The 55,752-nt window shown below is 59.1% G+C and carries 46 protein-coding genes, 2 tRNA genes and 2 pseudogenes; 34 read left to right on the forward strand and 16 right to left on the reverse strand.

The window, feature by feature from the left end:
* Positions 1–43 precede the first annotated feature (43 nt).
* Together HMPREF3155_RS13240 and HMPREF3155_RS03690 are read left to right on the forward strand one after the other, a co-directional pair.
* Positions 44–175 (forward strand): annotated as a pseudogene (locus HMPREF3155_RS13240) (IS3 family transposase); the annotation flags it as partial.
* Positions 172–681 carry an IS30 family transposase gene (locus tag HMPREF3155_RS03690; RefSeq protein WP_371441321.1) on the forward strand — a complete coding sequence of 170 codons (510 nt, stop codon included), beginning with the start codon at positions 172–174 and terminating at the stop codon, positions 679–681. The pseudogene HMPREF3155_RS13240 and the gene HMPREF3155_RS03690, both read left to right, overlap by 4 nt.
* 35 nt (positions 682–716) lie before the next feature.
* On the opposite strand, the gene HMPREF3155_RS03695 is transcribed toward HMPREF3155_RS03690, so the two are convergent.
* On the reverse strand, positions 717–2,450 hold the full coding sequence (locus HMPREF3155_RS03695; RefSeq protein ID WP_083281236.1) for a threonine/serine exporter ThrE: 1,734 nt from the start codon (positions 2,448–2,450) through the stop codon (positions 717–719).
* Positions 2,451–2,587: 137 nt separating this feature from the next.
* Here HMPREF3155_RS03695 and HMPREF3155_RS03700 point away from each other — a divergent pair.
* The 5 genes from HMPREF3155_RS03700 (at position 2,588) to HMPREF3155_RS03720 (ending at position 6,159) form a co-directional block, all read left to right on the forward strand.
* A tRNA-Thr gene (locus tag HMPREF3155_RS03700) sits at positions 2,588–2,660 on the forward strand.
* Positions 2,661–2,830: 170 nt separating this feature from the next.
* Positions 2,831–3,730: an ABC transporter ATP-binding protein gene (locus HMPREF3155_RS03705; RefSeq protein ID WP_070432607.1), complete on the forward strand. Its 900-nt coding sequence runs from the start codon at positions 2,831–2,833 to the stop codon at positions 3,728–3,730.
* Positions 3,731–3,732: 2 nt separating this feature from the next.
* Positions 3,733–4,455, forward strand: a complete 723-nt coding sequence (locus HMPREF3155_RS03710) for an ABC transporter permease (protein ID WP_061924599.1) — start codon at positions 3,733–3,735, stop codon at positions 4,453–4,455.
* A gap of 16 nt (positions 4,456–4,471) precedes the next feature.
* Positions 4,472–5,548: a sensor histidine kinase gene (locus HMPREF3155_RS03715; protein WP_082785835.1), complete on the forward strand. Its 1,077-nt coding sequence runs from the start codon at positions 4,472–4,474 to the stop codon at positions 5,546–5,548.
* A complete protein-coding gene (locus tag HMPREF3155_RS03720; RefSeq protein WP_061924591.1) occupies positions 5,548–6,159 on the forward strand; it encodes a response regulator transcription factor in 612 nt (203 codons plus the stop codon). The genes HMPREF3155_RS03715 and HMPREF3155_RS03720 overlap by 1 nt, the downstream gene beginning before the upstream one ends.
* A gap of 6 nt (positions 6,160–6,165) precedes the next feature.
* Here the strand turns inward: HMPREF3155_RS03720 and HMPREF3155_RS03725 are convergent, their stop codons facing one another.
* Both HMPREF3155_RS03725 and HMPREF3155_RS03730 read right to left on the reverse strand, forming a co-directional pair.
* Positions 6,166–6,723 (reverse strand): TetR/AcrR family transcriptional regulator, encoded by a 558-nt coding sequence (locus HMPREF3155_RS03725; protein ID WP_061924588.1) that lies wholly within the window; start codon positions 6,721–6,723, stop codon positions 6,166–6,168.
* Positions 6,710–8,206, reverse strand: coding sequence for an MFS transporter (locus HMPREF3155_RS03730; protein WP_070432608.1), 1,497 nt, complete (start codon positions 8,204–8,206; stop codon positions 6,710–6,712). Before HMPREF3155_RS03730 ends, HMPREF3155_RS03725 begins: the two co-directional genes overlap by 14 nt.
* Positions 8,207–8,379: 173 nt before the next feature.
* On the opposite strand from HMPREF3155_RS03730, the gene HMPREF3155_RS03735 reads away from it, so the two are divergent.
* Entirely contained in the window at positions 8,380–10,116 is a 1,737-nt protein-coding gene (locus HMPREF3155_RS03735) for a pyruvate dehydrogenase (RefSeq protein WP_070432609.1), read from the forward strand.
* Between the two features lie 11 nt (positions 10,117–10,127).
* Here HMPREF3155_RS03735 and HMPREF3155_RS03740 read toward each other — a convergent pair whose 3' ends face one another.
* Positions 10,128–10,484: a hypothetical protein gene (locus HMPREF3155_RS03740; protein WP_061924582.1), complete on the reverse strand. Its 357-nt coding sequence runs from the start codon at positions 10,482–10,484 to the stop codon at positions 10,128–10,130.
* Between the two features lie 210 nt (positions 10,485–10,694).
* Between HMPREF3155_RS03740 and HMPREF3155_RS03745 the strand changes: the two genes are divergently transcribed.
* Together HMPREF3155_RS03745 and HMPREF3155_RS03750 are read left to right on the forward strand one after the other, a co-directional pair.
* On the forward strand, positions 10,695–11,399 hold the full coding sequence (locus HMPREF3155_RS03745; RefSeq protein WP_061924579.1) for a response regulator transcription factor: 705 nt from the start codon (positions 10,695–10,697) through the stop codon (positions 11,397–11,399).
* 34 nt (positions 11,400–11,433) lie between these two features.
* Positions 11,434–12,894, forward strand: a complete 1,461-nt coding sequence (locus HMPREF3155_RS03750; protein ID WP_083281237.1) for a sensor histidine kinase — start codon at positions 11,434–11,436, stop codon at positions 12,892–12,894.
* Positions 12,895–12,937: 43 nt separating this feature from the next.
* Here the strand turns inward: HMPREF3155_RS03750 and HMPREF3155_RS03755 are convergent, their stop codons facing one another.
* Positions 12,938–13,360 carry an HIT family protein gene (locus tag HMPREF3155_RS03755; protein WP_070432624.1) on the reverse strand — a complete coding sequence of 141 codons (423 nt, stop codon included), beginning with the start codon at positions 13,358–13,360 and terminating at the stop codon, positions 12,938–12,940.
* Between the two features lie 34 nt (positions 13,361–13,394).
* Here HMPREF3155_RS03755 and purD point away from each other — a divergent pair, with 34 nt between their 5' ends.
* The 5 genes from purD (at position 13,395) to HMPREF3155_RS03780 (ending at position 20,029) form a co-directional block, all read left to right on the forward strand.
* Positions 13,395–14,693: a phosphoribosylamine--glycine ligase gene (purD, locus tag HMPREF3155_RS03760; protein WP_061924611.1), complete on the forward strand. Its 1,299-nt coding sequence runs from the start codon at positions 13,395–13,397 to the stop codon at positions 14,691–14,693.
* Positions 14,694–14,764: 71 nt separating this feature from the next.
* Positions 14,765–16,204: an adenylosuccinate lyase gene (purB, locus tag HMPREF3155_RS03765; protein ID WP_061924572.1), complete on the forward strand. Its 1,440-nt coding sequence runs from the start codon at positions 14,765–14,767 to the stop codon at positions 16,202–16,204.
* Positions 16,205–16,225: 21 nt separating this feature from the next.
* Positions 16,226–17,095 (forward strand): phosphoribosylaminoimidazolesuccinocarboxamide synthase, encoded by an 870-nt coding sequence (locus HMPREF3155_RS03770; RefSeq protein ID WP_062043355.1) that lies wholly within the window; start codon positions 16,226–16,228, stop codon positions 17,093–17,095.
* Between the two features lie 75 nt (positions 17,096–17,170).
* Positions 17,171–19,294, forward strand: a complete 2,124-nt coding sequence (locus HMPREF3155_RS03775) for a S9 family peptidase (RefSeq protein WP_070432610.1) — start codon at positions 17,171–17,173, stop codon at positions 19,292–19,294.
* Between the two features lie 48 nt (positions 19,295–19,342).
* Positions 19,343–20,029, forward strand: coding sequence for a DUF2334 domain-containing protein (locus HMPREF3155_RS03780; RefSeq protein WP_061924562.1), 687 nt, complete (start codon positions 19,343–19,345; stop codon positions 20,027–20,029).
* 200 nt (positions 20,030–20,229) lie between these two features.
* Here the strand turns inward: HMPREF3155_RS03780 and HMPREF3155_RS03785 are convergent, their stop codons facing one another.
* Positions 20,230–22,923 carry an ExeM/NucH family extracellular endonuclease gene (locus HMPREF3155_RS03785; RefSeq protein WP_070432611.1) on the reverse strand — a complete coding sequence of 898 codons (2,694 nt, stop codon included), beginning with the start codon at positions 22,921–22,923 and terminating at the stop codon, positions 20,230–20,232.
* Positions 22,924–23,311: 388 nt separating this feature from the next.
* Between HMPREF3155_RS03785 and HMPREF3155_RS03790 the strand changes: the two genes are divergently transcribed.
* Positions 23,312–26,992 carry a phosphoribosylformylglycinamidine synthase gene (locus HMPREF3155_RS03790; RefSeq protein ID WP_070432612.1) on the forward strand — a complete coding sequence of 1,227 codons (3,681 nt, stop codon included), beginning with the start codon at positions 23,312–23,314 and terminating at the stop codon, positions 26,990–26,992.
* A 225-nt stretch (positions 26,993–27,217) separates the two neighbouring features.
* Here the strand turns inward: HMPREF3155_RS03790 and HMPREF3155_RS03795 are convergent, their stop codons facing one another.
* Positions 27,218–28,255 (reverse strand): alpha/beta hydrolase, encoded by a 1,038-nt coding sequence (locus tag HMPREF3155_RS03795; protein ID WP_070432613.1) that lies wholly within the window; start codon positions 28,253–28,255, stop codon positions 27,218–27,220.
* 325 nt (positions 28,256–28,580) lie between these two features.
* Here HMPREF3155_RS03795 and HMPREF3155_RS03800 point away from each other — a divergent pair, with 325 nt between their 5' ends.
* Positions 28,581–29,315, forward strand: coding sequence for a PAQR family membrane homeostasis protein TrhA (locus tag HMPREF3155_RS03800; protein WP_062043373.1), 735 nt, complete (start codon positions 28,581–28,583; stop codon positions 29,313–29,315).
* A 22-nt stretch (positions 29,316–29,337) separates the two neighbouring features.
* On the opposite strand, the gene HMPREF3155_RS03805 is transcribed toward HMPREF3155_RS03800, so the two are convergent.
* Together HMPREF3155_RS03805 and HMPREF3155_RS03810 are read right to left on the reverse strand one after the other, a co-directional pair.
* Positions 29,338–31,431 carry an acyl-CoA dehydrogenase family protein gene (locus HMPREF3155_RS03805; protein WP_070432614.1) on the reverse strand — a complete coding sequence of 698 codons (2,094 nt, stop codon included), beginning with the start codon at positions 31,429–31,431 and terminating at the stop codon, positions 29,338–29,340.
* A gap of 57 nt (positions 31,432–31,488) precedes the next feature.
* Positions 31,489–32,787: an acetyl-CoA C-acetyltransferase gene (locus HMPREF3155_RS03810; RefSeq protein WP_061924545.1), complete on the reverse strand. Its 1,299-nt coding sequence runs from the start codon at positions 32,785–32,787 to the stop codon at positions 31,489–31,491.
* Between the two features lie 154 nt (positions 32,788–32,941).
* Between HMPREF3155_RS03810 and HMPREF3155_RS03815 the strand changes: the two genes are divergently transcribed.
* Both HMPREF3155_RS03815 and HMPREF3155_RS03820 read left to right on the forward strand, forming a co-directional pair.
* Positions 32,942–34,270, forward strand: coding sequence for a 3-oxoacyl-ACP reductase (locus tag HMPREF3155_RS03815; RefSeq protein ID WP_070432615.1), 1,329 nt, complete (start codon positions 32,942–32,944; stop codon positions 34,268–34,270).
* Positions 34,271–35,188 carry a MaoC/PaaZ C-terminal domain-containing protein gene (locus tag HMPREF3155_RS03820; RefSeq protein WP_070432616.1) on the forward strand — a complete coding sequence of 306 codons (918 nt, stop codon included), beginning with the start codon at positions 34,271–34,273 and terminating at the stop codon, positions 35,186–35,188. It begins immediately after the preceding gene.
* Here the strand turns inward: HMPREF3155_RS03820 and HMPREF3155_RS03825 are convergent.
* Complete coding sequence (locus HMPREF3155_RS03825) at positions 35,185–36,204, reverse strand: acyl-CoA thioesterase (RefSeq protein ID WP_070432617.1); 1,020 nt, start codon at positions 36,202–36,204, stop codon at positions 35,185–35,187. The two genes, HMPREF3155_RS03820 and HMPREF3155_RS03825, sit on opposite strands and share 4 nt — an antisense overlap.
* Before the next feature lie 34 nt (positions 36,205–36,238).
* Here HMPREF3155_RS03825 and HMPREF3155_RS03830 point away from each other — a divergent pair, with 34 nt between their 5' ends.
* Genes HMPREF3155_RS03830 through purM form a run of 3 tightly spaced genes read left to right on the forward strand, consistent with a single transcriptional unit; the run spans position 36,239 to position 39,227 of the window.
* Complete coding sequence (locus HMPREF3155_RS03830; RefSeq protein ID WP_061924533.1) at positions 36,239–36,643, forward strand: sterol carrier family protein; 405 nt, start codon at positions 36,239–36,241, stop codon at positions 36,641–36,643.
* A 10-nt stretch (positions 36,644–36,653) separates the two neighbouring features.
* A complete protein-coding gene (gene purF / locus HMPREF3155_RS03835; RefSeq protein ID WP_061924528.1) occupies positions 36,654–38,153 on the forward strand; it encodes an amidophosphoribosyltransferase in 1,500 nt (499 codons plus the stop codon).
* A 21-nt stretch (positions 38,154–38,174) separates the two neighbouring features.
* Complete coding sequence (gene purM, locus HMPREF3155_RS03840) at positions 38,175–39,227, forward strand: phosphoribosylformylglycinamidine cyclo-ligase (RefSeq protein ID WP_061924525.1); 1,053 nt, start codon at positions 38,175–38,177, stop codon at positions 39,225–39,227.
* Positions 39,228–39,709: 482 nt separating this feature from the next.
* Here the strand turns inward: purM and HMPREF3155_RS03845 are convergent, their stop codons facing one another.
* Both HMPREF3155_RS03845 and HMPREF3155_RS03850 read right to left on the reverse strand, forming a co-directional pair.
* Positions 39,710–39,910 carry a DUF3073 domain-containing protein gene (locus HMPREF3155_RS03845; protein WP_179294342.1) on the reverse strand — a complete coding sequence of 67 codons (201 nt, stop codon included), beginning with the start codon at positions 39,908–39,910 and terminating at the stop codon, positions 39,710–39,712.
* A gap of 178 nt (positions 39,911–40,088) precedes the next feature.
* Positions 40,089–41,147, reverse strand: coding sequence for a CAF17-like 4Fe-4S cluster assembly/insertion protein YgfZ (locus HMPREF3155_RS03850; RefSeq protein WP_070432618.1), 1,059 nt, complete (start codon positions 41,145–41,147; stop codon positions 40,089–40,091).
* 30 nt (positions 41,148–41,177) lie between these two features.
* Between HMPREF3155_RS03850 and HMPREF3155_RS03855 the strand changes: the two genes are divergently transcribed.
* Positions 41,178–42,056: an aminodeoxychorismate lyase gene (locus HMPREF3155_RS03855; RefSeq protein WP_070432619.1), complete on the forward strand. Its 879-nt coding sequence runs from the start codon at positions 41,178–41,180 to the stop codon at positions 42,054–42,056.
* Here HMPREF3155_RS03855 and HMPREF3155_RS03860 read toward each other — a convergent pair.
* Positions 42,053–42,691 (reverse strand): heme-binding beta-barrel domain-containing protein, encoded by a 639-nt coding sequence (locus HMPREF3155_RS03860; protein ID WP_061924518.1) that lies wholly within the window; start codon positions 42,689–42,691, stop codon positions 42,053–42,055. The two genes, HMPREF3155_RS03855 and HMPREF3155_RS03860, sit on opposite strands and share 4 nt — an antisense overlap.
* 53 nt (positions 42,692–42,744) lie before the next feature.
* Here HMPREF3155_RS03860 and HMPREF3155_RS03865 point away from each other — a divergent pair, with 53 nt between their 5' ends.
* Entirely contained in the window at positions 42,745–43,785 is a 1,041-nt protein-coding gene (locus HMPREF3155_RS03865) for a diacylglycerol/lipid kinase family protein (RefSeq protein ID WP_061924515.1), read from the forward strand.
* Positions 43,786–43,787: 2 nt separating this feature from the next.
* Here the strand turns inward: HMPREF3155_RS03865 and HMPREF3155_RS03870 are convergent, their stop codons facing one another.
* Positions 43,788–44,597, reverse strand: a complete 810-nt coding sequence (locus HMPREF3155_RS03870; RefSeq protein ID WP_061924512.1) for an LmeA family phospholipid-binding protein — start codon at positions 44,595–44,597, stop codon at positions 43,788–43,790.
* Between the two features lie 33 nt (positions 44,598–44,630).
* Between HMPREF3155_RS03870 and mshD the strand changes: the two genes are divergently transcribed.
* The 5 genes from mshD to pstB all read left to right on the forward strand — a co-directional run bounded on the left by mshD (position 44,631) and on the right by pstB (position 49,762).
* A complete protein-coding gene (mshD, locus tag HMPREF3155_RS03875) occupies positions 44,631–45,551 on the forward strand; it encodes a mycothiol synthase (protein ID WP_070432620.1) in 921 nt (306 codons plus the stop codon).
* Between the two features lie 194 nt (positions 45,552–45,745).
* On the forward strand, positions 45,746–46,840 hold the full coding sequence (gene pstS, locus HMPREF3155_RS03880) for a phosphate ABC transporter substrate-binding protein PstS (RefSeq protein ID WP_061924506.1): 1,095 nt from the start codon (positions 45,746–45,748) through the stop codon (positions 46,838–46,840).
* 127 nt (positions 46,841–46,967) lie between these two features.
* Positions 46,968–48,011, forward strand: a complete 1,044-nt coding sequence (gene pstC, locus HMPREF3155_RS03885) for a phosphate ABC transporter permease subunit PstC (RefSeq protein WP_061924504.1) — start codon at positions 46,968–46,970, stop codon at positions 48,009–48,011.
* A gap of 16 nt (positions 48,012–48,027) precedes the next feature.
* On the forward strand, positions 48,028–48,939 hold the full coding sequence (gene pstA, locus HMPREF3155_RS03890) for a phosphate ABC transporter permease PstA (protein ID WP_062037334.1): 912 nt from the start codon (positions 48,028–48,030) through the stop codon (positions 48,937–48,939).
* Positions 48,940–48,988: 49 nt separating this feature from the next.
* The gene (pstB, locus tag HMPREF3155_RS03895; RefSeq protein WP_061924498.1) at positions 48,989–49,762 is read left to right on the forward strand and encodes a phosphate ABC transporter ATP-binding protein PstB; all 774 of its coding nucleotides are present in this window, start codon (positions 48,989–48,991) and stop codon (positions 49,760–49,762) included.
* 182 nt (positions 49,763–49,944) lie between these two features.
* On the opposite strand, the gene phoU is transcribed toward pstB, so the two are convergent.
* Positions 49,945–50,673: a phosphate signaling complex protein PhoU gene (gene phoU, locus HMPREF3155_RS03900; protein WP_070432621.1), complete on the reverse strand. Its 729-nt coding sequence runs from the start codon at positions 50,671–50,673 to the stop codon at positions 49,945–49,947.
* A gap of 49 nt (positions 50,674–50,722) precedes the next feature.
* The gene (gene dusB, locus HMPREF3155_RS03905) at positions 50,723–51,868 is read right to left on the reverse strand and encodes a tRNA dihydrouridine synthase DusB (RefSeq protein WP_061924491.1); all 1,146 of its coding nucleotides are present in this window, start codon (positions 51,866–51,868) and stop codon (positions 50,723–50,725) included.
* Between the two features lie 179 nt (positions 51,869–52,047).
* Between dusB and HMPREF3155_RS03910 the strand changes: the two genes are divergently transcribed.
* The 5 genes and pseudogenes from HMPREF3155_RS03910 to HMPREF3155_RS13120 all read left to right on the forward strand — a co-directional run.
* The gene (locus HMPREF3155_RS03910; protein ID WP_061924487.1) at positions 52,048–53,550 is read left to right on the forward strand and encodes an acetyl-CoA hydrolase/transferase family protein; all 1,503 of its coding nucleotides are present in this window, start codon (positions 52,048–52,050) and stop codon (positions 53,548–53,550) included.
* A gap of 111 nt (positions 53,551–53,661) precedes the next feature.
* Positions 53,662–53,734 (forward strand) — tRNA-Lys (locus HMPREF3155_RS03915).
* Between the two features lie 388 nt (positions 53,735–54,122).
* The gene (locus HMPREF3155_RS12800) at positions 54,123–54,527 is read left to right on the forward strand and encodes a hypothetical protein (protein ID WP_148138213.1); all 405 of its coding nucleotides are present in this window, start codon (positions 54,123–54,125) and stop codon (positions 54,525–54,527) included.
* Positions 54,521–55,234: an ATP-binding cassette domain-containing protein gene (locus HMPREF3155_RS03920; RefSeq protein ID WP_062043424.1), complete on the forward strand. Its 714-nt coding sequence runs from the start codon at positions 54,521–54,523 to the stop codon at positions 55,232–55,234. The genes HMPREF3155_RS12800 and HMPREF3155_RS03920 overlap by 7 nt, the downstream gene beginning before the upstream one ends.
* Positions 55,221–55,752 (forward strand): annotated as a pseudogene (locus HMPREF3155_RS13120) (hypothetical protein); the annotation flags it as partial. The gene HMPREF3155_RS03920 and the pseudogene HMPREF3155_RS13120, both read left to right, overlap by 14 nt.

The following is a 55,752-nucleotide window of genomic DNA, read 5'->3' on the forward strand; positions in this document are numbered from 1 at the left end:
TAGCTGAGGTAGGAACTAAACCCAGGACGCTTCAGATAATCCCATTATCTGCCGGCAGGAAGTCTTTCGATGGTGCATGCGCTACAACACCCGCAGACGGCACTCCTGGTGCAACCTTCTAGCCCCCAATGACTTCGAAGCACTCACATCAGCTACACTGACCCAAGCAGCATAGCTAACCCCCGACGTGTCTACTTTCCGGGGGTCAGGCCCGACCGCGCAGTTCCAGGGCATTGGGAAGGCGATCTCATCATCGGACAAGGAGGAACCACTGCACTTGTAACCTGTGTAGAACGCAGTACTCGCTACACCATGATCCGCAAACTAGATGTTCATGATTCCGCCACGACTGTCGATAAGTTGATCGAGATGTTTACCGGCAAAATACGCAACATCACTAAAACTCTGACCTGGGACCAAGGCGTAGAACTAGCCCAAGTAGACAAGCTGAGCATCGCACGTGGACTAGCAGTCTACTTCTGTGATCCACACTCGCCGTGGCAACGTCCTACCAACGAAAACACCAACGGGCTAGTCAGAGACTTCCTGCCCGAAGGAAGCGACTTTAGTGCCCTGACCGACAAGGATGTCCAACACATTCAAGACCTTCTCAACGGGCGCCCCAGAAAAGTCCTCAACTGGTATAAACCAGAAGAGAAGATACAAGAACTATTCAAGTGATGCATCCACCACTTGAAACCGCCGAACTTTTTTGCTCACGATTTGGCATCTGGGGCGGTTTCGGCCGCATCTTCGGCGCCGTCTGCAGCGGGTTGTGCGCTCCCACCGTCTTGCGGTTGGGCCTCCCACTGCGTGGTAACCGGCCACATCTCGGTGATGGACTCCCATTCTTCCTTCCAGTCCTCGCCGATGGCTTGGTCTTGGAGCATGCGTACCTGCTGGGCAGGCATCGGCGGCTTGGGCCCCAGCTTCGGAGGCAGGACGGGGCGGTTGACCTTGGGGGCGAAGGGGGAAAGCGGCACGCGCGGAATGCGTGGCTTGCGGGCAGCTAGGCGGCTGGCCTGGTGGAACGAGAAGTGGCCCACGCGCTTGATGGTGGCATAAGGGCGGAAGTACTGCGGGCGACGCAGGCGGCGGGCCACGCGTTCGCCCAGCACAACTCCGGCAGCCAGCGCACCGGCGATGGCTAGTGCTCGTGACAGGTTGGTAAAGCCGGAGATCATCTGCTCATTCAGCGAGGCGTACATGCCGCGGTAGAGGGTAAGGCCAGGCAGCATCGGCGTATAGCCCACGATCATTGTGATGAGCGGCGGCATCATGTAGCGGCGCGAGAGCAGGCCGCCGGCCAGGCCCACCGCCGTGGCGGAGATGCCGCAGGCTACGACGTCGCTCACGCCGAAAGGAATGACTACGAAGTAGTAGAAGAGCATACCGGCGCCGGCGGTAAGTCCAGAGACGGTAACCTCAATCCAGGAAGCGCCGCAGGCCAGGGCGAAGGCGCCTGAACCGATGCTGCCGCAGAGGATGAGCAGCGGGACCTGGTGATAGACCGGCGGCGCGAGCGTAGCCAGGGGCGGCAGGGTAAAGCCCATCCAGTCAGAGAACTGAATGCCCACGCCGACGCCGGCGATGATGGCGCCGGTGGCCAGCATGGCTTCGAAGAAGCGAGCGGCCGATGTTACCGGTGCGCGGGTGATGCCGTCGACCAAACATTGCACCAGGGTAAGGCCGGCGACGAGCACAATGATGCCTGAACCAATGATCTGGGAAGGCGAGAAGGTAATGCCGATTCCGGCGGCCATGTTGTAGAGGATCGCCGCCGGTACGACGGCGAGGAATCCGCCCATGATGTTTTGGTAGAAGGGTGGCACGCGGAACTTTGCCGCCCAGGCGTTGACGCCCATAACCAGCAAAGAGACGAAAAACGCCATGACGCCCACCAAGGCGTCGCCGCCGAGCATCACGGAGAGAATGCCGCCCATAACGCCCCAGCCCAAAAGGACGGTGGAGGTGCGATAAGGCGGCTTCATGTTGTTGATCTCGTCCAAGACGCGCTCGGCCATGGCCGGTGGTGTGGCGCCGGAGCGGATCGAGTAGATCAGGCGGTCTACCGCGGAAAGCTTGGAAAAGTCCACCGAAATTGAAGGGGCCACGCGGAAGACGTGTAGGTTACGGCGGTTAGAGCCCGCGCCCATCGCGGTGTGAATGGTGATGGTATTCATCATGATGTCCACATGGCAGTAGTGGAGACCATAGGAAGAAGCCACCAGGTGAATCTGTGCCTTGGCATCAGAGTTGGCAGTGCCGGCGCTGATTAGGATTTCGCCCACGCGCGCAGCGATTTCCATGACACCGGTGACCTGCGCGGCGTCGGTTAGATCGACTGGTGCCAGCGGCGATGGTGGTGGCGCGGCCTTTGCCGCATCGATGGTGGCAACGTAGCCGGAAGAAGCGCTAAAACGCTCCCTCAGCGCGGAAATAAATGACACGCAACAAACCCTTAAAAACTGATTGAGACTCTTGCTTGCACTCTATCCGCTGGGGTTGCGCGACGCACGGGCCACCCCAGTGTTTTCGTCCGCTCGCCTGCTCGGGTACGATTCTTCGCAGCGGTTCAATCCGCGGTGCTGGAGTGGCGCAATTGGTAGCGCAACGCACTTGTAATGCGTAGGTTGCGAGTTCAAGTCTCGTCTCCAGCTCAATGGCCCTGGTGAAATTTATTTCTACCGGGGCTAATTTCATTGGAAAGCAACGCCGAGCTTCTGACTTGGCAGTCGCCGACTGAGATTAATACCCCGTGACAATTGTCATCGCCGACTAATGACAATTGCTATACGTACTCTTCGCGGTGTCGCATGAGACTTGAACCATGGCAAACACGGAGTCCACGTTAAGAGTTGAATCACTAACAAAGTCATTTGGTGAGGTTTGTGCAGTAAAGGACCTCAGTTTCTCGATTGAGCGCGGTGAGGTCGTAGCCCTTTTGGGACCTAATGGTGCGGGTAAGACTTCCACCATCGATCTCACCTTGGGCCTAAGCAAACCAGATTCAGGAAACATTGAAGTATGCGGGACGACGCCGCGCAACGCGGTGGTGCTCGGTCGAGTTTCTGCAATGATGCAGTCGGGAGGCCTGCTTCCTAACTTAAAGGTTCGCGAAACGGTTGAGCTTATGGCCAGTTTCCATCGTGATTCCTTAAGCGCAGAGGAAGCATTAGAACGCGCTGGTGCTGGCGAGTTTGCAGAACGGTACGTGGGTAAATGCTCAGGAGGCCAGCAACAAAAGCTACGTTTTGCAATGGCTTTGGTCAGCAAGCCTGACCTCATCGTCTTAGACGAACCTACAGCTGGCGTGGATGTAGAAGCTCGACGCGATTTTTGGGCGAATATACGTGAAGATGCTCGCGAGGGACGAACCGTTATCTTCGCTACCCATTATTTGGAAGAAGCCGACGATTTTGCAGATCGAATCGTGATGATGAATCACGGTGTCCTTGTAGCGGACGGCAGCCCACAGGAGCTACGAGCGCAAGTTTCAGGAAAAACAATTCATGCCAAACTTCAAGCTTCGCAGTCAGAAGTGGAACAAGCATTAAGAGATTTTCCTCAGATATCGCTCGATATGCGCAGGGAAGAATTCGTTTTGGTAGCCGAGGATACTGACAAAATCGCACGCTTGCTTTTAACTCGAGGTCTTGCGAGAGACATCAGCATTACTGCGCGCAGCCTTGATGACGCCTTTATCGACCTAGCTCATCAGGAAAGGTAGATATGTATTTATACAAATTGGAAATGAAGCGCATTTTGCGCAATGTCCGTGGTCTAGTTTTCGTCGTGGTTATCCCCATTGCCTTTCTGTTCATATTTGCTACTGCAGACTATGCACAGCAGGAATATGGGAATGGAAACTGGGCAGCAAATATCTTAATAAGTCTTGCCCTTTATGCTGGGTTAATGGCGACTGCTGGAACTGGTGCAGCAGTCGGCATCGAAAGAGCAAGTGGGTGGAGTCGGCAGCTGCGTTTAACTCCTCTTCGCCCAATTAACTATGTAGGAGCTAAAGCCACAGCGGGATTAGCTCTGAGCGGTATAGCCTTGCTCACGGTTTATATCTGTGGACCGCTGGTCCATGCACACATGCCGGCTCTGGCTTGGGCTCAGTCTTTTGTCATCGCATGGTTGGGCTCAATCATTTTTATGTCTTTTGGGTTGTTCATGGGATACCTTTTGCCTGCAGAGACCACAATGCAGGTAGTTGGGCCTTTGTTAGCGTTGCTGTCTTTCCTCGGGGGAGTATTTATGCCACTGACTCCTGGATCGACTTTCGACAAGATTGGAAGTCTTACCCCGCTCTACGGACTTCATAAGTTGGCGCTTTCGCCGATGGACGCGAGCAACTTTTCGTGGGCTGCAGTGGCCAATGTTGTGGTTTGGCTGTTCGTATTCTTGGTCGGGGCAGCCCGGAAGATGCGCTATGATACGGCTCGGGTTTAGCTAAGATGAAAAAGTGATGACTCGGTATATTACCTGGCCAAACAGTATTTGGGCCATTTTCTGGTTGGCCCTTACTGTTCCAATTCTTTTGACGGTTCGAAGCCACCCGTATCCGGTTTCAAGCGCGGTTCTTGTTCTTTGCTGCGTATTTTGTCTCATTGGTTCCTGGGCTATCGCAATCGATGATCTGCGCCTAGGTGTGATGCGGGTCAATCTCCGTGCAGTTTCGTTGTTAGTGGTTGGAACCTTTCTCGCACTGATCGTGCTTAATCTTGTCGGAACCGATGCGATTCAACTTGCATACTTCATTGCCTCGGCTGTTGCATTTGTATTTCCGTGGCAGGTTTCCCTGCCTTTTACTGCAGTCGCCGCGATAGCGATTCCTCAGTCGCTATGGCCGTTCGGCCACTTGTCTTTGATTACAACCGGCATTGCCTGTTTAGCAAGCCGAATGGCGATTATTAGCCAAGCGCAAAGGAAGATACAGGAAGTTCGATCCCAAGAACTCGAAGTAAACGAAGAGCGCAACCGCATGGCTCGCGACATGCACGATATTTTGGGACATTCTCTCACAACGGTGACACTTAAAGCGGAGCTTGCAAAGAAGCTCATTGAGCTCGACCCGAATACGGCGAAGTCACAAATTGCAGAAATTGAGGAAATCTCGAGGTCTGCGCTGGCAGAAGTTCGCACCGCAATAAATGGCTATCGAGAGCTCAGCCTTTCCGGTGAACTAGCTCGGGCATTAAGCCTCCTTCAAAGCGCAGGTATTAAAGCGAAGATGCCGAATTCGGTAGATGAAGTACAGGTTGATTTGAGGGAAGTGTTTGCTTGGGTAGTGCGTGAAGGGACTACGAATGTTGTCCGACATTCCGGTGCAAAGAGATGCTCCATCAGTCTGACCTCCAAATCTGTATTGATTGAAGACGACGGAGTCGGAATAGCAGAGATAAGGGAAGGAAATGGTCTGCGAGGGCTGCGGGAGCGATGCCAAAATAACGGAGTCGAATTGTGCTTGGGTGAAACCACCATGGGAGGTCTGAAGCTTACAGCCCAGGCCGTTCAAACCGGGCCATGGGCTAAGGAGCATTAATGATAAAAGTGATGCTTGCTGATGATCAGGCTATGGTGCGAGGCGCATTAAGCGCCTTGCTTAGCTTGGAAAGTGACATTGAGGTAGTGGCCGACGTTGGCGACGGAAGCGAGGTCATGGAGGTCGCCTCGGTGGCTTGTCCTGATGTTATTTTGATGGATGTAGATATGCCGAATGTGGACGGTCTGACTGCTACGAAACGCCTTAGAGAAGCGCTACCGCAGGTAAAGATATTGATAGTTACAACGTTCGGGCGCCCGGGTTTCTTGCGTCGCGCGGTTTCCGCGGGAGCACATGGCTTCATCGTTAAAGACGCGCCTGCCGCAGAGCTCGCTGATGCGGTGCGCCGAGTTCACTCCGGCTTGCGTGTAGTTGATCCCAAACTTGCTGCAGATTCTTTTCTATTCGGTGAATCGCCTCTCACCGTTCGAGAATCCGAAGTGCTTCAAGCAGCCGCCGATGGTGCGGTCGTCGCGGAAATCGCGAAGCGGGTTAACTTATCGGAGGGCACGGTGCGCAATCACTTGTCGCGTGCGATGGCTAAGACTGGTGCTGACACTCGTGCAGCGGCAGTAAATCTTGCCATTGAGCGGGGCTGGATTATCAGTTGACGTTGCTTAATCTTTAAGCGGTGCGGTTTGTAGCTTTCCTGAATCTAGGAATTCCAAGACGAGTTCCACTGTCTTTTTGCGAGTAGCTGTGGGTATCTTTCGTTCAGTCAAGTGGTCGTGGACCCAGAGGCCATTGCCAAGGATGGTGGCGATGAGCGCGGTTTGGTCATCAGCTGCCGGATCTGGCAGCCAGCGCTTGTCGACGTCGCGCCATTGTTCCATGAAGTCCGGGTGTTGCTGAGAGTGGATGCTCATCAGCAATTCGATCAGAGGGTCGTTCTTGCCTAGGGATTGCACGAGTGCGCGCAGGCGCTCCTTTTTGTCTAGCTCCGCGGCCTGCTTGCCGCCGGCTAGCTCTTCGAGTTCCGCTTCCCAGCGCGCGGCGCAGAAGCGGTGGCACTCGATGAGTAGATCGTGGCGGGAAGGAAAGTGATAGATGAGCCCGGACTTTGACATTCCCGTGGCGGTGGCCAGGGCGTCGTAAGTCACGGCATGCACGCCCTCGTTCTCGATGATGGTGAGGGCGGCTTTTAGCACTTCGGTCTTTTTACTAATGCGCGGCATCGTAGCCTCCCGACTTCGGGTTGTTTTTAAACAAATAGCCGGTCACTGCGGCGAAGAGCAGCATCATCGCGAGCAAGCCGCCGAGGGTCGTGAGGTAAGCGTTGTCGTAGGCGGCTGCGGCGAGGTCGTGGGTCGCGGCGTCGTAAAGCGCTTGCATGCCCTCGACATCCGCGGGCAGATTGCGGGAGTAAAGCAAAGGCACAATGGAGCCGGTGATAGCGATGGATAGCAGCGTGCCGAGCTCGTAGGAGACCTCCTCGACGCCTGCGGCCATGCCGGAACGATGGGGTGGTGCCGCGCCGATGATGGCGGTTGAGGCCACGGACATCGTGAGCCCCGCGCCGATGCCCATGCAGAGCAGCCCCGCAACGAAGCACCAAAAGATGCCGTGGTGGCCCGCCCACATCGCGATGGCGATGCCCGCAGCCATGAAAGCAAACCCGCCGGCGATGATGGGCAGAAAGCCCCAGCGGTGAAGGTTGGCGCCGCCTAGGGTGGACATCGGAAGTGCCGCAATCGCCACCGCGGAAATGGTGATTCCCGCATGCAGGGGGCTTAAACCATCGACCATCTGTAGCTTCTGCGTGGTGAGCATCTCCAACCCGGACATGCCAAACATTGCGCCGCCCGCGGCAATGACGCCGCCTGTGAAGATGGGGGAGCGGAAGATATCGAAGGTGAGCATCGGCTCAGAAAGCTGCTTTTGGCGGCGAGCAAACGCGAAGCTGCCGATGCCGCAGGCCACCAGCGCGCCGCCGGCCAGCCCATAGTGGGAACCCGCCACCGACTTAATGGCCAGCACTAGGGAAGAAAGCGTAATAAGCGCAAAGAGTGAGGACGCGAAATCCCAGTGCTTGTCTGGGTTCGGTTGGTTGGGCGGTGCCAAAAGGAAAGTCAGTAAGAGTGCGACGAGCACGATGGGCACGTTGATTAAAAAGACCGAGCCCCACCAGAAGTGCTCGAGGAGGAATCCGCCGACGGTAGGGCCGGCCGCAGCGCCCACGACCGCAACGGAGGCCCAGATGCCGATCGCGGTGTTGCGTTCGATTTCATCATCGAAGGTCAGGCGAATCAGTGCCAAAGTAGCGGGCATCATCACGGCAGCGCCAAGGCCCAAGAATGCGCGCGCAGCCACCAAGAACCACGCGCCGGGGGCGAGCGCGGCGGCGAGGGATGCGCTGCCGAAAAGCACAAGGCCGATGACGAACATGCGGCGATGACCAATGCGATCTCCCAGGGTGCCCGTGCCCAGCAATAAGCCGGCCAGCACCAGCGCATAGGCGTTGATGATCCATAGCTGTTGGGTAGAGGTGGTGTGGAGCTGATCCGTCAGTGCTGGGAGGGCGGTGTAGAGGATTGAGTTATCGAGGCCGACCATGAGTAGGCCGAGCGAGATCACGGCAAAGAAAGTCCAGCGCTGTACGGCGGTGGACTCGGTGTTCGTGGCGGCGCTATTGGAATGGCCTAAATCGGTGGTGGACATGGTTCGAAAATGTACCGAACGTTCATTACAGTTTCAAACGCTCGAATGCGGCCTGTGTTTCGTATCACCAAGCAGGGGGGTTGGTGAGTCTTGAGTAAAAAGCTGGCACAAAGGGGAATTAATAAGGACACTGGATGGAGAAACTATTTACTATTCCTGAAAGAAGTAGTGATATGGCGAAGAATTACGCAGAACAGCTCGTAGAAACTCTCGAGGCCCAAGGCGTCGAGCGCATTTATGGTCTGGTTGGTGACTCCCTGAACCCAATCGTGGATGCGGTGCGCCGTTCCTCCATCGATTGGGTGCACGTCCGCAATGAGGAAGCTGCCGCGTTCGCAGCTGAGGCAGATTCCCTGACCACAGGCAAGCTCGCCGTGTGCGCGGCATCCTGCGGCCCGGGCAACACCCACTTGGTGCAGGGGCTTTACGACGCCCACCGCAACGGCGCCAAGGTTCTGGCCATCGCATCCCACATTCCATCTCGCCAGATTGGCTCCAAGTTCTTCCAGGAGACCCACCCGGAGATGCTCTTCACCGAGTGCTCCGCTTACTGCGAGATGGTCAACTCCGCTGACCAGGGCGGTGTCATTTTGCACCACGCTATCCAGTCCACCATGGCTGGCAAGGGCGTTTCCGTGCTCGTTATCCCAGGCGACGTTTCCACGCAGGAGGCTGAAGATGATACCTTCACCACCTCCACCATCTCCGCTGGACGTCCAGTTGTCTTCCCGGATCCGGCTGAAGCAGCCGCGCTAACCCAGGCTATTAATGAGGCTAAGACCGTCGCGCTCTTCGTCGGTGCTGGCGTCAAGGATGCCCGCGAGCAGGTGCTGGCGCTGGCGGAAAAGATTAAGGCGCCAATCGGCCACGCGCTGGGCGGCAAGATGTACATCCAGTACGACAACCCGTTCGACGTCGGCATGTCCGGCCTTCTGGGCTACGGCGCGGCACACGACGCCACCCACGAGGCCGACCTGCTTATCCTTCTGGGCACCGACTTCCCGTACAACGACTTCTTGCCCAAGGGCAACGTCGCACAGGTCGACATTGACGGCTCCCACATCGGCCGCCGCACCAAGATTAAGTACCCGGTTACCGGTGACGTGGCTGTCACCATCGAGAACATCCTTCCGCACATTGATGAGAAGAAGGATCGCCGCTTCCTCGACAAGATGCTCAAGGAGCACTACAACAAGCTCAACCACGTGGTGGAGGCATACACTAAGAAGGCTGAGAAGATGAAGCCTATCCACCCAGAGTTCGTGGCCAACATCATCGATGAAGAAGCAGCTGACAACGCCGTCTTCACCGTCGACACCGGCATGTGCAACGTCTGGGGCGCTCGCTACATCACCCCGAATGGCAAGCGTGAGCAGATCGGTTCCTTCCGCCACGGCACCATGGCTAACGCACTGCCGATGGCCATCGGCGCACAGGCCGCTAACGAAGGTCGCCAGGTCATCTCCTTCTCCGGTGATGGTGGACTGTCCATGCTGATGGGTGAGCTGCTGACCGTGAAGCTGCACAACCTGCCGGTGAAGACCTTCGTCTTCAACAACTCCTCGCTGGGCATGGTCAAGCTGGAGATGCTGGTCCAGGGTCTGCCAGAGCACGAGACCGACCATGAGCACGTGGATTATGCCGCGATCGCAGAGGCTGCCGGCATCAAGCACATCCACATCGAGGACCCGAAGAAGGCCCGCAAGCAGATTCGCGAGGCCATGGATTTCGATGGCCCGGTTCTGGTTGACATGATCACCGACCCGAACGCTCTTTCCATCCCGCCGACACTGACCTTCGAGCAGCTGCTGGGCTTCTCCAAGGCCGCCACCCGCACCGTCTTTGGCGGCGGCGTTGGTCAGATGCTGCAGCTCGCGCAGTCCAACCTGCGCAACATTCCGCGCCCGTAGGCGGCTAGCCGCTAGTCCGCTACGTACTCCATCGTTTCGAACCGTGCAGTTTCGGGTGTAGCCGTCAAGAACATTTCGGCAAGGCCTGAAGACTGCACCATGGTGTGGAAAGAAAGCGCGTCTTCCTTTTCACTGAGATCAGGAAATGCGCCCCACAGTCTGACCGTCCGCCCGTCATGGAGCTGTCGGTTCCACAAATCCAAGTGGTACCACGTGCTCTCTCCAGAAGGGTCTATGCTCCTGCGGGATTGAATTCCGACTCCGGTGAGAACGGTTCCTTCGGGCAGCATGTCGCTTTCAAAGACCTCGTTGGTGAGTTGGTCGATGAATCGGAACTGTTCTTCGGACAACGTGAGTTTCTTGCGCACTTGGAATCCTTCTTCAGATTGGTTGCCGTGATTGCCATCGGTGAAGTCGACTTGGTGTTCACCTTACGTATTCCGGCCTGGTTGTTGGCGCCGTTGGCTAGGATGGGAGTTCACAGGTGATGTCCAGACTCCCTTCAGTGCCCTTGGAAGGCTGGGTGTCATTATTGCGAAATAGCAACAAGCACTCGCTGAAGGAAGTAACAAGAGCTAATGGACGACAATAAAGAAGTAAAAGTCCTCGTCGTTGATGATGAGCCCAACATCGTGGAGTTACTCACCGTTTCCCTGAAGTTCCAGGGTTTCGAAGTATTCAGCGCAAACTCCGGCACTGAGGCGCTGCGGGTGGCCCGCGAGGTTAATCCTGATGCCTACATCATGGACGTCATGATGCCGGGCATGGACGGCTTCGAGCTGCTTGGCAAGCTGCGTCAGGAAGGCCTCGACGGCCCGGTGCTTTACTTGACCGCAAAGGACAGCGTCGATCAGCGCATCCATGGCCTGACCATCGGTGCCGATGATTACGTGACTAAGCCGTTCAGCCTGGAAGAGGTTATCACCCGCCTGCGCGTTATCCTGCGCCGCGGCGCGAACGTCGATGACGCAAACAGTGACGCCACCATTTCCTATGCTGACCTCACCTTGAATGATGACACCCACGAGGTCACCAAGGGAGGCGAAATCATCGAGCTGTCCCCAACCGAGTTCAACCTTCTGCGCTACCTCATGCAGAACAAGGAAGTGGTGCTGTCCAAGTCCAAGATCTTGGACAACGTCTGGCACTACGACTTCGGCGGCGATGGCAACGTAGTCGAGTCCTATATCTCCTACCTGCGCCGCAAGATCGACACCGGCGATACGCAGCTTATTCATACTGTTCGCGGCGTCGGCTATGTTCTGCGCATGCCGCGTAACTAGTAGTTCGCCACAGTCCTTTTTCGAGTACTAATACATGAGCACTACCCACTCGGCGGCGGAATCTACGCTGCCTGAAACCCCGTCCGTTGCGGTTCCCTCCGGGGAGCGCGCTAAGCGACGCCGCGTGCAGCGCCCCAAAGCGATGCCGCTGCGCACGTGGCTTTTGGTGCTCATGGTCTTGGTCTCTGGCCTCGGCCTGGCGGGTGCCTCTTTGGCGGTGTCCTCGATTATGTCCGACGTCATGTATGGCAACGTCGATGATCAGCTAAAGGATGCCACCAACGGCTGGGCGCGCAATATGAGCAACGACTACTATTTGGGGGACTACTCTAGGCGCCCGCCTACGGAATACGTGGCGCTTAGCTACCTGCCGAATGGCACCGTTTTATACACCGGCCCCAAGACCAGCATGCCGGACGCGAAGAACCTCTACATCGGTGACGAGCCTGCCACCGTCGGTTCCGTTGGAAACGACGAAACCAAGTGGCGCGCCGTGGCCATCAAGGTCGATGGCACCGTGACCGTAGTGGCCAAGGATCTCACCCACGAGCGGCTTATTCTCCGCGGTCTAGCGATCGTGCAAATAATCATCACTGCCGTGGTCATGGGCATTATCGCCGTGGTGGGCATGTGGTTTATCCGCCGCGCGCTGCGCCCGCTGCGCGTCGTTGAAAAGACCGCCTCCGAGATTGCCGCGGGTGACTTGGACAAGCGTGTGCCGGAGTGGCCGAAGCACACCGAGGTTGGTCAGCTCTCGGCTGCGCTCAACGTGATGCTGGGGCAGCTGCAGCGCTCAGTTGTCCAAGCCCAAGATAAAGAGGAGCAGATGCGCCGTTTCGTCGGCGATGCTTCCCACGAGCTACGCACCCCGCTGACCAGTTTGCGTGGCTACACCGAGCTTTATCGCTCCGGCGCCACCAAGGATGTGGATCTTGTTTTTTCCAAGATCGATGACGAGTCCAAGCGAATGTCGCTATTGGTGGAGGACCTGCTTTCTCTGACCCGCGCCGAGGGCTCGCGCCTGGACATGCGCACTGTGGACATGCTGGAGCTGGTGCTTTCCGTCGGTTCCTCCGCGCGTGCCGCGTTTGCCGGCCGCCAGATCGACGTGGTTAACGAGACCCACGATATTCCGGTGGTCAAAGGCGACCCTGATCGCCTGCACCAGGTGCTGCTCAACCTCGTCTCCAACGGCATTCGCCACGGTGGCGAGGAGGCCAAGGTCAAGCTCACCATCCGCGAAGAGGGCGAGGGCGCGGACAAGGCGGTGCTTATCGACGTCGCCGATGACGGCAAGGGCATGTCCCCCGAGGACACCAGCCACATCTTTGAGCGCTTCTACCGCGCGGATTCTTCCCGCACCCGCGATACCGGCGGCTCGGGCTTGGGCCTGGCCATCGTGAAATCTTTGGTGGAGCAGCACGGCGGCAGCATTGCCGTGAGCTCCCAGCTGGGGGAGGGCTCCACCTTTACGGTGCGCCTCCCAGCTTCATAATTAATCGGCCGCTAACGAGGCCTTCTCATGAGGACGCTGCTAGTTAGCGGCGTCCTTCTTCGTCGGTGCCCAAGTGCTGGCGAATACGCGTTGCTGCCTCATCCATGGCGGCAGGGTCGGTGGCGTCGGCAGCAAATGCCTTGGCGAAGTCGTACTCTTCCATCTTCTCGGTGGGGAAGAGGTGGATGTGGGTATGCGGCACGTCGAAGCCGGCGATGATGTAGCCGGTGCGTGGAGAGTTAAATGCCGTCTTGATGGCGGCGCCGATCTCCAGTGCCACCTCGTTGAGGTGTGCCCAGGTCTGTGGGTCGAGGTCGGTCCACTTATCTACTTCCTCAATCGGAACTACCAGAGTGTGGCCGTAGTTGAGGGGCTCGATGGATAAAAAGGCCACGCAGGTCTCGTCGCGGTAGACAAAGCGACCTGGCAGTTCGCCATTAATAATCTTGGTAAATACAGAAGACATGGTGACTAGGCTACCGCCAGTTAAGATAGACGGCATGCGCATTCTCGTAATTGGCTCGGGCGGCCGCGAACACGCCCTGCTCAAAGGTCTCAAGGCAGATCCACTGACCACTGAACTCCACGTTGCCCCTGGCTCGCCGAACTTCGATTCCCTGGCCACGGTGCATCCTGAGTACTCCAAGGTTGATGACCCAGCACAGATGCTGGAGCTGGCGCAGAAAATTGACGCCGAGCTCGTCGTCGTTGGCCCCGAGGTGCCGCTGGTTGCCGGCGTCGCAGATGAGCTGCGCGCCAACGGCATCGCCGTCTTCGGCCCCTCCAAGGAGGCCGCGCAGATTGAGGGCTCCAAGGCCTTTGCCAAGGACGTCATGAATGCTGCTGGCGTTCGCACCGCTCGCGCGGAGCAGCTGGTGCCGGGGGCTTCCGACGCCGACATTGAGTCCGCCCTCGACCGTTTCGGCCCGCACTTCGTGGTGAAAGATGACGGCCTCGCCGGCGGCAAGGGCGTCGTTGTCACCGACGACCGCGCTGCCGCGAAGGAACATGTAAACGAGGTTCACGCGGCAGGAAACCCGGTCCTGCTCGAGTCCTTCCTCGATGGCCCAGAAGTTTCCCTGTTCTGCTTGGTCGACGGCGAGACCGTCGTTCCGTTGCTCCCAGCGCAGGACCACAAGCGCGCCTACGACAATGACGAAGGCCCCAACACCGGCGGCATGGGCGCCTATACGCCGCTGCCGTGGCTGCCTGCCGACGGCGTGCAGCGCATCGTCGACGAAGTCTGCAAGCCAGTTGCCGCCGAAATGGTGCGCCGCGGCACCCCGTACTCCGGCCTGCTTTATGCCGGCCTCGCGTGGGGCAAGGAGGGCATCGCCGTTGTCGAGTTCAACTGCCGCTTCGGCGACCCAGAAACCCAGGCAGTTCTTTCCATGCTCGAGTCCCCGCTGGCTGAGGCGCTTAACGCCACCGCCACCGGCAAGCTTGCCGAGCTGGACGAGCTGAAGTGGAAGGACGGCTACGCCGTTACCGTCGTCCTGGCCGCTGAGGGCTACCCAGCCTCCCCGCGTAAGGGCGACGTCATCACCGGCCCGGGCCTGGATGATCCGAACAAGGTCCTCCACGCCGGTACCTCGCAAGCCGAAGGCTCGCGCGGTGTTGAAGAGGAAGTCGATGTCATCTCCAACGGCGGCCGCGTGCTCAACGTCCTGGGCCAGGGCGCCACACTCGCCGAGGCCCGCGCCGCCGCCTACGAGGTGCTAGAAGGCCTTAAGTTGGACGGCAGCTTCTACCGTCGCGACATCGGAAAGCGTGCCGAAGACGGCGAGATTTCCATCTAGCTTTTCTCTCGCACCCCCGTATAGCCCAGCTTGCTACCAAAAGGTACAGGCTGGGCTTTGTACATGGAATAATGTTTCCCGTGGCTGAAAAGAAGAACATTTCCAACGTCCTATCCTCCCGCTATGCCTCCGCAGAGCTTTCCAATATTTGGAGCCCGGAGTACAAGATCATCCTGGAGCGCCAGCTGTGGATCGCCGTCATGCGCGCGCAAAAGGATTTGGGAGTCGATATTCCAGCAGAGGCCATTGCGGCCTACGAGTCCGTGGTTGAGCAGGTGGACCTCGAGTCCATCGCTGCCCGTGAGCGCGTAACGCGCCACGACGTCAAGGCCCGCATCGAGGAGTTCAACGCCCTCGCTGGCTTTGAGCACATCCACAAGGGCATGACCAGCCGAGATCTCACCGAGAACGTCGAGCAGCTGCAGATTCATTCCTCGCTGCGCCTCATCCGTGACAAGGCCATCGCGGTCGTCGCGCGCATCGGCAAGCATGCGGCTGCTTACCAGTCTCAGGTCATGGCCGGCCGTTCCCACAACGTTGCTGCTCAGGCCACCACCCTGGGCAAACGCTTTGCTTCCGCAGCCGATGAGATGCTGCTGGGCATCGAGCGCGTCGAATCGCTCCTGGCTGCCTATCCGCTGCGCGGCATCAAGGGCCCGATGGGCACCTCCCAGGACATGCTCGACCTGATGGGCGGCTCCGAGGACAAGCTGGCCTCCCTGGAGACTGCGATTGCTGATCACCTGGGCTTCCACCGCATCTTCAACTCCGTTGGTCAGGTTTACCCACGCTCCCTCGACTTCGACGCCGTTTCCGCTCTGGTTGAGCTGGGCGCCGGCCCGTCTTCCTTGGCCACCACCATCCGCTTGATGGCTGGCAATGAGACCGTCACCGAGGGCTTCAAGGAAGGCCAGGTTGGTTCTTCCGCGATGCCACACAAGATGAACGCCCGTTCCTGCGAGCGCGTGTGTGGCTTCCAGGTCATCCTGCGCGGCTACCTCACCATGGTTGCGGATCTCTCCGGTCAGCAGTGGAACGAGGGCGACGTATTCTGCTCCGTGGTGCGCCGCGTTGCGCTTCCCGACGCCTTCTTTGCCCTCGACGGCCAGTTCGAAACCTTCCTGACCGTGCTGGACGAGTTCGGTGCCTTCCCTGCGATGATCGACCGCGAGCTCGAGCGCTACCTGCCTTTCCTTGCCACCACCCGCATCCTGATGGCGGCCGTGCGTGCCGGCGTCGGCCGCGAGACCGCGCACGAGGTCATCAAGGAAAACGCCGTCGCAGTGGCGCTGAACATGCGCGAAAACGGCGGCGATCAGGACTTGGTCGAGCGCCTTGCCGCCGACGAGCGCCTGCCGATGTCCGCCGAGGACCTGGAGGCTGCCTTGGCCGATAAGCACGCCTTCATCGGCGCTGCGGAGTCCCAGGTCAACCAGGTTCTTACCCGCATCAACAATCTGGTCAGCGAGCACCCGAAGGCCGCCGCTTATACCCCAGGCGAGATTCTCTAAAAGCGAATTAGGATAGGACTCATGCGCCCAGAACTTTCTTCTTATAAGCACCTTGCTTCCGGCAAGGTCCGTGACATCTACGACGTCGACGAGAACGCTCTGCTGATGGTCGTCTCCGACCGTATTTCGGCCTACGACCACTCCCTGGACCCGGCTATCCCGGACAAGGGGCGTGTTCTGACCGCGACCTCGAAGTTCTTCTTCGACGTCATCGATTTCCCGAATCACCTCGCCGGCCCGCTCGATGACGAGCGCATCCCAGAGGAAGTGCTGGGCCGCGCCATGGTGGTCAAGAAGCTCGACATGCTGCCTTTCGAGTGCGTCGCGCGCGGCTACCTCACCGGTTCCGGCCTAAAGGAATATAAGGAAAGCGGTACCGTTTGCGGCATCGAGCTGCCTGAAGGCCTTACCGAGGCCTCCCGCCTTCCAGAGCCGATCTTTACCCCGGCCACCAAGGCGGCGCAGGGCGAGCATGATGAGAACGTGTCCTTTGACGCGGTCGTCGCCAAGCTGGGCAAAGAGCGTGCGGAAGAGCTGCGCGCTGCCACCCTGCGCATCTACTCCGAGGCCGCCCGCATCGCGGAGGAGAAGGGAATCATCCTGGCCGATACCAAGTTCGAGTTCGGTCTCGATGAAAATGGCACCCTGATTCTGGCCGATGAGGTCCTAACCCCGGATTCCTCCCGCTACTGGCCAGCCGATACGTATGAGGAGGGCAAGGTTCAGCCTTCCTTCGACAAGCAGTACGTGCGCAACTGGCTGACCTCGCCGGAATCCGGCTGGGACCAGGCTTCTGATGCCAAGCCGCCGCGCCTGCCTGACGACGTCGTCGAGGCCACCCGTGCGCGCTACGTCGAGGCTTACGAGCGTCTTTCGGGAAACTCCTTTTAAGGCCTAAAGCCTTCGTTACGGTAGGGTTTCGAGAAATCTCACTACAAATAAGCCCCCTAATCTAGCGAGGAGAACATGACTGAATTGACCCCGCCGATTGCCGCAAAACACCCCATCACCCGCGAGTTTCATGGCTGCAGCTTCGTGGATGATTACGAGTGGATGCGGGATAAAGAATCCGCAGAAACGCTCGATTATCTGCGCGCGGAGAATGCTTATACTGAGCAGGAGACTGCGCACCTTGAAGAGCTGACTGAGAACATCTTCCAGGAAGTAAAGTCGCGCGTGAAGGAAACGGACATGTCCGTGCCTTCGCGCAGGGGCCAGTACTGGTATTACGGTCGCTCTGTCGAGGGCAAGAACTATGGCATTAGCTGCCGCGTTCCGGTGACCGAAGGTGCTGACCCGTGGACCGCTCCCGTTATTCCAGAAGAAGGCGCGCCTGAGGGCGAGGAAATCCTCCTAGATGCCAACGAGCTAGCAGAAGGCACCGAATTCTTCGCGATGGGTGCCTCCACCGTCTCTGACTCCGGCAACCTGCTGGCTTATTCCGTGGATACCGCTGGCGACGAGCGTTTTTCTCTGGTCATCAAGGACTTGCGTACTGGCGAGCTGCTCTCCGACCGCCTCGAAGGCATCTTCTACGGTGCAACCTGGGTGGGCGATGACTACATCTTTTACACCACGGTCGATGATGCCTGGCGCCCAGATACCGTCTGGCGCCACAAGGTGGGAACCGCGCAGTCCGAAGACGTGCAGGTCATGTATGAAGCCGACGAGCACTTTAATATCGGCGTCGGCAGTATTCGCAGCGAGAAGTACCTGTTCATCGTCATCGGCTCGAAGCTGACCTCAGAGACCTGGGTGCTGGATCGTACGGACCCGGAAGGCGAATTCCAGGTTCTGTGGCAGCGCGAAGCAGGTGTTGACTACGACGTCGACTATGCCGAGATCGACGGCCAGGCCTATTGGTTTGTCACCCACAACGCATCAGGCCCGAACTTCACCCTGGCCACCACGCCGCTGGCAGTAGGGGAGGACCTCGCACCGCTCCGCGAGCTCGATGTGCTGATTCCGCATCGCGAGGATGTGCGCCTGGAAGGCGTGGATACCTATCGCGACCAGGTCGTCGTAGGCTACCGCCGCGCCGGCATCGGGCGTGCCGCAATCATGGATGTACGCCATGGTTGGTCCGAATTTAAGGAGTTAAACTTCAACGAAGAGCTCTACACCGTGAGCGTTGGCGGCAACCCGGAATGGGATGCATCGGTACTGCGCGTGAGCTACACCTCCTTCATCCAGCCTTCGCAGCTTTTCGATTACCGCGTCGAGACTGGCGAGTACACCTTGCTCAAGGAACAAGAAGTTCCGGGCGGTTACAACAAGGATGACTACGTTGCCTACCGCATGTGGACGCAGGCTTCCGACGGCACGCAGATTCCGGTCTCCATCGTGCACCGCGCCGATCTTGACCGCACCAAAGCTAACCCGACGCTTCTCTACGGATACGGCTCTTATGAAACCAGCATGGACCCGTACTTCTCCGTATTCCGTCTGTCCCTGATGGACCGCGGGATGATTTTTGCGATGGCGCACGTCCGCGGCGGCGGCGAGATGGGCCGCACCTGGTACGACAGCGGCAAGCTTCTGCAGAAGAAGAACACCTTCACCGACTTCATCGCGGTGGCCGATGACCTCATCGCGCGCGGCGTCACCACCGCAGATCAGATGGTGGCTGAAGGCGGCTCCGCCGGAGGCCTGCTGATGGGCGCGGTGGCAAACATGGCCCCGGACCGCTTCACGGCCATCCAGGCCTCTGTGCCCTTCGTGGACCCGCTGACTTCCATCCTGAAGCCGGAGCTACCGCTGACGGTCATCGAGTGGGAAGAGTGGGGCGACCCGTACCACGACCCAGAGGTCTATGACTACATGAAGTCCTATGCGCCTTACGAGAACGTCACTGCGCAGAACTACCCGGACATTTTGGCGATTACCTCGCTCAACGACACTCGCGTGCTCTACGTGGAACCGGCGAAGTGGATTGCCAAGCTGCGTGATACCGCAAAGGGCGGGCAGTTCCTGCTCAAGACGGAGATGGTCGCTGGCCACGGTGGTGTTTCTGGACGCTATGACAAGTGGCGCCAGAATGCCTTCGAGTACGCGTGGACCATTAACAAGGCCACGGGGTTGAAAGCTTAGACGCTCCTCGCCGCGCGGACTCGCGGTGGCTGTGCGATAATTGCACTTATGCATGGCCACCTTCTAGTTTCGATTTCCAGCATCTTTTCTGACACGCGGAAGCAAACTAGTAACCTCCTCAAAGAACTAGACCGGGAAGAAATCCCGGTCTCTTTGCTGGTTGCCCCACACATTGATGGCAATTGGCACCTGGCCAAGGATGACAAGACCTTAGGCTTTCTCAAAGAGCAGGAATCCGCGGGTAGGTTGCTTATTCTGAATGGCTTCGACCAAGCGGTGCAAGGTCGTCGCGCTGAGTTCGCTAACCTCGACTCGCACGAGGCCAATCTCCGTTTGAAGGGCGCCACGCGGCAGATGGCCAAGTTGGGCTTCGAGTCGAGCATCTTCGCACCTCCACGCTGGCGTATGTCGCCTGGCACCTTGGAGGTCCTACCGAACTTTGCTTTCGACGTCGCGGTCTCCACGCGTGGCATTCACGAGCTGCGTTCCGGCAAGTTCCACCAGACCCGCAACCTGTCCTTCGGCGAGGGCTTCGGCGCGGCGAAGTGGTGGCGCCGCAACATTATTCGCGCAGCTGAGCGCTCCGCGCTGCGTGGCAACACCGTGCGTCTTTCCATCTCTGGCCGCAACCTTAATGACAGGAAAGTGGTCTCTGACTTCATCAAGGCGGTTGACCGCGCCGCGAGCGCCGGCGCGCAGCCCGCGGACTACGGCGTCTTTTTGACGAAGCGCTAAAAGCCTCCCGCGGAAGTGCACGCCGAGCGTGCACCGAACGCACGGCACGCGTGCAAAAGCGTGCACCGAACGCGCAAAAGCGCACAATTTGCCAATTAGACTGCTGAATCCGCGCTAATTCAGGGCACTATTTGGCAAATTGTGCGTAGGGAGAGGAGACGCTCCGGGGAAGACGCCCCGGAGGAAACGCTCCCGGGAGCCTAGAGCTTGAGGAAATCCCGGACCTGCGGTGGCAGGGCGTCGATGAGCTGGGGTGTCAGGAACTTCAGCGAACCGCCGAGCAACATTGCGATGCCGGGGACGGCAACCGCAAGGATCAATGCGATGATGCTGCCGGTGCTCGAACCAGAGCTAGAGCCGTTACTGGAGCTGGAGCCTTTGTTGGTGCCGGGCTTGCTGTCTGGGTCGGTGTCTGGTTCTTCGTCTGGGTTAGCGGCCGCCTTGCCCAGGCTGAATCCGACCTTGACCGGGTCGTGGTCGGAGGCGCGGAACGGGGAATCGTCGTAGAAGTCCACGATGTTGTAATTGCGGCGAGAGTACTCAAAGGCCACCGGCTCGTCGGCATTGATGTTCCACACCTGGGCGTCGGTTACCTTGCCGGATACAACCTCGTTTGCCAGGACGTGGTCGAGGGAACCCAACAGGCCAGAGAACTGGTAGGAGGCATCCGCGTGGTAGTCCTCAGCGGGAACGGTGTAGCCGCTGTCGCGGAAGACATCGATGGCATCGCCGTGGGTATAGGTGTTGAGGTCACCCATCACGAAGGTGGCCTTGTCCTGCCAATCTGGCTGCTTAGCCAGGTGCTCAAGAACGGCTTCGGCCTGTGCCTTGCGCACGTTGGGGTTATTGCCCTGGCCGTCGCCGGTGTCGGCGTCACCCTTAACAACGGAACCCTTGGACTTGAAATGATTGGCCACGGCCACGAAGGTCTCGTCATCCGCGGCGTCGACTGGCGCGAACTCCTGCGCTAGCGGCTCACGGGCGGTTCCAGTGAAGCGGTCGTCGACGAAGATGCGGGATTCACCAACCGGCTTGACGCGAGCCCTTTTATAGATGAACGCGGTGCGGATGACGTCCACGGTGTCCGGCAGCTTCTCCGGGGAGGTCACGTAGGCCCACTTCTCGGAACCAGCGGCCGCGTTGAGCTCGTCTGTCAGGTGCGCCAAGGCTTGGTCACGCTTGGACTTGTCGCCGGTGACGCCGTAGCCGTCTTCGATTTCAGAAAGGGCGATGACGTCGGCATCAAGACCGTTTACGGCCGCGACAATCTTGCGCTGCTGGTTCTCGAAGGCCTCCGCGGTATAAGCACCGCGGGTCGTGCCGCGCTTGACGGTGACCGGGTTGCCGTCCATGTCATCGTAAGAGCTGCCGCCGTATTCCTCGCCAAGGGAGGTGAAGTAGTTCAATACGTTGAAGGCACCAATGGTGTATTCGCCTTCGACGTCGAGTGCGTGCAGTTCCTTTTCGCGGGAGTCTTCCCAGGTAATCGGCAAATCGCTGCCTGCCGTATTGCCCGTTACCGGTGCGGTGGGCTGGTAGCGCCACTGTTCATGGGAGTAACCCACGATGACCGGGTGCTGGAAAGTTACCTGGTCAGTGGTGCGCAGGGACTTGATGGTCTGTGCGTTGTCCTGCGCGATATATGGCAGCGGGGTGGATTGGTCAGACTCGAGGTAGTTTTTCGTGCGGCCATCGTCCAGCGTGACCAGCTTGGCGGCGTTGGAAGCGGCGAGTTTCTGTAGGTCGGAGTCTGGGTCTGTCGACGGGTCATAAAGGTCCGACGGCTGGCGGAGTGCCTCAGTGCCCGGCGCCAGGCCTACCTCGCCATACTGGTTGAGCGCGTAGTTGTTGGTCACGGTGTGGGTGCCAGGCAGCACCAGCATGTGCTCGTAGGCCTCACGGGCGACGTCGCCTTCCGGCAGGGCCTCCAGTTCGAGCGCGGTGACCTCCGGCAGGGGAGCATCGAGCTTCTCGACGGCATTTGCGGTTAGCTGGGTGGCGTCAAAGAACTCCGAGACCTTGCCAGAAACCTGCACGGAATCCCCGAGCTGCGGATAAGCAGAGGCTTCCTTGTTACCCATGTAAATAAACAGCGCCGGGGAAGCAGCAGGAGCCTCGTTTCCGGTGCCGCCGGTCTGGATAGTGAAGCCGTTGATGCCGCCCTCGGACCACACGCCAGTGACGACGCCCTTGGTCGTGACGTTCTGGTCTTTAACCGGAGACTGAGCGCCGGTTCCCTGGATTTCTTCGATGCTTAGCTCGCGGCCGGGGTCTGCAGGCTGCGTTGGTTCCTCTGGCTCAGCGGGCGTGGTTGGTTCGTTGCCGGAAGGCGTAGGAGTGGGCGTGCTGACATGGAAATCGGCAGCGTTGTCGTCGGTATCGGTGCCCGCCTCATCGCGAGAGACTGACTCTGCATTGGAGGTGCTTGGGGCGGGGGTGCCTTCTGCCAGCTGGGCGGAACCGTAACCGGCGAGGTCAACCTTGTTGCCGGAGGCGTCGTAAAGCTTGACCGATCCCTTCGAACCGGACAGGTTCAGGGAGGATTCCGCGTCTGGGGTAGGCAGTGGCGTGGAGCCGCCGCTGCCCTGGCCAGCTTGAATCAGGTAGTGCTTGCCAGCCGGAATCGCGCCGCCGAGAGCAGCCTTGCCGCCCGAGTTGCCACCGGCGGAAAAGTACTCGACGGACCAACCATCCAGCGAGACCTCGGCTTCGGTGGGGTTGAAGAGCTCGATGAAGTCGTGGGTAAAGGTCGCACCAGAGTTTCCGCCGCCGCCGTAAACCTCAGAAAGAACCACGGCATCACCTGCGGGCGCTGCATGGGCGGGGACGGTGAGAGTGGAGAAAGTGGAGATGAGCGCGGTTAAAGAAAGCGCGCGAAGAGAACGAGAGCGCATGAGAAACCTTGCAATAGGAGATATATGACCATTTGTTTCTAAGGCACCGCGCCGGGCTTGCCAAGCGTTCATCCCCCAGATGTCTTGGGGGTTTACATGCACGCCCAAAAGGTTTGTCTTGCGGTTCACCGGGTGTTTACGCGGGCTTTGCGGGGCAGGGGCGTGCGAACTGCGCACAATTTGCCAAGCAAGCCCGGAAAATCAGCAAATTTGGGCGCACTATTTGGCAAATTGTGCCCACGCGAGGCCTCGGTGCCAGTAATCCTCCAAACCGAACCACCCCCAACCCGCCGCCCTATAGAATTGGTTTTCGTTCCCCGCGGGAAATACTGTGGGCACTAAGTCGACTACCGAGTTAAAACTTGAGCTGAATGAAACTGGAGGCACGATGGTTCAGCGCGTGTATGTGGAAAATCGCGAGGGCGGGCATGCCGCTGCATTGTCGAAGGAGTACGGCGTCAACGTGCGCGTGCTCAATCGCTACGACGTAGAGGGCACCACCGATTCCGAATTTGCTACCGCGGTCAAGTTGGTTCTTTCAGAACCGCAGGTAGACACTATTTTTTCCACGCTGGACGAGGCTGGAGTTGCAGGCGGGGTTCTCGCCGTTGAACCGCTTCCAGGCCAGTTTGATCAGCGCGCCGATTCTGCCGCACAGTGCATTCAGTTCCTCTTTGAAAGGGAGCGCCCCCGCGTGCGCACCGCGGTGGTCTATGCGGTAGATGGTGAGATTCCTGCCGCCATGCGCAAGGATCTGATTAACCCCGTCGAGTCCCGTGAAGCAGCGCTGGAGCTGCCGGAGACTTTGGCATTGCACGTCGATACCCCCGCAGACGTTGAGACCCTTGAGGGTTTCACCGCGCTTTCCGACGCCGCCCTTCCCGAGTTCGTTGCCTCCCACGGCTTGGCCATGGACGCGGACGACGCCACCTTGATTCGTAACTACTTTGCTTCCGAAGACCGCGAACCCACCATCACCGAGCTCAAGGTGATTGATACCTACTGGTCCGACCACTGCCGCCACACCACCTTCGAGACCGTCCTCGATTCCATTACCTTCAATGAGCCGACCGTTGAGGCCGCTTACCAGGACTACCTTGAAGCCCGCGAGTCCATCGGCCGCGCTAAGCCGGTGACTTTGATGGACATGGGCACCATCGCTGGTAAGGTGCTGCGTGCCACGGGCAAGCTCGACGCCATGGACGTCTCCGAGGAGATCAACGCCTGCACCGTTCATGTCACCATCACCGTGGATGGCAAGGAAGAGCCGTGGCTGCTGCTGTTTAAGAACGAGACCCACAACCACCCAACCGAAATCGAGCCTTTTGGCGGCGCTGCTACCTGCATCGGTGGCGCAATCCGTGACCCACTGTCTGGCCGCGGTTATGTCTACGGCGCGATGCGCATCTCCGGCTCCGGTAACCCGCTGGAGACCACCACTCGCGCAGGCAAGCTGCCGCAGAAGACCATTGCCCGCGTGGCAGCTGCCGGCAATTCCTCCTACGGCAACCAGATTGGCTTGGCTACCGGCCTGGTTGATGAGGTCTATCACCCGGGATACGTCGCCAAGCACCTCGAAATGGGTGCGGTAGTGGCGGGCGCACCGGCGGCGAACGTGCGTCGCGAAGTTCCGGCGGCGGGTGACCTCGTGGTGCTCGTCGGCGGTGCAACGGGCCGTGACGGTATCGGTGGCGCTACTGGTTCCTCCAAGTCGCACACCGTGGAGTCGCTGACCACCGCGGGCGCGGAGGTGCAGAAGGGTAACGCGCCGGAGGAGCGCAAGCTCCAGCGCCTGTTCCGCAACCCGGAGTTTTCCAAGCTCATCAAGCGCTGTAATGACTTCGGCGCCGGCGGCGTCGCCGTCGCAGTGGGCGAGCTGGCGGATTCGCTGGAGATCAACCTCGATGCGGTCCCGAAGAAGTACGAGGGCCTGAACGGCACCGAGCTGGCTCTGTCCGAATCCCAGGAGCGCATGGCCACCGTCGTTGAGGCAGGCGACCTCGACAAGCTGATCGCGCTGGCTAACGAGGAGAACCTCAACGCCGTGGTCGTTGCGGAGGTCACTGACTCGGGCCGCATGCGCATGCATTGGCGCGGCAACACCATCGTTGACCTTTCCCGCGAATTCCTAAACACCAACGGCGCCGACAAGCACGTCGACGTCGAGGTTGCCCCCGCCGCTGATTGGCGCGGCGCGGCCCGCGAGTGGGCACGCCGGGAGGACTTCAACGCGTCTTTCCTCGGCATGGCCTCCGACCTCAACGTGGCTTCCAAGCAGGGCCTGTCTGAGCGCTTCGACTCCACCGTCGGTGCCGGCACCGTGCTGATGCCTTTCGGCGGCACCCGCCAGGCCACCCCGATCCAGGCCACGGCACACACCCTGCCGGCGCTGGGAGAGACCACCAACTGCTCCGTGATGTCCTGGGGCTACAACCCATACGTCACTGAGGCCAGCCCGTTCCACGGGGCCTACCTCGCGGTGGTGGAGTCGGTGTCTAAGCTGATTGCTACCGGCGCCTCCTTCGACGAGACCTACTTGTCTTTCCAGGAGTACTTCGAGCGCATGGACTCCGCTGCGGCGTGGGGCAAGCCGGCTGCCGCGCTGCTGGGCACCATCAAGGCCCAGCTTGGACTCGGCGTCGCCGCGATTGGCGGCAAGGACTCCATGTCCGGCACCTTCGAGGAGCTCAGCGTCCCGCCGACGGTCATCTCGGTTGCCGTCAGCCACGACGATGCCACGCACATGGTGCCGAACTACTTCAAGGCAGCGGGCCACAAGGTCACGCTCTTCCAGCCGGAGATCGCTGGCGCAGAGGATACTGCGCTGGCCGGCCTGCCCACCCCAGATTCCCTGGTTGCCAACTTCCGCACCGTGACGGAGCTGCTGCGCTCCGGCAAGGTCATCTCCGCTTACACCCCGGGCTTCGGCGGCCCTGCCGAGTCCGTGCTGAAGATGGGCTTGGGCGAGGGCATCGGCTTCGCCTTTACTGACGACGCCCCGCTCTACGACTACGCCTACGGCGCCTTCGTCCTGGAGTGGGCAGACGGCGAGGAGCCAACCGCGGGCTCGGTTATTGGTGAGACCGCTGAGGGCGGCTTCACCTACCGCGGCACCGAGGTTTCCTTTGCCGACGCCGAGGCCGCCTACCTGGGCACTCTCGAAGAGATCTACCCGAGCTTCATTGAGCAGACTGGTTCGGTCTCCCTGGCAGACGCCACTTCTTCGGTCTCCGGATCTGAGGCGCCGACCATCACCCCGACCCACGGTGGCGCCAAGGCTTCCGCTCTCATCCCGGTCTTCCCGGGTACCAACTGCGAGTACGACTCCGCCCGCGCGCTGCGTCGCGCTGGCATCGAGCCGGAGATCCTCGTGGTGCGCAACCGCACCCCGGAAGACATCGCTGAGTCCGTCGACCGCATGGCCGCGGCTTTGGATCGCTCCCAGATGCTCTTCCTGCCGGGCGGCTTCTCTGGCGGCGACGAGCCGGACGGTTCCGCGAAGTTCATCACGTCCTTCCTGCGTAACCCGTCGCTTACCGCGGGTGTGCAGGGGCTTCTCGACGAGCGCGGTGGCCTGGTCCTCGGCATCTGCAATGGCTTCCAGGCGCTGATCAAGCTGGGCTTGGTGCCGTTCGGCAAGATTACTGAGCCGGGCACTGAGACCCCGACGCTAACCTTCAACACGATTGGTCGCCACCAGTCGCGTATTTCGCGTGTGCGCGTGGTCAATAACGCATCGCCGTGGCTGTCCAAGATTAACGAGGGTGATGTCTTCACCGTCCCGATTTCTCACGGCGAAGGCCGCATCACCGCTGGTGAGTCCGAATGGGAGCGTCTAAAGGCAGCTGCCGTTACCCAGTACGTCGACGTTGCAGGCAACCCGCTGATGGATATCTCCGTTAACCCGAACGGTGGCCTCTTCGCCCTTGAGGGCATCATGTCCGAGGACGGCCGCGTCCTGGGCAAGATGGGCCACTCTGAACGCATCTCGGCATCTACCTACAAGAACGTGCCGGGCGAGTACGATATGAAGCTCTTCGAGTCTGCGGCGGAGTACTTCCGCAAGTAGTTCCGAGCCCGGCTGGTTGGGTCCCCCTGGTTGGGTCTCATTCCTTGGCTCCCTTTGCTAGCAAAGGGAGCCTTTTTTACCCCAAAACACAAAACTCCACTCGCAATAGGACCCAACCAATGGGACCCAAAGACGGGGACCCAAAGACGGGGACCCAACCGGGGTGGAAGCCTCAGAGCGAATGGAGTTCGTGATGCCCAGGAGAAATCGCGTGAGCGCCGCGACTTAAGCGCCGATTGCGCGCGCGATGGTCTGCGCCCAGCTGACCTTCATCTCGTGTGTAAAGAGCCCGAAGGAGTGCGAACCCTGCTCGCTGTAGTAGCGGTTAACGTTCACGCCGGCGCGGCGCGCGTTGTGCGTGAAGGTCTCGGTGCACTGGTTGGCAACCACCTCAACTGCACGCGGGCCAACGCTGGTCACCGGGTTGATGTTGTTGCCATCAATCGGACCCGGGTTGCCGGATGCAGAAGCCACGAAGACATCTACACCGCGCAGGCGACCCGGATTGAAGTTCGGGTCATGGTCCGCCCACTGCGGCGAGCCCGGCAGACCCCACGCGTTGAAAGAGGAGCCGCCTCCGTAAGCCATCATTGCCGTCGAGGTCAGAACGCCCGTCGGATCAGAGCGCACTGGGCAGCCAGAGTAGGAAGCGGCCGCCTTGAAACGCTGTGGCGCATGCGCCGCGATATCGAGCGCCGCCGCACCGGTGGAGGAGAGGCCGCCGATGGCATCGCGGCCGGTGCCGTGGAATTCGGCGTCGATAAGCGGCGGAAGCTCCTGGGTCATGTAGGTGTTCCACTTGTTTACGCCCAGGATTGGGTCGGCCTGGTTCCAGTCCGTGTACAGCGAGTATGGGCCGCCAAGCGGCATGACTACGTTGACGTTTTTATCCGCGAACCATGGTCCGACGTCGGTATGCGTCATCCAGTTCATGCCCTCCTGGCCGCCCTGGATGCCAGGCAGGAGATAGAAGCTCGGGCGCGGTTGGTCGCCGCCCGGCAGCAGCACGTTGTTGGTGATGATTTCGCGGTTGGCAGGAGACCACACGTCGACGACCCAGTGGTTGCCGTTGATGTGGCGTTTGCCCACGATCTTGGCCTGGTCACCCAGCCAAGGCTGCGGGTTGGTCACGCGCGAGGAGACCTTCTCCAGGTGGCTCGACTGCGCCATGGCGGGGGTGGTGGTTGAGCCGATCGTCAGCGCGAGGACGCCGGCGGCAGCGACGGACTTGAGCAGGGTTCCAATGGAGCGTGTGGAAGTCATAGTGGGAGCAAGTGTACAAGGATTTTTCAGCTTGTATAAGTATTTCCCAGGAAAAGTTGAAAAAAGATTCAACTACTGAGACTAAAGTGGCACGCGCTATTCGATGCCGAGCGCTGGCCCGAGCGTCGTCTCCCAGGCCGTGTACAGCTGCGCTCCGAAGAAGATTTCGTAGTCGGTCGAATCCGGTCAGGCCTCGCCGATTTCGGAGGTGGTGCAAAATTTAATAAGCATAACAAAATAGTGGGCATTTCCTTGAAAGCGTCGGACGGGCGCCGTATAGTTACGGCGACGTAAGTTTTCTCCGAAGTGAGGCGGCTACCCATTGATGGCTAACAAGGAAAACACTGCGCTATTAGAAGGGGTGGAGCAGGCGCCACCTGAGGGGCTCGTCGAGCGGCGCTATTTCATCGCTGACCGTGGCCCACGCCCCCTCACTCGCGGCTGGGGCCACTTTTTTGCCGCGATTTGCTCGGTGATCGCATCTACTGTGCTGATTACCTATTCCTGGATGACGCTGCCCTGGTGGCACGCGCTAGCCGTTACCGTCTACGGCGTCGGCGTAGTGGGCTTGTTTGGCGTGTCCGCCCTTTATCACCGTTGGCCATGGCCGAGCTTGCGGGCAGTGCGTTGGTGGCGTCGGGCGGATCACGCAACCATCGCTGTCTTTATTGCGGCGACGTATACGCCGCTGTGTGCCATCGTCTTAGACGTGAAGCAGGCATCGCTCATGCTGGCTATTGCTTGGGCTGGGGCAATCTTGGGTGTCATCCTGAATCTGTTGTGGATAGACCATCCACGCTGGCTCGATGTGGTGGTCTATCTGGCATTGGGATGGTTGGTGGTCCCACTCATTCCCACCCTGTGGGGTGCCGCTGGCGCCGTAGTTGTGTGGCTGCTTTTTGCCGGCGGAGTGATCTATTCGCTAGGCGCTTTGGCCTATGGCTTCAAATGGCCGGGCCGCAACGCCCGGTGGTATGGCTACCACGAGCACTTCCACAGCGCGACTATCGCGGCTGCGGTTGTGCACATGGTGGCCATTTGGATGGTCGTGGCGGCCTAGGCGTTCAAATGGGGACAGGCGCCTAATCGCGCAGCGGGTCCACGCCGGCTTCGGTGAGCATCGGGATGTTGGATACCTCGGAAGGTAGGCCGAATGCGTCAACCAGAACCACGGACCACGGTGCCAAAGAATCCACCAGATCATTGATTGCAGCGCGGGCGGCCTTCATACGGCCGGCCGGAAGCAAGTTGTGCTCCTGATACCAGCCCGCGTGCTCGACCAGCGTGGACAGCACGAACAGGTGACGTAGCTGCTCGAAGACCTGGCGTGCGAGGGACCCTACCTCCAGGCGGTCTTCCGCCTCAATCATCGCTTGGACCAGCAGCGTATCTACACGGGCCCAGCCTGCCGCGATGAGGTGATCCTGGCATTGGTCCACGATGGCGGCTGCCTGCACCTTGTCGGCCTTGCGGGCCGGCTGGATACGATGAACGAGAGAAAGCAGGACGGACTGGGCACGGTCGTCGATGAGCTTGGCTTGGTAGACGGCGTCGAAAAGCGATGCCTCGTTCGGATTGACCAGGTCCACCAGCCCCTGCAGACGCGTGGTGAAACCAGTGCGGCGGCGCACGACTTCAGTGGCGGTCGTCGCGGCATAGCGCACGGTATCCCATGGAGACATGTCATTCATCGCGCGGCCGTAGGCGGTGAGCAGGTTCTTGCCTACCATCTGAATCAGCACGGTGTTATCGCCTTCAAAGGTGGCGAAGACATCGGAGTCGGCGCGGTAGGTGGTCAGGCGGTTTTCTGACATATAGCCCGCGCCGCCGCAGGCTTCACGGCATTCCTGAATCGTGCGGATGGCGTGCTGGGTCTGTGCGGCTTTAATCGCGCCGGCCAAAGACTCCATCTCGCGGGAGGCATACTTTTGCTCCTCGGTGGGAGTGGTCACGGACCACGAGCCTGCCTCCTGGCTGTCATTCATCTCCTGGTAGCGCTCCAGAATTTGGTTGTGTAGCAGGTGCAGCGCATAAGAGCGCGCCAGCGGGATGAGCAGGCGGCGGCGGTGCTGGCGGTGATCGATAAGGTGCTTTTCGGCGCCGGTTGCGCCTTCGAATTGGCGGCGTCGGTTGGCGTAGCGCACCGCGATGTCCAGCGAGGCCTCCGTGGCGGCGCCCGCGGCACCAGCCACGCCCATGCGCCCGCGGATCAGCGTGCCGAGCATGGTGAAGAAGCGGGCGTTGGGGTTTTCAATCGGCGAGGAATACCTGCCTTTTTCATCGACGTCTGCGAAGCGGTTGAGCAGGTTTACACGCGGTACGCGCACGTTGTCGAAGCGGAGCGTGCCATTATCGACGCCCACGAGTCCACCCTTGTGGCCGTGATCGCCCAAGGTGATGCCCGGCAGCGCGTTGCCTTGCTCGTCACGAATCGGAACGATGATGGCGTGCACGCCGTGGGTGCGGCCATCGCTTTCCGGGGTCATAAGCTGCGTGAACACGACGGCGGCACGGCCGTCCTGGGCGGCGTTGCCGATGTAGTTCTTCACCGCGGTATCGCTCGGGGTATTTATGATGAATTCATCGGTTTCCGGGTCGTAGTTCGCCGTGGTCTCAAGGGATTGCACATCAGAGCCGTGGCCGCGTTCGGTCATGGCGAAACAACCAGGTAGCTCCAGGGATGCGGCCTTTTGAACCCACTCGATGTGGCGCTCGGTGCCGAGCTGGTCGAGGGCGCCGCCCCACAGTCCCCACTGCACGCCGGACTTGATGGCGAGTGAGCCGTCGACCCAAGCCAGGCCTTCGAGTGTGAAAGTGGAAAGAATCGGTTTGCCGGGCCCGCCATTGTCGCGGCGCAGACCTTTTTGGAAACCGCCGAAGTCGCGCACCTTAGCGAGATTGTTGAAGGTATGTGCGCGCTGCTCGGCGACGGAGAGATCTGGATGCGGGAAGAGCTCCGGATCATTGATGAACTCGCGTAGCTCCTGACGGAAAGCGGCGTGTGGGCCATCGAGTAGGTTGCCCAGCTCGGTAGCTACGGATGGCTTCGGTGTCTTGGGCAGGCGGCGCGGGCTGCGCGGCTCTGCTTGGGCGGTGGTGGAACGAAGATTTGCGCGGTTTGCCTCGGTGGTGGAAGCAGCGCTGGAATCCTTGCTTTGAGTCTTGAGGAGTGCCATGATTTTTCCTTCTTTGGGCGGCTGCTTTTGGCAGCCGGGGATTTTTTGGGGTGCGGGTTAGCGTTCGATGATGGCGGCCACGCCTTGGCCGCCGGCGGCACAGATGGAGATAAGAGCGCGGCCGCCGCCTGCTTCCTGCAGGACCTTCGCGGCGGTGGCGAGGATGCGCGCCCCGGTGGCCGCGAAGGGGTGGCCGGCAGCCAACGAAGAACCCTTGACATTGAGCTTGCTGCGGTCGATGGGGCCGAGCGCGCCGGGCAGGCCGAGGCGCTCGCAGCAGTAAGTCTCGTCCTCCCACGCATTCAAGGTGGCAAGGACTTGCGAGGCGAAGGCTTCGTGGATTTCGTAGAAGTCGAAATCTTGCAGGGTGAGGTTGTTGCGCTCGAGGAGACGCGGCACCGCATAGGTCGGCGCCATGAGAAGGCCGTCTCCGCCGTGCAGGAAGTCCACTGCGGCGGTCTCGGAATCAACTAGGTAGGCGAGCGGCTCGAGGTTATGGCTTGCGGCCCAGGATTCGCTGCCCAGGAGGGTGACTGCCGCGCCGTCGGTAAGCGGCGTCGAATTGCCGGCGGTCATTGTGGCCTGGGTGCCGTGCTGCTCGGCATCGCGCTTTCCAAAGACTGGCTTTAGCTGGCCGAGCTTTTCTGGCGTGGAGTCAGGACGGAGGTTGGTATCGCGGTTAACACCCATGAAGCCGGTGCTGAGGTCGTTAAAGAAACCTTCCTCCCAGGCCTGATGAAGCTTCTGGTGAGAAGCGAGCGCGAGCTCGTCCTGGGCGGCGCGGCTTACGCCCATTTTGCGGGCCGTGATAGCCGCGTGGTCGCCCATGGAAAGCCCCGTGCGCGGCTCGCCGTTTTGGGGCTGCTCGGGCGCGAGCTGGGCGGGGCGAATTGAGCCGATGAGCTTTGCACGTTGGGAAAGAGTCTTTGCGCGGCTGAGTCCGATGAGGGTGCGCCGCAGGGAATCGTTTACGGCAAGCGGGGCGTCTGAGGTGGTATCCGTGCCGCCGGCGATGCCGGATTCGATGCGGCCGCGGGCAATGGCGTCACCAACATGGATGGCGGCGGCCAAAGAGGTGCAGCAGGCCTGCTGCATGTCGAGCGCCGGGGTAGTAGAAGTAAGCGCCGAGCCAAGGACTACCTCGCGGGTGAGGTTGAAGTCTCGCGAGTGCTTGAGTACCGCGCCTGCTGCTACGAGCCCTACCCGTTCCTCGTGCAGGCCGAAGCGCGCGACGAGTCCGTCGAGGGCGCTGGTGAGCATGTCTTGATTGGAGGCGTGCGCGTATTCCTTGTTGGAACGGGCAAACGGAATGCGGTTGCCGCCCAAGATTGCGACGCGGGGCGAACTGCTGGTCATTGCGACTCCTTGCTGGGAAACCAGAGGTGGAAAAGTTTTCACTGGAATGTCCTAAATCACATTCCGAATGATAGTGTTAGTTGTATCACTCAATTAACTAACCTTGCAACCTCTTACAAAAAGGCTTGCAACCTTGTTAAAGGAAGGATTTCGAATGCCCAAACTCAATTTCGCCGAGAAACTAATCAACTCTCCAGTGGCCGCGAAGGCGGGCGTGCCGCAGGGCTATCCGCTGCGCCGCTTCACCCCCGGGGAGCCGGCTTTAGGCGCCCCAGTGGTCATTGATTCTGCAGGAGCGGGCCGCATCGCCCACTTCCTTTCCACTGCGCTCGCAGTGGACTATCAGCTGCTTTCGGTGGAGGCGGAAACTGGGCGGGGTGCGCTGGTATTCGACGCCACCGGAATCGAGGAGCCAGAGCAGCTGCGAGAGCTCTACGATTTCTTCCATCCGCAGCTGCGCAACCTCGCACCGAATGCACGCTTGCTGGTCATCGGCACCACCCCGGAGAAAACTGCGACCATCGATGCCCGCATTGCCGCCCGCGCCCTCGAGGGCTTCACGCGTTCGCTGGCTAAGGAGATGCGCAAAGGCGGTACCGTGAACCTCATTTGGGTCGAACCCGGCGCCACGGCGGAAATCGAATCCACGGTGCGCTTCTTCCTCTCCGGTAAGTCAGCGTTCGTAGACGGCCAGGTGGTGCGCGTGAAGGCCGCTACCGCCGAGGCGGACGCAGACTGGCAGGCGCCTTCTCAAGACCGTCTCGCCGTGGTCACCGGCGCAGCCCGGGGCATCGGCGCCACTATCGCGGAGGTGCTGGCTCGCGATGGCGCGCAAGTCATCTGTATCGACGTCCCCGTCGCGAGTGAGCACCTCAGCAAAACGGCAAACAAGGTCAAGGGCACCGCGCTACCGCTGGACGTTACTGACCCGGGTGCTGCCGCGATCATCGCAAAGCATGCGCAGCGCCACTATGGCCGCCCCATCGACGTCATCGTCCACAATGCCGGCATTACCCGTGACAAGCTGCTGGCAAATATGAACGAGGGGCAGTGGGACGCCGTCCTCGCCGTTAACCTCATAGCTCCAGTGCGTATCACCGAGGCGCTGCTGGATAGCGGAGATCTTGCAGCCGGGGCAGCGGTGGTGGGCGTGTCTTCCATGGCGGGAATCTCCGGCAACCGTGGCCAGACCAATTACGCCACCACCAAGGCCGGCATCATTGGGCTGGTTGATGCCCTCACCCCGGTACTGGCAGACAACGGTTCCACCATCAACGCGGTGGCGCCGGGATTTATCGAAACTGCCATGACCGCAGCCATGCCCACCGGCCCACGTGAGATTGGCCGCCGCATCAATTCCCTGCAGCAGGGCGGCTTGCCAGTTGACGTCGCCGAGACCGTCGCCTACTTCGCCGCCCCGGCCTCCGCGGCGGTCACAGGTAACACCGTGCGCGTGTGCGGCCAGAACATGATGGGAGCGTAAATGCTAGACCGCAATGTGCAGAACCTGAAAGAGATTCCGCAGCTTTCCAAGCTTTACCGCAAGCAGGTGATAAAGGCGCTGCCCGGTGTTGCGGGAAAACGCGTTATCGATGACCCACCAATTGCCTACCGGGTAGAAGGTGTATACATTGATCCGGAGCATCTTGCTGCTTATTGCCAAGCAGTGGGTTTCCGCCTGGGCAACGAGGTTCCGGTTACCTACCCTTATGCGCTGGCCTTCCCGCTAGCGGTCAAAGTCATGGACTCGCCGGGTTTTCCTTTCCCCGCCATGGGCATTGTTCATCTTTCAAACAAGATTGAACAATTCCGCCCTTTGCACGTGGAAGATGCTTTTACCATCGACGTCCACGCGGAGAACCTGCGCAGCCACCGCAAGGGGCTGGTGCTCGACATGATTACCTCCATCTATGTAGAAGGCATCTTGGTCTGGCAGCAAACCTCCGCATTCCTAGGGCCAAAAGCACACTTTTCTTCCTCCACTCCGGCAGATGTGCAGGTAAGGCCAGAGGCCGCCCGCTTCTTGCCGCAGCCGGAAAAGCCCGCGCCGGGGGTAACGGCCATTGCAACGCTGCGTTTTAGCCCGGAAACTGTAAAGACCTACGCAGCCGCTTCTGGGGATAAGAACCCCATTCACACCTCCCGGCTGGGCGCGAAGGCCTTTGGTTTTCCGAACACGATTGCCCATGGCATGTTCACCCACGCCAAGATGCTCACTGCGTTTGAGGGGCGCCTGCCCGATGCAGTGCGCGTGCAAGCAGACTTCTACAAGCCGGTCATATTGCCGGCCACCACGGCGCTTTTTAAACAAAAAGAAGGCTCCGGTTGGAACGCGCAGCTGCGCCAAGCCAAAAACGTTGAAAAGCTCCACGTTGCCGTCAACGTGGAGCCAGCGCACTAATCCAAGTGCTGGTGCTGCGGAGCCACAACCAGTGGCTTCGGGGAGTACTTTCCGCGCAGCTCGCGCAGGACGCCGGCGTGCTCCCACAGCGCCTTGTCCTCTGCCGTCTTCGGCGTGAACTGACGGGCTGCCATCGGCTGCCAGTCGGCGTCCATCGCCATATAAGAAACCGTGGCGTGGATGGCAGTCTCCAGATTCTGGCGTCCACCGCGCGGGTTGCCAGAGCGGACGTGGATGGACATCTGCATGGAGCGTGCATCGGTGCGCATCATACGGGCATCCACCTCGATGAGGTCACCGATGGCAATCGGCTGGTAAAAGCGAATACCGCCGGCATAAACGGCCACGGTGTGCTCGCCCGACCACTCCATGGTGCAGGCCGCGCCCGCCTCATCGATCCACTCCATGGCGGTGCCGCCGTGGACCTTGCCGCCCCAATTGACGTCGGTCGGCTTTGCTAGGAAGCGGTTGATCATGCGCGGGGCGTCGGAAGGTCCGTCATAAGTCTGCTTTTCCATCTCATCCTCGATGGCTCGGCGCAGCTCGATGCGGGACTCGGCCGCCTCCCAGACACGATGTTGGTCGTCGGAAGTCGGCTCAAACGGTGGCACAGGGGTGGACTTACCCGTTTCCGGATCCTTCGCCACGAAAATAACCAAGCAATCGCAAGCGCGCGTGAAGATGCCATCGCGTGGGTCTGCGGAAAGGACTTCGTTGACGATGTGCATCGAAGAACGGCCTGTCATGGCGATTCGCGAGCGCACCTCCACCAAGTGCCCGGAAGGAATCGGGCGAGTGAAATGGATGTGGCCCACATAGGCGGTAACGCAGTAGGCACCGGACCACTGGACCGCGCACGCATACGCTGCCTTGTCGATCCACTCCAAGACGCGGCCGCCGCCAATGCCCTGCGCACCAGCGATGGTCATATCCGTGGGCGCCGCCATGAATCGGAGGGTGATCGATGGCGACTTCGCGGTTTCAGTATTCTCTTGTTCCGGAAGGGTTAGTGACATGCATAGAAAGTTATCAGGGAGGCCGAATTAGCGCATGAAAAATAAGGTAGACCCAGCGGCCACGCGCGCTGCCGTGGTGGCGGTCCAAGACTGGATAAAACGCCCCGATGAGGTGGAAAAACCAGGTAGGGCATTGCTTGCCGATGCCGTCCGTCGCACCGCCCGCACCCTCGAAGTCGACGCGCCGGGCCATTCCGTGGAGCTGCGGGTGCCCCCATTCGTGGCAGTTCAATGCATCGAAGGTCCTCGCCATACGAGGGGTACCCCACCCAATGTGGTGGAGATGGACCCATTGACGTGGTTGCAGCTGGCCACGGGCCTGCTCCGCTGGGAAGAAGCCGTTTCCGCCGCTCGCCTCGAAGCTTCCGGCTCCCGCTCCGGCGAAATCGCAGGATGGCTGCCAGTCATTCCGTTAGTTTCTACTGCCCACAACGACTAGGATTAGCGCCGTGGTAGCTGAAAGAACTCCCCATATCACCAATCTCGATGATCACAACGAGACCGAACCCCGCGAGGAATGCGGCGTCTTTGGCGTCTGGGCTCCGGGGGAAGAGGTTTCGAAGCTGACCTACTTTGGTCTCTTCGCCTTGCAGCACCGCGGCCAGGAGGCCGCCGGTATCGCAGTCGGTGACGATGACAGCCTTGTCGTATTCAAGGATATGGGCCTGGTGTCCAATATCTTCGATGAATCCATCCTGGCCTCTCTTCAAGGCAACGTCGCCGTAGGGCATACCCGGTACTCCACCGCAGGCGGCAAGGAATGGGCCAACGTACAGCCCATGTTTGCCACCACCTCCAATGGCATCGACATTGCCTTGGGCCATAATGGCAACCTTGTTAACTACTTGGAGCTGCGCGAGGAAGCAGTAGAGCGCGGGCTGGTTGCACCGCAGCAAGAGTCGGTTTCCGATTCCATGTGCTTGTCCATGCTGCTTGCCGACGGCGTGAGTGATAGCGTCAGCATCTTCGAATCCGCTCGTGCGCTGCTCCCGCGTGTGAAGGGCGCATTCTGCCTGACCTTTACCGATGGGCACACGCTCTACGCTGCGCGTGACCCACACGGCGTGCGCCCGCTGGTGCTGGGCCGTTTGCCAAAGGGCTGGGTAGTAGCTTCGGAGACGTGTGCGCTCGACATCGTCGGCGCGCAGTTCATCCGCGAGATTGAACCGGGCGAGCTCATCTCCATCGACGAGGCGGGCATCCGCTCGGAGAAGTTCGCGGAGCCAACTCACCACGGTTGCGTCTTCGAGTACGTCTACCTGGCACGTCCTGACACCGACATCAAGGGCCGTTCGGTGAATGCGACGCGTGTGGAAATCGGGCGTCGCCTAGCGCGGCAATACCCGGCCCCAGATGCGGACCTAGTCATTCCAGTGCCTGAGTCCGGTAACCCGGCGGCCGTGGGCTATGCCCGCGAGTCCGGAATCACCTTCGCGCACGGCCTGGTGAAGAATGCGTACGTTGGCCGCACCTTCATTCAGCCCACCCAGACGCTGCGCCAGCTGGGCATTCGCCTGAAGCTGAACCCGCTGCGCGAGGTCATTGAGGGCAAGTCCCTGGTGGTCGTGGATGACTCTATCGTGCGTGGCAACACCCAGCGCGCGCTGATTCGCATGCTGCGCGAGGCGGGCGCGGCGGAGGTGCACGTGCGCATCGCTTCGCCGCCAGTGAAGTGGCCATGCTTCTATGGCATTGACTTCGCCTCCCCGGGCGAGCTCATTGCGAATGCGAATCCGTCGGATGACCCAGAGGTAGTCTGCAAGACTATCTGTGACGCCATCGGTGCGGACTCCCTCGGCTTCGTCTCCATCGATGAGATGGTCGCCGCGACCCAGCAGCCTCACCATGAGCTGTGCACCGCCTGCTTTGACGGTGTCTACCCACTCGGCCTCCCGGCCGGCAACCCGAACGCTGAGGCCGTGCGCTCCCTGCTCGGCGAAGAATCCTAAAACACAAGGCAAGGAACAAAAATGAGCGAGAATACTTACGCGGCAGCTGGCGTCAGCATCGAAGAAGGCGACCGCGCCGTCACCCTGTTTGCGCCGCACGCAAAGCGTGCAACCCGACCGGAGGTCATGGGCGGCCTGGGTGGCTTCGCGGGCCTGTTCAAGCTGGGCGAATACAAAGAGCCGGTCCTGGCTGCAGGCTCCGATGGCGTTGGCACCAAGCTGGCTGTTGCGCAGGCGATGGACGTCCACGACACCATCGGTATCGACCTGGTTGCAATGTGCGTCGATGACCTCGTGGTGTGCGGCGCGGAGCCGCTATTCCTGCAGGACTACATTGCCGTGGGCAAGGTCGTACCGGAGAAGGTCGCAGAGATTGTGAAGGGTATCGCTGAGGGCTGCGTGCAGGCAGGCGCTGCGCTGCTCGGCGGCGAGACCGCTGAGCACCCAGGAGTAATGGACCCAGAAGAATACGACGTCTCCGCAACCGCCGTGGGAGTAGTCGAGGCAGATTCCATCCTGGGCCCGGACAAGGTCCGCGACGGCGATGTCCTCATCGCGATGGCCTCTTCCGGCCTGCACTCCAACGGCTACTCCCTGGCTCGCTACGTCCTGCTGGAGCAGGCAGGTCTGCCGCTCGATGGCCACATCGAGGAGCTTGGCCGCACCCTCGGCGAGGAGCTGCTGGAGCCGACTCGCATCTACGCCAAGGACTGCCTGGCTCTGACCGCTGAGTGCAACGTTTCCACCTTCTGCCACGTCACCGGCGGTGGCCTGGCCGGCAACCTGGAGCGCGTCATTCCGGAGGGCCTGACCGCTGAAGTTAACCGTTCCACCTGGACCCCGGGCCAGATCTTCAAGACCATCGCTTCTGTGGGCAAGGTTTCCCTGGAAGAGATGGAGAAAACCTTCAACATGGGCGTTGGCATGATTGCCGTCGTCGCTCCGGAGGATCGCGAGCGCGCCCTGGCTATGATGGCTGCCCGCCACGTTGATGCGTGGGAGCTCGGCACCATCCGCGCCGCCGGCGAGGGCGAAGAGCGCGTCATCATGAACGGCGAGCACCCGAACTACTAAGCCCGCCCAACCACTTCTGCTTTCGGCCTTCCGTTCTCTGCCACATCGCGGTGGAGGAGGGGAGGTCGTTTGTGGTTTTCCTCTTCCGGCGCCGGTTTTCCTGCGCTTCCGCTCGGCTCTTCGGCGTTTTCGCGCGGATGGTAAAACCGCACCATTTAGGGCCGTCTGTCCAGCGGACGCCAAATGCAGTTGAAGCCTAGTGTGGTTTTCAAATGGTGAGGTTGCACTGTAACCACTGTGGCTGTAGTGGGCTCCTGGGGCGGGTGACGCCTCACCTCACCATTTGTTCCTCACCATTTGGAAATGCCGGCCGAGGGAAGGCCGAGGGAAGGGTAGGGGCAGCCCAGGCAGACCAGGGAAGCGGCCGTGAAGAGCAGGGTGCCGCGGGAAAGAGCCGGGCAGCGGCCAAAAGCAAAAGGCCGCAACCACGCGAAGCGGCCGCGGCCTACAGCTGGAGTCCCAGCGGCGAAAAGGAAAGCGCCTTAGCGCTGGTCCTCCTCGTCGTCTTCGTCCCACTCGTCGACGTAGTCGGCGTAAGGATCCTCGTCCTCGTAATCGTGGGAGTTGTTCGGGTTTTGGGAGGCAAGCTCCCGCTGGAGCGAATCCAGATCCATTTCAGGCGAATTGTACTTCAGCTGGCGTGCAACTTTGGTCTGCTTTGCCTTTGCGCGTCCGCGTCCCATGTGCATGACCCCCTTGAGGTGAGTAGGGCGTTCCAGGGATTCTTGGACGCCCCATCGGCTTAAATCTAAAAGTGTATCTTCCTGTTAGACACAATAGCCTGTGTGACGAAAAAATTCCGCACCACCCCCCTACATATGCCAAAACGAGTGGGATAACTCGCGCAGAGGGCTAAATGAGTTATCGGCCACGCAACTTTTCTACCGCAGCTCGTCCCGCCTTCGGGCCCTCATCGACGGGGATTGAGTCATTTTCCACGGATGCAGCGACATCCCCAATGGAAAGCTGTTGGCCGCTCAAAGCCGAGCGCTTGACCAGCGCGAGTGCGATGGGACCAAAGTCGCAGTCATCGACCACTGTGCCGAGACGTCCCACGCGGCGCCCGCCGAGAGTAACGTCCGCACCAATCTCCGGACGAGTAGGCGCCGAGCCATCCAGATAAAGCATCACCAAAAGCCGCGGCGAGCGGCCGAGATTCTCCACCCGGGCGACGGTCTCCTGGCCGCGGTAGCACCCCTTGTTCAGGTGCACGAATGCCGGCGCATCCCCGCGTGAAATCCAGTGCGGGACCTCGTGGGCAATCGCCTTTGCATCCAGGTCCGCGGCGAGCTCCGGCTCCAGCGCCTTTACACGCTCGGCGGTGTAGGCCATCAGTCCCACCAAGGTTCCGCCAGCCGATTCCAGTTCCGCCACGGCTGCCTCTAGGTCTTCACGCGGGACGAGATAGTCCGCGCGCTGCGGGCCGCGCCAGGCGACGTCGCGCGACACCACCGCGCTCGCTGGCGCCGGCAGGGCAGAACCCAGCACGGTGATAACCGCCAAGTGTGCTTCTTTCACCGTCACCTGGGACCAGAAGATCATTTTGGTCAAAAAATCCAGCAGCGAAGAAAACTGGGCTTCTGGAATATCCAGGTAGAAGGCCTCGCCAACTCGGGTGAGATCCATGTGGTGGAGCACGTGGCCCTGTATGTCTAGGTCGAGGGCGCCGGCGCTGAAGCCAGAGGGGGCGTCGTCAAGCTTTTGCGATAACAAGTTGTTGAGGAAGGTCGCAGCCTCTGGGCCCTCGACCTTGATGACGCGGCGCTGGGAGCGGTCCACGATCCCGGAGCCGGTTTCGATGATCCTTTGCTCCTTGAGCGGGTTACCGTAGTGCCAGGCGACGCCCGCGGCGTCGATTGCAGTGGCGTCTTGGAACTCAGCGGCGCCTGTGCGCGCTAAAAGTGGCGAAGAATAACTCACGAGATCCGATGGTAGGGCATAATAAAAATTATGGAGTTCACGCCTCGAAAAGAGCCGGTCATCTACGTTGTAGAGCCCTATGGTGGCTCTGTGCGCAAGCATCATCCGTCGCTGCCACTTATCTATTGGGATGACGCCGCTGTCACTCGCGGTGACGGCATCTTTGAGTCGCTGCTGGTGCGTGATGGCAAGGTGGCCAACATTGCCCGGCATAGCGCGCGCTTCGTGAACTCAGCACAGGCCCTCGAGCTGCCGGAACCGCAGATTGAAAAGTGGAAGGAAGCCACCGAACTCGCCATCGCGGACTACTTCGGCGGTGATGAGACAGGCGAGGCCAAGTGCACGTGGACATATACCCGCGGGCGTGCCTCGACAGGCCACCCGAGCGCTTGGGTCGTGGTGCAGGCAATCGATAAAAAGCTACTTGAGCAGCGCGAGAAGGGCGTCAAAGTAATGACCACCCCGCGCCTGTGGCACGTGGCCGAGGAACTGCCCGCCAAGACGCTGAACTACGCTGCCACCATGGCTACCTTGCGCCTGGCAAAGGGGAAGGGATTTGACGACGTCATCTTCGTCGACCCAGACAGTGGCATCGTTTTGGAAGGCGCCACCTCCACCGTCGTGGCAGTGCGTGGAAACAAGCTGCGCACCCCGGCAGCGAAGGGGATTCTCTCCGGTACCACGCAGGCTGCGCTCTTCGAATACGCGCAGCAGCAGGGCTATCGCTGCAAGGCTAAGGAAATCACGCCGGAGTATCTTGAGCGCTGCGATTCGGTGTGGTTGGTCTCTTCAGTACGCACCGCCGTGCGCGTTACAAGCCTCAATGACGCAAAGCTAAAGGCCCCGGATAACGCTGCGGAAATCCGAGGCCTGCTTGATGCCGCGCTTGCGCGGTATGGCTTAAACTAGCCTGCTACGCGCTCAAGCTCAGCGGACATGTACGGGCGCATCTCGCCGTCGACCATGCGCTCGTCGACCCAACCCAGGTTGTTGTTCGGCATCAAGCCGTACATGCGCTTGCCTGGGCCGAAGTTTTTCGGTCCGGTTTCGGTAACCATGGTGGAGGCGGACTCGAGCTGCCATGCACGCTCGTTGAAAGGCTCGCCGTAGAAGATCTCCACGATTCCGTTAGAGGAGGTGTAGGTCATCTCGATCTCGTCCTTCAAGGAGATTCGCCAGTAACCGGATTCGCGGATATCGGCACCCTGTGGCTTGCCCTCGGTGTCGATGCGCCAGGTACGAGAGCTATAAGTCAGGTAATTCTCGCCGTCGTGGCTGACAATAAGCTGCTGACCAAAGGTGTACTGCTCGCCGGAAGCATCGTGGGCCTGGCCTTCGCCCTGCCAGACGCCTACGAGGGGAAGAAGGGCTAGCAGGCCGTCGTGAAGCGACGGGCCCTGGCGCAGGTTAGCGGTTTCCTGCGGCAGAGGGTTGTTGCCGAGTTTCATGGCCGGGATGTTGCGGTTCGCTGCGTCCTTCCATGCCTCGGCGGCATTGTTGACAGCGTCGTTGCCATTTAGCTTTTCGTTGCTATTTTCGCTCATGACGCACCAGCCTAGTCGCCTTAAAGGGATATAAACCACTAGGCTGGTTCGCTGTGCGAGCATTAATGATTTCAAATCCGAACTCGACTTCGCAGAGCGATGCTTTATTCAGGCAGGTCATTCCGCTGTTGCGAGATGTCGAAGGCGTCCACCTGCGCATGCAATTTACCCATTATGCGGGGCATGCAGAAGAGATCGTGCGCGGTCTTCGGCGTGCGGATTATGACGCCATTGTCGTCTTTGGTGGCGACGGTACGGTTAATGAGGTTGTCAACGGATTGCTCGGTCCGGCAGACAATGACCAGCGCCCGGCTCCGGAGGAGCTGCCGGTGCTCGGCGTTATTCCGACTGGTTCTGCCAACGTTTTCGTCCGCGCTTTAGGCATTCCGAATACCCCTGTGGAGGCCGCCCACGTACTGGCACGCCTGCTGGAGCGCGATACTCGGCGCACCATTCGCCTTGGCACCTGGAACGAGCGCTGGTTCGCGGTCAACGCCGGCTTCGGCCTCGATGCGGATGTCTTGGCGCGCGTCGATCGTGCCCGCGAGATGGGCTTTGCAGCCACCCCGTTGCGCTATCTGACGGTCTCCGCACAGGCTTATCTGCGTGCGCGCGTCATTCCACCGGAGATTTCCGTCCATGCGGTCAATCGTGATGGCAAGGAATTTACTGCGCACAAGGTGCCTTTGATGTTTACCTCCAATACCAACCCGTGGACCTTCTTGGGCCCGCTGCCGGTGGTTACTAACCCGCGCAATTCTTTTGACAAGGGTCTGGGGCTCTTCGGCGTTTCTGACTTGGGCGGCATTCACGGTTTGGTGGGCATGCTGCACCTGATGGGCGTTGATCGCAAGCACGTGTTGAGCAAGATTACCCAGGCCCGCGCATTGCAATTCGACGATGCGCAGGTGGTCGACCTGGAAACGCCGACCCCGAAGCGCTTCCAGGCCGATGGTGAGTCCGAAGGCAAGTTCACCAAGGTGCATTTGGAGTCGGTGGCAGATGCCATCGAGGTCTTTGCGCCTTCGCAGCCGCGCCCACCGCATGAGCGCAGCGTGCGCGAGATTCTTCGCGATCTGGTGCGGATTAAGTAGCGCTAGCTGGCCTGACCAACGCGCTGGGCGGTGTCCACGGCGCGCTTTTCCGCGTCCTTCACCGCCTTTTCCTCCGAACCCTCGATTTCGAGAGGGGACAGTTGGGTGGACTTCAACTTGATGTTGCGGCGCTGCACCTCAAAGGTGATGGAGCCACCATGCAGTTTCACGGACGTCGCCTGTGCAGGCAGCGGTAGGTCGCGGGTGTCGAATTGCATCGAGAAGGCCTTCTTCAGGCGCGGATCCTCGGTGTCGTAGACATTCATGTGGAATTGCTCGCCAACCAGGCGCAGCGCGACCTTTGCCGTTGACTTCTTTTTATCTCCTGGCAGCGTACCCGTCAGCTCTGCCTCGGCTGCGGTGCCGCCGATAGGAGAGATGTTGTCGGGGTTTGCAATCGAAAGATCAGTAATGCCCATCAGCCTGCCCAGCGCCACGCCATCCAGGCTGATGCTGCGGGTATAGGTCGAGACGGGGGCGCCTTCGAATTTCCCGCTAAAGACTTGTTGCGGGGTAATGGTGATATCGCGCATGGTGGTCGAAGCATTGACCATGCCTAGCTTTGGCACCTCGACGTCGAGAGATTGTACCTCGAGATAAGGAATCTCTTTGGTCAGTGTGGCGAGCGTATAAGGGAAGCCGCCAATGTAGACGTCGGGAGTATTTTCGAGGCGCGAGACAGCCTTCGATTCTTGGGCCACGGTGTGCTCTGCGTGCATGGCCACGGCAGAATCCGAAAGCCAGGCGAGGGTGCCCACGATGGCGACGATGCCGAGGCGGACAACGTTGCGGTTGATTTGCAGAACAGTCACTCTTCTATTCTTACCGCACGTACGCTGGTGGGTATGAATATCGAAACCTATCAACTTCCAGAGTGCCCAGAACTCGCAGGCAAGCTCAAGAAAATCGCTGATTTAGCACGGGGCGTCGACGGTATTGCGCCCCTGTCGGAGCAATTCATCTTGGGCCTGGATGACGCGCGCTTGGAACACACGCACTTGGTGCTCAGCGACGCCGCGGAGCCGGTAGGCCTTGCAGCTGTCGCCGGAGATGACGCCGAGATGTTTATACACCCCGATTATCGTGGCCGTGGCTGGGGCAACGAGCTGCTGAATGCCGTGCGGGCGATAAAGCCTGCGGCAAATGTCTGGGCCCACGGCAATCTGCCGGCAGCCCAGGCTGTGGCACAGAATAACCACATGGAAAAGGTGCGTCAGCTTCTGGTCATGAAGGTTGCCGGTAAGGATTTGGTGGAGCACTCCACGCTTGGCGACGCCCCGTATACTCCCGCCAACTTCACCGATTCGGTAGAGCGGTGGGGCACGGATTTGGTCGAGCAGGAATGGGTGCGTGCCAACAACGAAGCCTTTTCCTGGCACCCGGAGCAAGGTGGATGGGATATAGAGCGTTTGCACCGCGGGATGGAAGCGGAATGGTTCGATCCGGCAGATGTCCTTTTCTATTGGGACACCAAGAAAGACGATGATGGGGCAGCCCCCGTGCTGGCCGGATTCCACTGGACCAAATGGCACAAGGAGGAAACTGATGAGTTTGGTGAGGTTTATGTGATCGGCATTTCGAAGGCTTATCGCGGTCAAGGTTTGGGAAATCCTTTGCTGCGCTATGGTCTGAATCGAATGGTGGAAAAGGGTGCTGACTGGGTAATTCTCTATGTTGAGGCGGACAATAAACCGGCTGTAAAGCTTTATGAGCGCCTCGGGTTTAGCGTTATTGAAGACCACTCTGTCTACTCGGGGCGTGATTAGTCTCACCAACTTTGGCGACATGTTCATTTGTTGTTCACCTGAAACCACCTCTGTGGTTAACCCGCCGCGGATAGCTTTACGTTTTGTGAGTTAACCGCGGTGTTGGTAGTTCTCTTTCAACTCTTTCGCTTTTACCAATGCGATGTGCGGTTTGCTCGGATAACAATCTCTGTTCTGCTTTGGAAAGGTTTCCTGTGATCCGCAACTTCAAGCGCACCGCTGCAATCTTCGGCATTGTTGCCGCAACCTCCACCGGCCTTGTTGCCTGCTCTGAATCCGGTTCGGGCTCTGAGGGCGGCTCTGAGGTCTCCGGTGACCTCACCGGTGAGGGCGCATCCTCCCAGAAGAGCGCAATGTCCGTCTTTGAGAAGGCCTTCCTGGACGAGCACCCAGACGCTAACTTCTCCTACACCTCCTCCGGCTCCGGCGCTGGCGTTGAGGCTTTCACCAACGGCACCGTTGACTTCGCTGGTTCCGACTCCGCTCTGAAGGAGGACAAGGGTGAGGTTGAGGCTGCCAAGGAGCGTTGCGAGGGCAACGACGCATGGCACCTGCCAACCACCATCGGCCCGGTTGCAATCGCATACAACCTGGGTGACAAGGAAGTAAACCTGAAGACCGAGACCCTGGCAAAGATCTTCAAGGGCGAGATCACCAAGTGGAACGACGAAGAGATCAAGGCTTCCAACGAGGGCGTTGACCTCCCAGACACCGACATCACCGTCATCTTCCGTTCTGACGAGTCCGGTACCTCCGACAACTTCCAGAAGTTCCTGAAGACCGCCACCGGCAACTGGGACAACGAGGGCAAGCAGTTCCCGGACGCTGTCGGCGAGGGCGCAAACGGTTCCTCCGGCGTTGCTGACCAGGTTGCTTCCATCGACGGTGCAATCACCTACGTTGAGGCTGGCTACGCACACCAGAAGGAATCTGACGGCGTCAAGATTGCCAAGATTGACTTCGGCAACGGCCCGGTTGAGCTGTCCAACGAGACCGTCGGCGTTGCACTCGACAACCTGAAGTTCAAGGAGACCGGCTCCGAGCACAACATGGTTGTTGACTCCGAGGCGCTCTTCGGTTCCGACACCAAGGGTTCCTACCCGCTCATCCTGACCACCTACAACATCGTTTGCTCCGCTGGGTACGATGAGGAGACCTCCGCGCTGGTCAAGGCTTTCTTCAAGACCGTTCTGGATAACCAGAGCTCCGACCTCGAGTCTGCTGGATTCATCCCTGTTACCGGTGACCACCTCGAGCGTCTGAAGTCTGCTGTTGACGCAATCCAGTAATTTGCTGGATACGCAATAAAAGACAGCACTGCCCGCCCCCAAATCCGTTCATCAGAGCGCCTTTGGGGGCTGCGGTGTGTTGCACATTAATTCCCACAGTTTCCGTTGAAAAGGATTTCGTAGTCTCATGGCAGACAACAATCTCACCACGGCGCCACCAAATGAGCAGACAGAAGCCGCCTCGCGGCCTGCTTCTTCTGCTGGTAGCTCCGAGGCCGCAATCGTGAAGTCCGGTTCGGGTGTAAAACGCCCAGGTGACCGAATTTTCGAGTTTCTCTCCACCGCCTCCGCAACCTTAATCACCGTGATGATCGCTGCCATTGCAGCCTTCCTGATTTGGCGCGCAGTGCCTGCACTGAACGTCAACGAGGGCGGCTTCCTAGGCTTTTTCACCTACGGTCAGCGCTGGGAGACTAACAACACTGACGCAATGCAGTTCGGTATCCCGACCATGTTCGGCTCCACGGTGCTCATATCCGTTGTTGCCTTGCTGATCGCGATGCCGGTTGCGCTTGGCATTGCTATCTTCCTTTCCAACTACGCTCCGGCCCGCGCAGTGAAGCCGCTTGGCTTCTTGGTCGACATGCTCGCTGCAGTTCCGTCCATCGTTTACGGTCTGTGGGGCTGGCAGGTTCTTGGCCCGGCTCTTTCAGGCTTTTATAAGTGGATTCATTCGTGGGCTGGCGGCTTCTTCCTGTTCACCACCTACGACAACTCGCCTTCCTTCGAGACCGGCCGCAACATCTTCACCGGTGGCATCGTGCTGGCAGTGATGATTCTGCCCATCATCGCCGCCACCGCGCGTGAGGTCTTTGTGCAGACCCCTCCGGGCCAGATTGAGTCCGCGTTGGCGCTGGGCGCTACCCGCTGGGAAGTTATCCGCATGACCGTCCTGCCTTTTGGTATGTCCGGTTACATCGCCGGTTCCATGCTGGGCCTGGGCCGTGCGCTGGGTGAGACTATGGCGCTGTACATGGTTGTCTCGCCGCTGATTGATTTCCGCTTCTCGCTTTTCGACGGCGGTACTACCTTCGCTACTGCGATCGCTCTGGCAGCTTCCGAGTTCGGTAACGAGATGCGTGCGGGTGCTTATATCGCAGCCGGCCTCATGCTGTTCCTGCTGACCTTCGTGGTCAATGCCATTGCCCGTTCCATCGTGAAGAAGAAGTAGGAAGAGGTAAACCTGAATGTCTACCCCAGTAAAGACCCTTCCGCAGAACTCCGGATCGGCGTTCCTTGATATTTCCGGCGGCCGCAAGACCGCCAACAACATCGCCACCTTCGTCGTGTGGGCCACGATGATCATCGCGATGATTCCACTCGTCTGGGTGCTCTGGGAGCTTTTTGCTCGCGGTGCCGGCGCCATTTTCAATCCTGAATGGTGGACTACCTCGCAGCGCGGAATCCTTGATACCGAGGCTGGCGGCGGTGCATTGCACGCGATTATCGGTACCTTCGTCCAGACCCTCCTGGCAACCATCATTTCCGTCCCGATTGGCATCTTCACCGCTATCTACTTGGTGGAGTATTCCCGCGGCGGTCTGCTGAGCCGCCTGACCACCTTCATGGTCGACATCCTTTCTGGTGTTCCTTCCATCGTCGCTGCGTTGTTCGTCTTCGCAATGTGGATCACGCTCTTCGGCTTCGACCGTTCCGGCATGGCAGTGGCGCTTTCTCTGGTGCTGCTGATGATTCCAATCGTCGTTCGTAACACGGAGGAGATGCTGCGCGTCGTCCCGATGGACCTGCGTGAGGCTTCCTATGCGCTGGGAGTGCCGAAGTGGAAGACCATCGCCCGCATCGTTCTGCCAACCGCTCTGTCCGGCATCGTCACCGGCATCATGCTGGCCGTTGCCCGCGTCATGGGTGAGTCCGCTCCGGTTCTGGTCTTGGTCGGCTCGACCTCTTCCATCAACTGGGACGCAATGGATGGCGCAATGTCTTCCTTGCCGCTGATGATGCTTGATATGTACAAGTCCGGCGCCCAGCCGGCCGTTCTGGACAAGCTGTGGGGCGCGGCACTGACGCTGGTCCTGCTGATTGCAATCCTCAACATTGCGGCGCGCTTCGTTTCTGCGAAGTTCTCCGTCAAGAAGTAACACGCCCGCCCGCCACACCTAAAGCCCCTCAACAGGAGTAATTCAAAAAATGTCAAAGCTTGAGCTCAATGACGTGAACATCTACTACGGTGATTTCCACGCCGTACAGAACGTCAACATGCAGATCCCAGCACAGGCAGTTACTGCGTTCATCGGCCCTTCCGGCTGCGGTAAGTCCACCGTTCTGCGCACCATCAACCGCATGCACGAGGTCATCCCTGGCGCTTCCGTCAAGGGTGAGATCCTGCTCGACGGCCAGAACATCTACGGCCCAAAGGTTGACCCAGTCTCCGTCCGTAACACCATCGGCATGGTCTTCCAGAAGGCAAACCCGTTCCCAACCATGTCCATCGAGGACAACGTTGTCGCCGGCCTGCGTCTGTCCGGTGAGAAGAACAAGAAGAAGCTGAAGGAAGTCGCCGAGAAGTCCCTGCGTGGCGCAAACCTATGGGATGAGGTTAAGGACCGTCTGGACAAGCCGGGCGGCGGCCTGTCCGGTGGTCAGCAGCAGCGTCTGTGCATCGCTCGCGCGATTGCCGTGGAGCCAGAGGTTCTCCTCATGGACGAGCCTTGCTCTGCACTGGACCCAATTTCCACCTTGGCCGTTGAGGACCTTATCCACGAGCTGAAGGAAAACTTCACCATCGTTATCGTGACCCACAACATGCAGCAGGCAGCGCGTGTGTCCGACAAGACCGGTTTCTTCTCCCTCGAGGCCACCGGCAAGCCGGGCCACCTGGTGGAGTTCGATGACACCACCACCATTTTCAAGAACCCGTCTAAGAAGGACACTGAGGACTACATCTCCGGCCGCTTCGGCTAAGCCTTAGTAGCTTCCATGTAGCAGACGGATAAACCCCGCTTCCTTTGAAACAAGAGGGAAGCGGGGTTTAGCGTTATTAGAGACAGTGAAGATTGATCTAGATAGATAGTTTTCGTGAAACGCCTGTAGTTGGATTGAATGTGCTTCAGCGTTGCCTTAAAGGTCTAGCTACCTAGTGAGGATTAATGGCGGAACTGGCGCTCGAGCTCGGCCATGCGGGACTCGAACTCTTTGTCCCTTTCTTCCTCGCTCAATTTGGCCATATAGGCCTCCGGAGCGAGCCCGGTGGACAGGTAAATGATGCGGCCGGCCACGCTGACGCAGTGATCGGCGAAACGCTCGTAGTAGCGGGTCATTTGGGCAGTTTCCACGGCCTCGCGCACGCTTGCTTCCCACTCTCGATTCGTCAGGATGGACAAAAGGTAGTGGTTGATGTCATCTACCGCATCATCTTCAGAGGCCATCCGCAGGGCGGTATCGGGGTCCGGGGTCACTAAGATTTCGCGCAACATCCTAATCATGTCGTCGTTTAAGCGTGCGAGCTCCTCAAAATAGCCGATGTACTCTGCGGGCACCACGTTTTCTGGGTGGCGTCGGCGGGCAGCCGATGCCACGTGTTGGGCCAGACGGCCCATGCGGTGGAGGTCTTCCACGATGTAGATGGAGGAGACGACCTGGCGGAGATCTTTGGCCATGGGATTTTCGAGCGCGAGCAGCAAGACAGCGCGCTCCTCGCAGCGGTTGCGGACTTCGTCCAGTTCCTCGCGCAAAGACATGGCCTCTTCAGCGGCGTGGAGTTCGGAGTCAATCAGTGCTTCAGAGGCGAGCCTTAAGGTGTTATGGACGATGTCGCACATGATAATGAGGTCGTGCGAGAAGCTATCTAGATGTTCGCGATATGCGGTGCGCATGTCGGAAATGATAGACCACTTTTTGGTCTAATGCTCGTTATGGCTTTGTCTATCCGCCCGAATGCATAATTTCTGCACCTTCGGGCACTGTTGCGTCCTCTGGATCGTCCAGCCAACCCTCGGGTAGAACCACCTTGGCAGGTGAGCCTTGACGTCCACGTGCGCCATCCGCGTCGTCGGCAAGCGCCTGCGAATCGGCCCACGGTGCCAGCAATTCGCGCAGGTTATCTACCGAATCCACCCGCGAAAGGCCCGAGCGTACCTCGCCTCCCACGGGGAATCCGCGCAGGTACCAACCCACGTGCTTGCGGATATCGCGGCTGGCCTGACGCTCGCCATCGTGCTGCGCCAGCAGCTCCGCATGCCTAATCATAATCTGCGTCACTTCGCCCAAGGTTGGCTCGGAAGGAATTGGCTCGCCACGCAGCTCCGCAGACAGTTCCGCGAAGAGCCACGGGCGGCCGAGGCAGCCGCGCCCGACGACGACGCCGTCGCAGCCCGTCTGCTCCATCATGGCGCGGGCATCGGTGGCTTTGAAGATATCGCCGTTGCCCAGCACCGGGATGCCGGTATCGGCCAGGTGCTCCTTGAGGCGTGCGATCTCATTCCAATCGGCGTGACCGGAGTAGCGCTGAGCGGCTGTGCGCCCGTGCAAGGCGACGGCCGCGGCACCCTCCTCCACTGCGATGCGTCCTGCGTCCAAGTGTGTGTGGTGCTCGTCGTCGATGCCCACGCGCATCTTCACGGTAACCGGAATGTCGGTGCCCTCTGTGGCCTCAACTGCGGCGGCGACGATGTTGCCGAAGAGTCGGCGCTTATAGGGCAGAGCTGAGCCGCCACCGCGACGAGTTACCTTGGGCACGGGGCAGCCGAAATTCATGTCGATGTGATCGGCCAAGTTTTCATCCACGATCATCTTTGCTGCCTTGTAGGTGTACTCCGGATCGACGGTGTACAGCTGTAGCGAGCGTGGATTTTCATCTGGCCCGAACGTGGTCATGTGCATGGTCTTTTCATTGCGCTCGACCAACGCGCGAGCGGTGACCATCTCGCATACATATAGTCCGGAGACCGTTCCGGTCTTCGCAATTTCTTGTTCCCGGCAGAGCGTGCGGAAGGCCACGTTGGTTACGCCCGCCATAGGGGCTAGGACAACGGGGGAGTTGAGCTCGATTTTTCCGATTGCAAGATTCACGCAGCCAATTGTGCTCTTTGGGCAGGTGGCGTGGCAAGTTTGGCGCGTCGTTGTGACGGGGGTGTGTAAGTTTGCGAAGTTTTCGGTAAAACCTCAACAAGTTCGCTAATGTGGTGCATGTAACTTAAAGGGGCTGATCGTGTCGTACGGTTGGCCCTATATATAAAGGAGGATTTACTTTGACCGATAGGATCGGATACGCGCCGTTTAAGGAACTTGTCGTTTCTGCTGAAGAAGCTGCAAAGTTTGTCAATCACGGTGACCGCGTCGGTATCTCTGGCTTTACCGGTGCGGGCTACCCAAAGGCGCTGCCTACCGCCATCGCTGAAAAGGCAAAGGCTGCACACGCTGCTGGTGAGGAATTCAAGATCGATGTCTTCTCCGGCGCTTCCACCGCACCGGATTGTGACGGTGTGCTGGCAGAGGCGGACGCATTGCGCTTCCGCTCTCCGTACAACTCCGATCCGACTCTGCGTAACAAGGCCAACGCAGGCGAGATTCTTTACCAGGACATTCACCTTTCCCACTCCGGCCAGCAGGTAGAGGAGGGCTTCTACGGCGATTTCCAGGTCGCAATCATCGAGGTTGTCCGCATCCTGGAAGACGGCAACATCATCCCGTCTTCTGCAGTGGGCAATAACCTGGAATACATCGAGGCTGCAGACAAGATTATTCTCGAGGTAAACACCTGGCAGTCCGAGAACCTCGAGGGCATGCACGACATTTACAAGATCGAGAAGCTGCCTAACCGCCAGCCAATCCCGATCACCAAGGTTGATGACCGCATCGGTACCCCGTACATCGAGCTGCCGACCGAAAAGGTAGTCGCAGTCGTCGAGACCAACGCTCCGGACCGCAACGCGCCATTTAAGGCTCCGGATGAGGTATCCGAGAAGATCGCTGCTAACTTCATCGAGTTCCTCGAAGGCGAGGTTGCTGCTGGCCGCCTGGAGTATGACAAGTTCATCATGCAGTCCGGCGTGGGTAATGTCCCGAACGCCGTGATGGCAGGCCTGCTGGAGTCCAAGTTTGAAAACATCCAGGCCTACACCGAGGTCATCCAGGACGGCATGCTCGACCTTATCGACGCCGGCAAGATGTCTGTCGCTTCCGCTACCTCCTTTGCGCTTTCCCCGGAGTACGCAGAGAAGATGAACGCTGAGGCAGAGCGCTACCGCAAGCACATCATCCTGCGTCCGCAGCAGGTCTCCAACCACCCTGAGGTCATCCGCCGCGTGGGTCTTATCTCCTCCAACGGCATGATTGAGGCCGATATTTACGGCAACATCAACTCCACCAACGTTGGCGGCTCCCGCATCATGAACGGCACCGGCGGCTCCGGTGACTTCACCCGCAACGGTTACATCTCCACGTTCGTTTCCCCGTCTGTGGCAAAGGGTGGCGCAATCTCCGCGATTGTTCCTTTCGTTTCCCACACTGACCACACCGAGCACGACACCATGGTCATCATCACCGAGTACGGTGTCGCTGACCTGCGTGGTCTCGCACCGCGTGAGCGCGTGGAAAAGGTCATCGCCGTGGCACACCCGGACTACCGCCCGCTGCTGGAGGAGTACTACGAGCGTGCTTCCGCCAACAAGTTCGTCCACACCCCGCACGATCTGAAGACTGCCTTCGACTTCCAGATTAACTTCGCCGAAAAGGGCGACATGCGCGGCTAAGCAAACTCAGCGGCATTTAGCCCCTGACAAGCAAACATGACTGGCTCCCCGCAATAAAGTGGGGGGCCAGTTTCGTTTCTTTAGCGGGGCCTACTAAAATGGTTTCGCGATGGGCCTTTAGCTCAGCTGGTAGAGCTACGGACTTTTAATCCGCAGGTCCCGGGTTCGAGCCCCGGAGGGCCCACATTTGATTCCCCTTGGTAAAAGCCAAGGGGAATTTTTATGCCTTTTGTGCCTTGTTTGTTTGGATTCACTCTTGCTACCTATTTCCGACGTTACATGTGGTAGTGATCAGCCTCTTGCTTATTGGCGAAATACGGGAGCCAGAGGTATCTAGAAGCAAAACCCAGGGCTCTTCGCTTGGCTTTGTTCCGGAGTTCTGCCAACTTCCGGGTGGAATAGCCGGGGTGGAATATCAAAGCCATAATTTTGACTTATCTCATTTATTTATGTAAAAATAGCCAAGCTTTAGGTATTAATATCATCTCTCCCTGTTCGGCGCTTGAAGCAAGCTTTTGTTCAGGTAAGGCAAGTCTCTTTTGCCTAGTTCTCAGAAAGAGGTGTGAAATCCGGTGAAGAAAATAGTCGTAGCAGGGCTGACTGTAGCCTTGGCGATCACTTCATTTGTTGTCCCAGCTAATGCTGAGGGGCATTTTGAAACCAGCGTGAATGGAACTCGCGATGGCTTTAAAACTCGTAGTTGGTACGATCGAAATATTGATGGGTTTAACACGGAAATCACAGCAGCTACCTGCTTGAACACTCCGCACGGATCGCCAGGAAAAGTCGAGATGACCCTACGCCGAACTCTCGCAGGGCAGCCGGATCCGGACCTGGGTTCACGTTCTCTCAACAGGTGCTATGGGGGTTGGGATCGAGGTGGCTGGGGGCGTCAGGCTGCAGGCAACTATCATGCCGATATTCATACGTTTGATTGGAACCGTTTGACCATCAATTGGATGAAAGTCGTATGGTAGATACGATTCGAGTTGATGCTTTAAAGATAAGGCGTTCAAACAAAACAATTCTGGATATACCGCAGTTGACGATAGATGAACGTCCAACGCTTCTTCTTGGGGCAAACGGTGCAGGAAAGTCGACTCTTTTTTCCGTCCTGGCATCAGATTCTTCTCCGCACGACGGGGTCGTCTTAAGGGTGGGCTCTATATCGTTAGTCGAGCAGAAATTCATGCCGATTGTGGGTTTCACTTCTGGAGAATACTGCGCTTATGTTGCGTGGCTGTTTGGTCAGGATAGGAAAATCGCAAAGAAACATAGCTTGGAGTGGCTAAACTTTGTTGATTTGTCGAAGGCTGCCGATCAGAGATGTGAAAGTCTTAGCGGAGGGGAACGCTCTAGATTGGCAATCGCTACAGCATTGAATTCTGGGTCGAAAACTCTGCTTCTTGATGAGCCTAGTGCGGCGCTTGATCCCCTTAGCAAGGAGCTCATTACAAAGGTTTATCAAAAGATCGTGGAAATGGGGCATAATTTAGTTGTCTCCACCCATGATGCAGGTGAACTGCAGAAACCATTCGAGCGCGTTCTTGTCCTTGATAAAGGCAAGTTGCGATTCGATGGTTCAAGGTCAGAATTCATACAGTTAGCATCAGAATTAGACGACAATCCAGTGCACAATCTCGCACGCTCTTTTGCGCGGAGGAGGAACGATGATGGTTCCTAATTTCGGATTCAGACATTGGTTTCGACGCCCGTCATTGTGGATTTGTCTTGCTGGAATCGTTCTCAGTGCAGTTCCTATATCAGAGCTTGGGAAAACAACCTATTTCCAGTCAAACGCTGCCCAATCTACTTTAGTGTTCGTTGTTATTGCTCCAGCGGTTTCTGCCGGAATGGCTTGGGAAGCATCACGTTTTCGCGAAATTGCGCAATTGGGGCGAAGCTCTGTAGTTCGTATCTTTAGAGACCGAATGCTTTTATGGTCGCTAGTTTTTCCTGTTGGCTACGTATTGGCTAACCTAGCCCAAAGTACTGAATCGATATCGTTCGCGTCCAAGTTCTTTTGGATGATGTTGGCATACTCATGCGTCGTAGGTATTTGCTGGGTGTTGATTGGAAGCGCACTTGGCTTTTCGCTTAAGCCTCTTATTTCTGTCTGTGCTGCGGTTGCGCTTGCATATACTTGGTATGCGATCGTTCCAGCCACTTTGAAGCGTCCTGGGTTTAGTTCCGCTTCTTTTA

This window comes from Corynebacterium sp. HMSC06D04 (assembly GCF_001807315.1).
Classification (GTDB): domain Bacteria; phylum Actinomycetota; class Actinomycetes; order Mycobacteriales; family Mycobacteriaceae; genus Corynebacterium; species Corynebacterium simulans.

Bases quoted from the DNA above. Each gene is read 5' to 3' on its own strand.
- pstC (WP_061924504.1), top strand. From the start codon at position 46,968: ATGGCAGACAACAATCTCACCACGGCGCCACCAAATGAGCAGACAGAA.
- HMPREF3155_RS03715 (WP_082785835.1), top strand. From the start codon at position 4,472: ATGACTCGGTATATTACCTGGCCAAACAGTATTTGGGCCATTTTCTGG.
- HMPREF3155_RS03800 (WP_062043373.1), top strand. From the start codon at position 28,581: ATGGCTAACAAGGAAAACACTGCGCTATTAGAAGGGGTGGAGCAGGCG.
- phoU (WP_070432621.1), bottom strand. From the start codon at position 50,673: ATGCGCACCGCATATCGCGAACATCTAGATAGCTTCTCGCACGACCTC.
- HMPREF3155_RS03790 (WP_070432612.1), top strand. From the start codon at position 23,312: ATGGTTCAGCGCGTGTATGTGGAAAATCGCGAGGGCGGGCATGCCGCT.
- HMPREF3155_RS03810 (WP_061924545.1), bottom strand. From the start codon at position 32,787: ATGACCAGCAGTTCGCCCCGCGTCGCAATCTTGGGCGGCAACCGCATT.
- HMPREF3155_RS03705 (WP_070432607.1), top strand. From the start codon at position 2,831: ATGGCAAACACGGAGTCCACGTTAAGAGTTGAATCACTAACAAAGTCA.
- HMPREF3155_RS03775 (WP_070432610.1), top strand. From the start codon at position 17,171: ATGACTGAATTGACCCCGCCGATTGCCGCAAAACACCCCATCACCCGC.
- HMPREF3155_RS03825 (WP_070432617.1), bottom strand. From the start codon at position 36,204: ATGTCACTAACCCTTCCGGAACAAGAGAATACTGAAACCGCGAAGTCG.
- HMPREF3155_RS03855 (WP_070432619.1), top strand. From the start codon at position 41,178: ATGGAGTTCACGCCTCGAAAAGAGCCGGTCATCTACGTTGTAGAGCCC.
- HMPREF3155_RS03735 (WP_070432609.1), top strand. From the start codon at position 8,380: ATGGCGAAGAATTACGCAGAACAGCTCGTAGAAACTCTCGAGGCCCAA.
- HMPREF3155_RS03755 (WP_070432624.1), bottom strand. From the start codon at position 13,360: ATGTCTTCTGTATTTACCAAGATTATTAATGGCGAACTGCCAGGTCGC.
- HMPREF3155_RS03920 (WP_062043424.1), top strand. From the start codon at position 54,521: ATGGTAGATACGATTCGAGTTGATGCTTTAAAGATAAGGCGTTCAAAC.
- HMPREF3155_RS03730 (WP_070432608.1), bottom strand. From the start codon at position 8,206: ATGTCCACCACCGATTTAGGCCATTCCAATAGCGCCGCCACGAACACC.
- HMPREF3155_RS03710 (WP_061924599.1), top strand. From the start codon at position 3,733: ATGTATTTATACAAATTGGAAATGAAGCGCATTTTGCGCAATGTCCGT.
- purD (WP_061924611.1), top strand. From the start codon at position 13,395: ATGCGCATTCTCGTAATTGGCTCGGGCGGCCGCGAACACGCCCTGCTC.
- HMPREF3155_RS03725 (WP_061924588.1), bottom strand. From the start codon at position 6,723: ATGCCGCGCATTAGTAAAAAGACCGAAGTGCTAAAAGCCGCCCTCACC.
- pstA (WP_062037334.1), top strand. From the start codon at position 48,028: ATGTCTACCCCAGTAAAGACCCTTCCGCAGAACTCCGGATCGGCGTTC.
- purB (WP_061924572.1), top strand. From the start codon at position 14,765: ATGTTTCCCGTGGCTGAAAAGAAGAACATTTCCAACGTCCTATCCTCC.
- HMPREF3155_RS03780 (WP_061924562.1), top strand. From the start codon at position 19,343: ATGCATGGCCACCTTCTAGTTTCGATTTCCAGCATCTTTTCTGACACG.
- purM (WP_061924525.1), top strand. From the start codon at position 38,175: ATGAGCGAGAATACTTACGCGGCAGCTGGCGTCAGCATCGAAGAAGGC.
- HMPREF3155_RS03815 (WP_070432615.1), top strand. From the start codon at position 32,942: ATGCCCAAACTCAATTTCGCCGAGAAACTAATCAACTCTCCAGTGGCC.
- HMPREF3155_RS03770 (WP_062043355.1), top strand. From the start codon at position 16,226: ATGCGCCCAGAACTTTCTTCTTATAAGCACCTTGCTTCCGGCAAGGTC.
- mshD (WP_070432620.1), top strand. From the start codon at position 44,631: ATGAATATCGAAACCTATCAACTTCCAGAGTGCCCAGAACTCGCAGGC.
- HMPREF3155_RS03750 (WP_083281237.1), top strand. From the start codon at position 11,434: ATGAGCACTACCCACTCGGCGGCGGAATCTACGCTGCCTGAAACCCCG.
- HMPREF3155_RS03795 (WP_070432613.1), bottom strand. From the start codon at position 28,255: ATGACTTCCACACGCTCCATTGGAACCCTGCTCAAGTCCGTCGCTGCC.
- HMPREF3155_RS03820 (WP_070432616.1), top strand. From the start codon at position 34,271: ATGCTAGACCGCAATGTGCAGAACCTGAAAGAGATTCCGCAGCTTTCC.
- HMPREF3155_RS03845 (WP_179294342.1), bottom strand. From the start codon at position 39,910: ATGGGACGCGGACGCGCAAAGGCAAAGCAGACCAAAGTTGCACGCCAG.
- HMPREF3155_RS03830 (WP_061924533.1), top strand. From the start codon at position 36,239: ATGAAAAATAAGGTAGACCCAGCGGCCACGCGCGCTGCCGTGGTGGCG.
- HMPREF3155_RS03785 (WP_070432611.1), bottom strand. From the start codon at position 22,923: ATGCGCTCTCGTTCTCTTCGCGCGCTTTCTTTAACCGCGCTCATCTCC.
- HMPREF3155_RS03860 (WP_061924518.1), bottom strand. From the start codon at position 42,691: ATGAGCGAAAATAGCAACGAAAAGCTAAATGGCAACGACGCTGTCAAC.
- HMPREF3155_RS03720 (WP_061924591.1), top strand. From the start codon at position 5,548: ATGATAAAAGTGATGCTTGCTGATGATCAGGCTATGGTGCGAGGCGCA.
- HMPREF3155_RS03805 (WP_070432614.1), bottom strand. From the start codon at position 31,431: ATGGCACTCCTCAAGACTCAAAGCAAGGATTCCAGCGCTGCTTCCACC.
- pstB (WP_061924498.1), top strand. From the start codon at position 48,989: ATGTCAAAGCTTGAGCTCAATGACGTGAACATCTACTACGGTGATTTC.
- HMPREF3155_RS03745 (WP_061924579.1), top strand. From the start codon at position 10,695: ATGGACGACAATAAAGAAGTAAAAGTCCTCGTCGTTGATGATGAGCCC.